Source organism: Corynebacterium sp. 045007, assembly GCF_040743205.1.
GTDB lineage: Bacteria > Actinomycetota > Actinomycetes > Mycobacteriales > Mycobacteriaceae > Corynebacterium > Corynebacterium jeikeium_D.
This window is the reverse complement of the sequence record NZ_JBFLKW010000008.1, coordinates 57,672-98,841: the sequence shown is the minus strand read 5'-3', so window position 1 is coordinate 98,841 and position 41,170 is coordinate 57,672. Positions and strand designations below refer to the sequence as shown.

Annotated in this window: 32 protein-coding genes and 5 tRNA genes (1 of these 37 running past the window's edge); 11 read left to right on the top strand and 26 right to left on the bottom strand. The window is 58.8% G+C overall.

The window, feature by feature from the left end; genetic code table 11:
- Positions 1 to 155 precede the first annotated feature (155 nt).
- The 7 genes from AB1Z34_RS05980 to AB1Z34_RS05950 form a co-directional block, all read right to left on the bottom strand.
- Positions 156 to 228, bottom strand: a tRNA-Glu gene (locus AB1Z34_RS05980).
- Between the two features lie 83 nt (positions 229 to 311).
- The gene (locus tag AB1Z34_RS05975) at positions 312 to 1,097 is read right to left on the bottom strand and encodes a TatD family hydrolase (RefSeq protein WP_256700351.1); all 786 of its coding nucleotides are present in this window, start codon (positions 1,095 to 1,097) and stop codon (positions 312 to 314) included.
- Positions 1,094 to 1,873: a ThiF family adenylyltransferase gene (locus AB1Z34_RS05970; RefSeq protein WP_367158052.1), complete on the bottom strand. Its 780-nt coding sequence runs from the start codon at positions 1,871 to 1,873 to the stop codon at positions 1,094 to 1,096. The genes AB1Z34_RS05975 and AB1Z34_RS05970 overlap by 4 nt, the downstream gene beginning before the upstream one ends.
- A 76-nt stretch (positions 1,874 to 1,949) precedes the next feature.
- Positions 1,950 to 2,022 (bottom strand) — tRNA-Glu (locus tag AB1Z34_RS05965).
- A gap of 39 nt (positions 2,023 to 2,061) precedes the next feature.
- Positions 2,062 to 2,133, bottom strand: a tRNA-Gln gene (locus tag AB1Z34_RS05960).
- A gap of 30 nt (positions 2,134 to 2,163) precedes the next feature.
- Positions 2,164 to 2,236 (bottom strand) — tRNA-Glu (locus tag AB1Z34_RS05955).
- Positions 2,237 to 2,285: 49 nt separating this feature from the next.
- A tRNA-Gln gene (locus tag AB1Z34_RS05950) sits at positions 2,286 to 2,357 on the bottom strand.
- A 295-nt stretch (positions 2,358 to 2,652) separates the two neighbouring features.
- Here AB1Z34_RS05950 and AB1Z34_RS05945 point away from each other — a divergent pair.
- Positions 2,653 to 4,065: a hypothetical protein gene (locus AB1Z34_RS05945; RefSeq protein WP_367158051.1), complete on the top strand. Its 1,413-nt coding sequence runs from the start codon at positions 2,653 to 2,655 to the stop codon at positions 4,063 to 4,065.
- Here the strand turns inward: AB1Z34_RS05945 and gltX are convergent.
- The gene (gene gltX / locus AB1Z34_RS05940) at positions 4,049 to 5,536 is read right to left on the bottom strand and encodes a glutamate--tRNA ligase (RefSeq protein WP_367158050.1); all 1,488 of its coding nucleotides are present in this window, start codon (positions 5,534 to 5,536) and stop codon (positions 4,049 to 4,051) included. The genes AB1Z34_RS05945 and gltX overlap by 17 nt on opposite strands.
- Positions 5,537 to 5,592: 56 nt before the next feature.
- The gene (locus AB1Z34_RS05935; protein WP_224433168.1) at positions 5,593 to 6,306 is read right to left on the bottom strand and encodes a TIM barrel protein; all 714 of its coding nucleotides are present in this window, start codon (positions 6,304 to 6,306) and stop codon (positions 5,593 to 5,595) included.
- Here AB1Z34_RS05935 and AB1Z34_RS05930 point away from each other — a divergent pair.
- Both AB1Z34_RS05930 and AB1Z34_RS05925 read left to right on the top strand, forming a co-directional pair.
- Positions 6,305 to 7,027, top strand: coding sequence for an SDR family oxidoreductase (locus tag AB1Z34_RS05930; protein WP_070566863.1), 723 nt, complete (start codon positions 6,305 to 6,307; stop codon positions 7,025 to 7,027). The genes AB1Z34_RS05935 and AB1Z34_RS05930 overlap by 2 nt on opposite strands.
- Positions 7,028 to 7,083: 56 nt before the next feature.
- On the top strand, positions 7,084 to 8,316 hold the full coding sequence (locus AB1Z34_RS05925; protein ID WP_070566860.1) for an isochorismate synthase MenF: 1,233 nt from the start codon (positions 7,084 to 7,086) through the stop codon (positions 8,314 to 8,316).
- On the opposite strand, the gene AB1Z34_RS05920 is transcribed toward AB1Z34_RS05925, so the two are convergent.
- From AB1Z34_RS05920 to AB1Z34_RS05910, 3 genes are all read right to left on the bottom strand, one after another.
- Entirely contained in the window at positions 8,313 to 9,101 is a 789-nt protein-coding gene (locus tag AB1Z34_RS05920) for a fumarylacetoacetate hydrolase family protein (RefSeq protein WP_049172137.1), read from the bottom strand. The genes AB1Z34_RS05925 and AB1Z34_RS05920 overlap by 4 nt on opposite strands.
- A 65-nt stretch (positions 9,102 to 9,166) precedes the next feature.
- Positions 9,167 to 9,754 carry a 3'-5' exonuclease gene (locus AB1Z34_RS05915; protein WP_048735364.1) on the bottom strand — a complete coding sequence of 196 codons (588 nt, stop codon included), beginning with the start codon at positions 9,752 to 9,754 and terminating at the stop codon, positions 9,167 to 9,169.
- Between the two features lie 7 nt (positions 9,755 to 9,761).
- Entirely contained in the window at positions 9,762 to 11,636 is a 1,875-nt protein-coding gene (locus AB1Z34_RS05910; RefSeq protein ID WP_367158049.1) for a DUF294 nucleotidyltransferase-like domain-containing protein, read from the bottom strand.
- A 61-nt stretch (positions 11,637 to 11,697) separates the two neighbouring features.
- On the opposite strand from AB1Z34_RS05910, the gene AB1Z34_RS05905 reads away from it, so the two are divergent.
- On the top strand, positions 11,698 to 12,351 hold the full coding sequence (locus tag AB1Z34_RS05905) for a DUF664 domain-containing protein (protein WP_367158048.1): 654 nt from the start codon (positions 11,698 to 11,700) through the stop codon (positions 12,349 to 12,351).
- A 25-nt stretch (positions 12,352 to 12,376) separates the two neighbouring features.
- Here AB1Z34_RS05905 and AB1Z34_RS05900 read toward each other — a convergent pair whose 3' ends face one another.
- The 3 genes from AB1Z34_RS05900 to AB1Z34_RS05890 form a co-directional block, all read right to left on the bottom strand.
- Positions 12,377 to 13,393, bottom strand: coding sequence for a 3-isopropylmalate dehydrogenase (locus tag AB1Z34_RS05900; protein WP_088611968.1), 1,017 nt, complete (start codon positions 13,391 to 13,393; stop codon positions 12,377 to 12,379).
- A gap of 74 nt (positions 13,394 to 13,467) precedes the next feature.
- A complete protein-coding gene (locus AB1Z34_RS05895; RefSeq protein ID WP_367158047.1) occupies positions 13,468 to 14,991 on the bottom strand; it encodes an HNH endonuclease signature motif containing protein in 1,524 nt (507 codons plus the stop codon).
- Positions 14,992 to 15,193: 202 nt separating this feature from the next.
- The gene (locus AB1Z34_RS05890) at positions 15,194 to 16,708 is read right to left on the bottom strand and encodes an acetyl-CoA hydrolase/transferase family protein (protein ID WP_367158046.1); all 1,515 of its coding nucleotides are present in this window, start codon (positions 16,706 to 16,708) and stop codon (positions 15,194 to 15,196) included.
- Positions 16,709 to 16,997: 289 nt separating this feature from the next.
- Here AB1Z34_RS05890 and AB1Z34_RS05885 point away from each other — a divergent pair, with 289 nt between their 5' ends.
- Positions 16,998 to 18,074, top strand: a complete 1,077-nt coding sequence (locus tag AB1Z34_RS05885; RefSeq protein ID WP_049172106.1) for a GTP-binding protein — start codon at positions 16,998 to 17,000, stop codon at positions 18,072 to 18,074.
- Between the two features lie 151 nt (positions 18,075 to 18,225).
- The gene (locus AB1Z34_RS05880; protein ID WP_048735346.1) at positions 18,226 to 19,728 is read left to right on the top strand and encodes an acetyl-CoA hydrolase/transferase family protein; all 1,503 of its coding nucleotides are present in this window, start codon (positions 18,226 to 18,228) and stop codon (positions 19,726 to 19,728) included.
- A 122-nt stretch (positions 19,729 to 19,850) separates the two neighbouring features.
- On the opposite strand, the gene serA is transcribed toward AB1Z34_RS05880, so the two are convergent.
- The 5 genes from serA to AB1Z34_RS05855 form a co-directional block, all read right to left on the bottom strand.
- Complete coding sequence (gene serA, locus AB1Z34_RS05875) at positions 19,851 to 21,446, bottom strand: phosphoglycerate dehydrogenase (protein WP_016422498.1); 1,596 nt, start codon at positions 21,444 to 21,446, stop codon at positions 19,851 to 19,853.
- Between the two features lie 238 nt (positions 21,447 to 21,684).
- Positions 21,685 to 23,409: a hypothetical protein gene (locus AB1Z34_RS05870; protein WP_049172104.1), complete on the bottom strand. Its 1,725-nt coding sequence runs from the start codon at positions 23,407 to 23,409 to the stop codon at positions 21,685 to 21,687.
- A 281-nt stretch (positions 23,410 to 23,690) separates the two neighbouring features.
- On the bottom strand, positions 23,691 to 24,707 hold the full coding sequence (gene ilvC, locus AB1Z34_RS05865; protein WP_038628558.1) for a ketol-acid reductoisomerase: 1,017 nt from the start codon (positions 24,705 to 24,707) through the stop codon (positions 23,691 to 23,693).
- Between the two features lie 53 nt (positions 24,708 to 24,760).
- Complete coding sequence (gene ilvN / locus AB1Z34_RS05860; protein WP_048735338.1) at positions 24,761 to 25,264, bottom strand: acetolactate synthase small subunit; 504 nt, start codon at positions 25,262 to 25,264, stop codon at positions 24,761 to 24,763.
- A gap of 34 nt (positions 25,265 to 25,298) precedes the next feature.
- The gene (locus AB1Z34_RS05855) at positions 25,299 to 27,209 is read right to left on the bottom strand and encodes an acetolactate synthase large subunit (RefSeq protein ID WP_049172103.1); all 1,911 of its coding nucleotides are present in this window, start codon (positions 27,207 to 27,209) and stop codon (positions 25,299 to 25,301) included.
- A 360-nt stretch (positions 27,210 to 27,569) separates the two neighbouring features.
- On the opposite strand from AB1Z34_RS05855, the gene AB1Z34_RS05850 reads away from it, so the two are divergent.
- From AB1Z34_RS05850 to ilvD, 3 genes are all read left to right on the top strand, one after another.
- On the top strand, positions 27,570 to 29,225 hold the full coding sequence (locus AB1Z34_RS05850) for a mechanosensitive ion channel family protein (protein WP_367158045.1): 1,656 nt from the start codon (positions 27,570 to 27,572) through the stop codon (positions 29,223 to 29,225).
- 57 nt (positions 29,226 to 29,282) lie between these two features.
- The gene (locus AB1Z34_RS05845; RefSeq protein WP_224433173.1) at positions 29,283 to 29,831 is read left to right on the top strand and encodes a PH domain-containing protein; all 549 of its coding nucleotides are present in this window, start codon (positions 29,283 to 29,285) and stop codon (positions 29,829 to 29,831) included.
- A gap of 134 nt (positions 29,832 to 29,965) precedes the next feature.
- Positions 29,966 to 31,810: a dihydroxy-acid dehydratase gene (ilvD, locus tag AB1Z34_RS05840; RefSeq protein ID WP_272707877.1), complete on the top strand. Its 1,845-nt coding sequence runs from the start codon at positions 29,966 to 29,968 to the stop codon at positions 31,808 to 31,810.
- A gap of 15 nt (positions 31,811 to 31,825) precedes the next feature.
- On the opposite strand, the gene AB1Z34_RS05835 is transcribed toward ilvD, so the two are convergent.
- Together AB1Z34_RS05835 and AB1Z34_RS05830 are read right to left on the bottom strand one after the other, a co-directional pair.
- On the bottom strand, positions 31,826 to 32,710 hold the full coding sequence (locus tag AB1Z34_RS05835; protein WP_367158044.1) for a hypothetical protein: 885 nt from the start codon (positions 32,708 to 32,710) through the stop codon (positions 31,826 to 31,828).
- Between the two features lie 75 nt (positions 32,711 to 32,785).
- Positions 32,786 to 34,165 (bottom strand): DoxX family membrane protein, encoded by a 1,380-nt coding sequence (locus AB1Z34_RS05830; RefSeq protein ID WP_246823178.1) that lies wholly within the window; start codon positions 34,163 to 34,165, stop codon positions 32,786 to 32,788.
- Between the two features lie 76 nt (positions 34,166 to 34,241).
- On the opposite strand from AB1Z34_RS05830, the gene AB1Z34_RS05825 reads away from it, so the two are divergent.
- Complete coding sequence (locus AB1Z34_RS05825; protein WP_367158042.1) at positions 34,242 to 35,318, top strand: glucose dehydrogenase; 1,077 nt, start codon at positions 34,242 to 34,244, stop codon at positions 35,316 to 35,318.
- Positions 35,319 to 35,330: 12 nt separating this feature from the next.
- On the opposite strand, the gene gatB is transcribed toward AB1Z34_RS05825, so the two are convergent.
- Positions 35,331 to 36,839 (bottom strand): Asp-tRNA(Asn)/Glu-tRNA(Gln) amidotransferase subunit GatB, encoded by a 1,509-nt coding sequence (gene gatB, locus AB1Z34_RS05820; RefSeq protein WP_367158040.1) that lies wholly within the window; start codon positions 36,837 to 36,839, stop codon positions 35,331 to 35,333.
- Positions 36,840 to 36,892: 53 nt separating this feature from the next.
- On the opposite strand from gatB, the gene AB1Z34_RS05815 reads away from it, so the two are divergent.
- A complete protein-coding gene (locus AB1Z34_RS05815; RefSeq protein ID WP_367158039.1) occupies positions 36,893 to 37,726 on the top strand; it encodes a class I SAM-dependent methyltransferase in 834 nt (277 codons plus the stop codon).
- A gap of 26 nt (positions 37,727 to 37,752) precedes the next feature.
- Here AB1Z34_RS05815 and AB1Z34_RS05810 read toward each other — a convergent pair whose 3' ends face one another.
- The 3 genes from AB1Z34_RS05810 to AB1Z34_RS05800 all read right to left on the bottom strand — a co-directional run.
- The gene (locus tag AB1Z34_RS05810; protein WP_070643889.1) at positions 37,753 to 39,216 is read right to left on the bottom strand and encodes a hypothetical protein; all 1,464 of its coding nucleotides are present in this window, start codon (positions 39,214 to 39,216) and stop codon (positions 37,753 to 37,755) included.
- A gap of 159 nt (positions 39,217 to 39,375) precedes the next feature.
- Positions 39,376 to 40,407, bottom strand: coding sequence for an ATP-dependent 6-phosphofructokinase (locus tag AB1Z34_RS05805; protein WP_005509630.1), 1,032 nt, complete (start codon positions 40,405 to 40,407; stop codon positions 39,376 to 39,378).
- Between the two features lie 53 nt (positions 40,408 to 40,460).
- Positions 40,461 to 41,170: the 3' portion of an ABC transporter substrate-binding protein gene (locus AB1Z34_RS05800; protein WP_367158038.1), read on the bottom strand. The gene runs 415 nt beyond the window's last position; 710 of the gene's 1,125 nt are visible here — the last part of the coding sequence; the start codon falls outside the window, past its right edge; the stop codon is at positions 40,461 to 40,463.

Below are 41,170 nucleotides of genomic sequence, written 5' to 3'. Positions count from 1 at the left end.
TCGACACCGACTACACCCACTCAATCGGCATTCAAAAAGGCCAAATCTAACCCCCGCGACACGCCGAGCCAGACACACATTTTGACCCTTAACCCCAGAAAGACAAAAGCCTCCACTCGATTACGAGTGAAGGCTCTTGTCTCTGTATATCTTTGTACCCCGTACGGGATTTGAACCCGTGTTACCGCCGTGAGAGGGCGGCGTCCTAGGCCGCTAGACGAACGGGGCTTAGAACTTTCATCCGCGCGCTGCGGACTTGTTAAACAATACACTAGACGTGGATAGTAACTGCAAATCGCCCGGTCAAGGCGCTAAATTCCAAGTGCTTCCACATTTTTTGCCAGTGCGTTTTTAAGCTCCGCTTCATCCATTCTTCGCAGCGCCGCAACTTCGGCGACAGTGTCCCGCAAGGCCGCGACGACCTCTGCAGAAACCACCTCCGCCGCGTAGCCGCTTCCAGGCTCGTGCGGAAGGTCAGTTTCCAGCAAAAGCCTATCGACGGGCACCTGCGACACATAGGCCCGTCCGCGTTTGGTCCGCAACATGAGCGGATTGACGGAGATGTAACCACCGGCTCGGATAAGCCTGGTCAGCTCATCGCTGGTGCCACCGAAACGGTGAAAGATGGGCACGAGATTCTGACCGAGCCCTACCCCTTTGTCGGAGTCCAAGCGCGGTTCCAGCAGATCAAGCACTGTATCGGCGCTGCGGACTGTGTGAATGGACAGGATATGCGGCTGGCTCGAGGCTCGGACAGCATCGAGAATGCTTGTGAAGACGTGGATTTGGGTCTCGGCGGGAACGTCGCCAAGCCTGCGGGGCGCGAAGTCCAAGCCAATCTCACCGACGAAACGGGTGCGTGGAAGGGCCTCGCGAAATATCTCAAGCTCGCGCTCGTAGTTGCCGTCGATATACCACGGGTGATAGCCGACTGCGGCCATGGGGAGATTTTCGCGCTCTATCTCGACAAATCCGGAGGGGCGGACTGTCTGCGCGATGATCTCCACGCCTTCCTGCACAATATCGGCTTTGAAGCACTCGCGCGAAGCCGGTGGCAGGAAATCGTAGTGAAAGTGCGTATCGATGAGCCGCATCATTTTTCCGTTGGTGGCTGGTTTTCGTCGGCCGGACCGCCGATGCGCGGGGCCAGCGGGGTTTCCTCGAACCCGAGCAGACGGCGAATGACCTTTCCGGCCAGCATCTGCCCCATGATTGGCGGTATGTAGCTCATGGTACCGAGGGTTTCCGCTTTGGTGCCGCTGCCTTTATCTGTAATTCGCACTGGTTCTTCAGAGGAGTACAGCACCTCAAGACCGCGAATGCGTCGGCGGATACACACCTGACGGACGACCTTCGCCAGCGGACAGACCTTTGTCTTATTGATTTTCGAGAAGGTCAGCCGAGCTGGGTCGAGCTTATTTCCGCCGCCCATAGCGGAAATGAGGTGGACACGATTTTCCGCGCACCACTGCGCGATCTCAATCTTGCCGGTGACATCGTCGATAGCGTCGATGATGTAATCCGGACGCGGGAACTGCTCGAAGGTCTCCGCCAGGTTTTCGCGTGTGAGAAAAATCTGGCGGGCATAGGTCGTACAATCCGGGTTGATATCGGCAACCATCGCCTCCATGACCTCGGCTTTGACCCGACCAATCGTGGAGACAAATGCCAGCGCCTGACGGTTGAGATTGCTCGGCTCCACGACGTCGCCGTCGATCAAGATGAGGTTGCCCACGCCGCCTCGGGCGAGAGCTTCGGCACAACTCGACCCCACGCCTCCGAGTCCAACAACCATGACGGTAGATTCAGCCAACGTTTCTAGCCCCTCCTCCCCTAGGAGAAGCTTCAGTCGTGCGAAACGTTCACTGGTCATAGTCGCCCCTGGTCATAGTCGCCTCGATTCTTAAAAAACAAAAACTCCCCAGCCGACTGACTGGGGAGTAACTTTGTACCCCGTACGGGATTTGAACCCGTGTTACCGCCGTGAGAGGGCGGCGTCCTAGGCCGCTAGACGAACGGGGCTTAGAACTGAATCCAACCCAACTGAGTGAGCGAATTCCGCTGGCCTACCAGGACTCGAACCTAGAATGACGGTACCAGAAACCGTAGTGTTGCCAATTACACCATAGGCCAATAAAGACTGGCGCTTTCACGCTGTCTTTGTACCCCGTACGGGATTTGAACCCGTGTTACCGCCGTGAGAGGGCGGCGTCCTAGGCCGCTAGACGAACGGGGCTTAGAACTTTGCAGTTAGTGAATACATTCAACAATGAACTTCTTCACTGCTGGCCTACCAGGACTCGAACCTAGAATGACGGTACCAGAAACCGTTGTGTTGCCAATTACACCATAGGCCATCGCTGCTGAACGCAACGAGGAATAATATAGCCAATTGGCGTGAACAAGAGCAAATCACCTGGTCAAAGGTTCGTTGTCAAAGGTTCGTTTAAATTCGCGAGTTCTCCACAGCCCACCTCAGCAGACCGCATAACTAATGCATAACCAATGCAGTGCATATAACTAACGCAATCCCAGATCGAAAGCTCATTCGATCGCAGCTCAAAGCCGATCCGCCCTTCAGGAGACACTTCGTGGTGAAGCGGCCAGCAAACAGCCGCCGCACATCAAAAACAGACCTGAAAGGCAATCATCATGACTTCCCTCACAACAACGACAACAGCAGCCGCCCCCGTCACGCTCGAGCTGGAGTTCTCCGACATCACGGAGCAAATGAACGGCACCATCGGTCGTGTCATTGGCACTGTCACTATCCGTCAGTTCGCGAAAATCATCTCGGCTCTCAACCTCGATGCCAACCCACGTGTGTCCCGCACCGGCCGCATCACCGATGCCATCATGGAAACCATCGACACCACGCCGGAGCTCTTCGCCTACAAGTCCAAGGGTGTGCTCCTGGCCTCCACTCAGTTCACCAGTGAAGACAATCTCTACCGCTTCACCTTCAGCAACCGTCGCATCGAAGGCATCCTCGACGGCGGTCACAACTCGCTGGCTATCGCACTGTTCGTCCTGGGCAAGCTCACTCCACCACCTAGCCGCAAAATCAAGACGTGGTCCGAAATGAAGGAGGTCTGGATGGAGCGCTCCGAAGAAATCGAGGAATTGCTTGCCGACGCAAGCCCCACCGAGCTTGATGCCAAGGTTCCGGTAGAGGTACTCGTGCCCGGTGCTCGGGACGAAGACACTGTGCAGGACTTCTCCGATGCTCTGCTCGATATCTGTGCCGCCCGCAACAACAATGCGGAGCTCAAGGCGGAAGCAAAGCTCAATCGCGCAGGCTACTTTGACGATCTGAAGCATGCTCTGCCTCAGGGAATTAGCGACAACGTGCAGTGGCGCACCAACGATACTGGTCGACTAAAGGTGGGCGATGTCATCGCTATGGCGTGGATTCCGCTGTCTTGTATTGACCTGCCGAAGGATGCCGACGGGAAGCAGATTGAAGCACCGACCCCCACCAGCCTCTACTCCGGCAAGGCCAAGCTGCTTGACCGCTTCGAGGATGTCATGAGCTCACCGGAGGTCACTAAGCCCAGCACTGAAAGCATCAATGAGCGCACCGAAGAGGTCGTTCTCTACAACGAGAAGGTCCGCAGCGCATTGAACCTCACGCGTGACTTCATCGATATTTTCGAGCGCATCAACGCAGAGCTACCCGATCTCTACAACAAAAGCGGCGGTAAATTCGGCGGCATCGATGCTGTTGACAAGGCCAATAAGAAGAATCCGCGGACTGGCAAGACTCCACAGAAGTACTCGAAGTTCTACCGCCAGCCCATCGGCTACGCGATTCCAGACGGGTTCATCTACCCGCTCGTGTACGCCTTTGCCGCACTGCTCAAGCGAAACGAGGACGGCACGGTCCACTGGGGAACCGACTGGCACGAGTTCTTCAACAACCACATGGGGTCGCTGGTCAAGGACTACCGCGAAACCTCCATGAATATGCTGAACCGCGACCCGCAGAAGGTGGGCAAGGAAGCGGGCTCTTACACGAACCTGCTTCGCTCAGCCCAGCTCGCGCTCTTTACTGAGCAGCAGTAAAAGGAGTGACCTCGAGCGCCTTGCGCAGTCGGCCCAGGCTGCGGCTGCGACCAAGCAGCTCCATGGACTCGAACAGCGGCGGCGATACCTGAGCGCCAGTCACGGCCACGCGCACCGGGCCAAAAGCCTTGCGTGGCTTCAGCTCCAGGTCCTCGATGAGGGCCTTCTGAAGTGCAGCTTCGAGCTTCTCGGTGACGAAGTCCTCTTCGCTGAGCGGCTCCACAGCTGCAATGGTGGCCTCCAGGACAGCGACGGCGTCTTCCTTGAAGTTACGGCGTGCCGAGCGCTCATCGAAGGTGAACTCGTCCTCTTCCACAACCAGGAACTTCGAGAGGTCCCAGGCGTCGGAAAGCGTCTTCACACGGGTCTGCAGCAGCGTTGCCAGGAAAGCGAACTTATCCGCCGGGTAGTCGGCCGGGAAGTCAAAGTAGCTTTCCAGGTACGTGCGCAGACGCTGCTCGAAGTCCTTCGGATCGAGCATGCGGATGTGGTCCGCGTTGATAGCGTCGGCCTTCTTCTGATCGAAGCGAGCCGGGTTGGACAGCACATCGTGGATATCGAAGGCCTTGACCATCTCGTCCATCGTGAAGATGTCCTGGTCGCCGTCCATAGACCACCCCAGCAGTGCCAGGTAGTTCAGCAGACCCTCGCGGATGAAACCGTTATCGCGGTGGATGAAGAGATTGGACTGCGGGTCACGCTTGGACAGCTTCTTATTACCCTCGCCCATAACGAACGGCAGGTGACCGAACTCCGGGGTGAACTTGGCGACACCGATGCGCTTCAGCGACTCGTAGAGAGCGATCTGGCGCGGGGTCGATGGCAGCAGGTCCTCACCACGCAGGACGTGAGTGATCTCCATCAGGGCGTCATCGACCGGGTTAACCAGGGTGTAGAGCGGTTCACCGTTGGAGCGAGCAATGACGAAGTCCGGAACCAGGCCGGCCTTGAACTCGATACGACCGCGCACGAGGTCGTCGAAGACAATGTCCTCGTCCGGCATGCGCAGGCGAATCACCGGCTTACGGCCCTCTGCGCGGAAGGCTTCCTTCTGCTCCTCGGTGAGGTTGCGGTCATAGTTGTCGTAGCCCAGCTTCGGGTCACGACCGGCAGCCTTGTGGCGCTCCTCAACCTCTTCAGCGGTGGAAAAGGCCTCGTAGGCTTCACCGGCGTCGATGAGGCGCTGCAATACATCGGCGTAGATGTCCTTGCGCTGCGACTGGCGGTACGGGCCGTGCGGACCGCCGACATCGATGCCCTCGTCCCAGTCAATACCGAGCCAATTCAGGGCCTCGATGATTGCCTGATAGGACTCTTCGGAGTCGCGAGCGGCATCGGTATCTTCGATGCGGAAGACCAGCTTGCCACCAGTGTGACGGGCATATGCCCAGTTGAACAGGGCAGTGCGGATGAGGCCAACGTGCGGGGTACCGGTTGGCGACGGGCAAAAGCGTACGCGAACATCTGACATGCTTTCCCACGATACCCGCCCTCCCACCTGCAGGCATGCATAGGGTTTGCATAGGGTTACAGAGTCCACTCCCCAGCCACTTCGCCTGCATATCCTGCGGCGCGCAGCCGCTCAACCCAGCTGCGCAGTGGCGCCTCACCGGTGCCCGGCGCGCCGCGGCCTGGGAAATCGGCAATCTGGACGTGCACCGGCAGGCTCACTCTTCCGGTCTCCACATCAGCGAGCCAAGCATCCACGTCGACGCCATTAGCTGCAAAATGGTAAAAGTCCGCGAGCACACCAGCACCAGTCTGTTGCGCTAGCTCGTCGGCTTGCCAGGGATCTGTAATGGGATAATCGCTCATCCCGGACAGTGGCTCAATCAATGCGCGAACCCCGCTGAGCTCCAGCTGGGCAGTAATCTCAGTCAGTCTTTGCACCTGCAAGTTCGTTAGCTCCCCCGAGCGCCCCAGCAGCACGTTCGAGCATTTCAGTCCAGTGGCCCGCGCAATCTGGCTCACTGCCTCCAGATGCCCCGCGGGCAGCCCATCCGTATCGAGCACTCCTCGCTGCCCCGCTGCCATGTCCCCTCCCCACAGATTCATGGCATAAAGACCGAGGCTGTCGTCAAAGAGGTCACAAAAAGCGGAAACCTCATCGGGTGCGGGCACTGCGAGGTCAAATGGCCACCAGAATTCCACGGCCGCGTAGCCGTCGTCACGCGCGGCGTTGACGGCGTCGTGCGGGGACATGTGTGCGTAGACCGTAGAACAGTTAATAATAGTGCTCATGACCAAAACGGTAGTAGTAACTGGTGGCGGCGCGGGCATTGGTCGCGAAATTGCTCTGGCTTTCGCCGCCGATGGCTGGCACGTGCATATCTGCGGCAGGCGTATCGACGCGCTCGAGGCCGTTGCCGCCGAGGCGGACAACATCACCTACTCCAGGTGTGACATCACCGACCCCGAGCAGGTCCGTACGATGTTTGAGGACGCGCAGATGACTACGGGAACCATCGATGTTGCGGTGCTCAATGCGGGGCTGCCAGGCACGCCCGCAGAGTTCGGAGAGACCGACATTGAGGACTTCCGGGCGGTCATCGATACGAATGTGGTCGGCTCGTACCTATGCGCACGCGAGGCGTTCGCGCGGATGAAGGCGGGGTGCGATGGGAAGGCGGACCAAGCAGGCGGCCGAATCCTGGTCAACTGCTCTATCGCGGCGCAGGTACCTCGAGCCCATACGGCGGCGTACGCGACGTCGAAAAGCGCGCTTGCCGGAATGACCCATGTGCTTGCCCTCGACGGACGCGAGTATGGCATTACAGCAACGCGCATTGATATTGGCAATGCGCAGACTGACCTGTTGGGGACGTTCACAGGCAGCGAGCCAATGTTCGATGCCAAGCAGGCTGCGGATACCTTCCTCTACGCCGCGAATCTGCCGGCGAGCGCAGTCATCGATCAGCTGACGATTACCGCTGCGGGTATGCCCTTTTTGGGTAGGGGTTAGCCTGCCCCTTAAACTGAAGCACAACTGGGTTTAGATTGAGGAGGCGGGTTAGGGCTATGTCCATGGAAAACCACCCCTCTCTGGGCGGCGGAAACGAAGAAGAGAAGCAGGAGAATTCTCACCCGTCGAACGAGCCTGCAGCGACTCCGAAGCGTTCGACGCGCTGGGATACGTCCCGCCCGACCACCGCCCCGGACTTTTTGCTCTCCCGGGCACACGGCTCCATCCGCACGCAAGGTATTGAAGAGCAGCTTTCCGACCCCTGGCTCGCGGCCGAGGGACTGCACTCGGGCATTCACAAGATGGTAGTCGGCGCATTGCCCTTCGACTTGGACAAGCCCGCCGCCCTGACCGTTCCCCGGGAAGTCATCCGCTCCTCGCAGCCGCTGGAGCCACCCGCGCACTACCGTTGGAACGCACCGAAGCCCCACGCCAACATCGTCGCTTACGATCCCCCGCTCGACGAGCACGCTGAGCGCATCGCCGCAGCCATCCGCACAATCGAGTACTCGGCGCTGGAAAAGGTCGTGCTCGCGCGCGCTGTGGAACTCGAAATCGATCCCCCGATTGACCCGCTCCTACTCGCATCGCGGCTTATCGACGGATCCCCCAACCGCGATGGCTTTGTCGTGGATCTCTCCCCCGCCGGTTCCGATTATGAGGGCAAGTTGCTCATCGGTTCGTCCCCGGAGATGCTGGTCCGCCGTACGGGCGACATCGTTGAGGCGTTTCCCTTGGCCGGGTCGCTGCCGAGGTCCCGGAATGAAGAGGTGGACCGGGCGTCGGCCCGTCGTTTAGCGGACTCGCGCAAGAACCTGGACGAGCATGCCTTCGTCGTCGACGACATCGCCGACAACTTGGCGCCACTGTGCAGTTCGCTGGATGTTCCGGACAGCCCCGAGCTGATGAGCACCGCCGAGATGTGGCACTTGGCCACGCATATCCGCGGTCGGTTGAAGGATCCGTCGCTGTCCGCGCTGGATTTGGCGCTGGTGGTGCACCCGACACCAGCCATTTGTGGCACGCCGACGGAATCCGCCTTCGGCGTTATTCAGGCCGTAGAGACCAACCGCGGCTTCTACTCGGGCGCTGTCGGCTGGTGCGATGAGAATGGTGACGGCGAGTTCGTGGTCTCCATTCGCTGTGCCGAGATCGACACTGAGGGGTCCGTGGCACGACTATGGGCCGGAGGCGGCATTGTGTCGCACTCCGACCCAGAAGAAGAAGTCACGGAGACCAGTGCCAAGATGGGCACTGTGCTCCGCGCTTTTGGAGTTAAGGGCGCTTAAGCCCGCTCCACAGGGTTGGCCAGCTTGCCGATACCCGGGATCTCAATCTCGATGCGGTCACCCGGGAACATCGCAGCGGTACCGGCCGGGGAGCCGGTGCAGATGACATCACCCGGCAGCAGCGTAATCGAGGCAGTGATGAACTCGATAATCTCCGGGATGGACATAATCATCTGGTTGGAGTTGGAATCCTGCTTGGTCTCGGTAACACCCTCGTGAGTCAGGTGCGCCTTGATCGGCAGCTCGTTGTAGTCCAGCTCCGTCTGGATCCACGGACCAAGCGGGCAGAAGGTATCGATGCCCTTTGCGCGCGCCCACTGACCATCGGCAAACTGCAGGTCACGGGAAGAAACATCATTGACGATGGTGTATCCGAAGATCACATCGTGAGCGTTTTCCTTCTTGACGTTCTTGCACGGCTTACCAATAACCAGTGCCAGCTCGCCCTCAAACTCGACGTTGGTGGCGAAATCCGGAATGCGAATCGGCGCTTCCGGGCCAATGACGGCCGTCGGCGGCTTAATGAACATCGTCGGCGGCAGCGATTCTGCCGACTTCTTGAACACCTCGGCGACGTGGTCAGCGTAGTTACGACCAATAGCGATGACCTTCGACGGCAGCATTGGGGCGAGCAGACGTACGTCGGCAAGCGGCCAGGAACGGCCAGTCTTATTCAGCTGACCGAAAGGGTGCCCTTCGATTTCGTGCAAAGTAACTTCACTGCCTTCGCCCTCAACGAGCGCGAAGCACATGCCCTCTGGGTGGGCGATTCGAGCAATACGCATAAAAATAGGGTACACGTCACATTGCGATAATTATGCAACGACCCCCACTCTCTATACTCTGCGCTCTAAACTCCGCGGGATTCCTGCGCAAGCCACACCAGCGCACAGGCCAACGCATCGTTGAACGCGTGATGGGCCTTAAAACGGGGAATGCCGTACTTGTCGCACAGTGACCACAACCGCAGCTCATCACGGACCGGCTCACGGTTGGCCCGCAGAATCGCGTCGTACTCACGTGTCATAGTGTCCGCCACCGGCACATCAAAACGCGCATCGAAGTACTTCCGGCACAACGGATCTAGGAAACCAACTTCCATCCGCGCGTAGTGCGCCAGCAGCTTCCGTCCCCGTAGAGCTTCTAACAGCTTGCCGACGGCCACCTCTGCCTCTACCCCGGTTGCGACCATGTCGTCGGTAAGCCCATGCACCGTCGCCGACTCGCCGACGCTCACCTCCTCGCGCTCTGGGCGAATGAGAAGGTGACCCGACTCTTCCAGCACGATGTCGCGGCCTTCGACGGCAACCCAACCGATGGAAAGCAACTGATCTTTGGAGGGATCCAGACCGGTGGTTTCCACATCGACCGCGAGCCAAGCATTGTCGCGGATAGGTGCGTCCAAGAGTTTCTTGCGGGGTTTGAAAAACTTCAACATTGCGCGCTCACGACATCGCTCGGATGGGATACTTCGCCCCGAGACTCTGCTGCAACTTGCGGATAACTCCAAACGCATCGCGCAGGTGCTCGCGTTCCAGGCTGGAGAGACGCTTCGGGTAGATGTGGTTATTCGGCTGCTCGCCAGCGTTGAACTGGGCCTGCTGGTGATGAAGCTGCACCGTGCACAGGAACTCGAACGCATCCGCCAGATCCTGCGCACCCTGGCGGCTCACGCTTCCGGCACCTGCACTAGCCGCCAAGCGTTCACGCGTCGACAGCTGCGGCAGCCCGGCCGCCACAGTAAATAGGCGCGCCATCTGCACCACAGCAGCAGTTCCCCCCTTCTTGATGTCCAGGGTCTCTGCGTGCTCGCCGCCCTTCTCCAGCACCAGGCCACGGAAGAATCCGAGCGGCGGCTCCCGCCAGGCCGAGAGCTTGGCCAAGTGCGCGTGCAGGCGCTGCGACCCCTGGGCCAGTGGCAGGTAGGCCGCACGAAGGCCCTCCACCAGTTGCACATCGCCCGCTACCGCTCGCATGTCGAAGAAGGTCTGTGCATGTAACAGGGCCTCCGCCTCCGGTGCGGTAATCCACCCGTGGAACGTGCGCAGCCACTGCGACTTGGTCATCCTCCACGCAGGATTGCTGGCCATCATGTCCCCTGGACAGAGCGGATAACCGACTCGGTCGAGGTTGGTGCAAATCTCGTCGCTAAGCGCGGCGAAATAGTCAGCATGAGCGTCGGCGTCGTAGTCGTCGGCGAGGACCAGCGCATTGTCCTGATCGGACGCGAGCCCCATCTCCCCGCGCCCATGCGAACCCAGTACCGCAAAGGCGTAGCTGACTGGTGGCGGCCCAAGCTTTTCCTCCGCCAGCGCAACCAGGCGTCGGGTGACAGCATCGGCCACGGCAGTCAGCAGCTTGGCGACCTCCTCCCCCGAATCACCTCGGTCAATAAACCGGCCGACAATCCGCCGCGCGTTCTGAGCAATCTCCGCAATCTCCGAGATATCGCTCTTCCGCGCCAGCGTCGCCGTCGCGTACACGGGATCGGTGTGCAGACTGCGCAGCAGGTCACCAATGACAATCATGCCGACCACCCGCGTCCCGTCGTGCACCGGCAGATGATGGTAACCGCGCTCAGCCATCAGCAGCATGGCCTCAAAAACCAGCAGGTCGGGACTGATGGTTTCCGGGTTCCCGGTCATCACTTCGCTTACAAGCGTCGCCGCGGGCTTCGCCTCTGCCAGCACTCGACGACGGAGGTCACGGTCAGTGATGATGCCGACGAGCGGGCTCTGGTTGGCGCCTGCAGACTCCATTACGAGCAAACTGGAGACATTCCGCTCCGTCATAATCTGCGCCGCCTCTTGTACTGTCGCATCAGCACTGCAGGTCACCAGCGATGTTTCCATCAGGTCCGCAACCCGTGTGCGCAACGACTCCGATGCCGCAGTACTCCGCAGCTTCGATGCCACTGCGCGAATGCGCGCGTTTTCACCGCCGTAATAGCGCCGGACCTCTACGAACTGGTCATTGAGCTGGTCAAAGACCTCCTTGGAGATCACCAGGAATACGCAGTCCTCCACTGCCGTCATCGTGTATAGCGAAGGGTCACTGCTCAGCAGCGTCGAATAGCCGAAATGATCTCCCACATCTCGCCTGTCCAACAGCGTGCCAGCTGGGTCAAAGAGATCCACCATGCCGGAGCGAATAATGAAACAGCTGTTGTTATCCGCACCCGCCCGGATAATCTCCGTTCCACGACGGGCATAGCGCATGGTCAAAAGCGGTGGGATAGTCGCGCGCTCTTCATCGTTGAGGTCCGAAAAGGGGCGAGTATGGCTGAGGAAGTCTGCGATTTCCGCAAGCTCGACGGTCATGGGGTCAATTATCCCCTATTTTTGCTCCCAATAGGACTGATTTGCGGGAATACTCGACCTTATGACCAATTCCACACACAGCGCTTCAACGAATCCCGAATGGCCGCTCGACGCCCACATCCTCGGCAGGATGGACAAGCTCGCGGCACTCGTCGCCACGCTTGACGACGACACCTTCAACGCAACCCTCCCCATCCCAGCCATTAACTCCCTGGCCGTGCTGCTACGACATGTGACCGGATCCGCGAGATACTGGCTCGAACGCGTCTGCCTTGGGCGTGATTATGTCCGTGATCGCGATGGGGAGTTTTCTGCTCATTGCAGCGTTTCGGAAGGGCTGGAGATTTACCACCGTGACCGCGCGGCCATTGAATCCGCGCTGGTGGAGTTGCAAGGCGTGGACCGCGCTGGTGCTCCTGCTGTTATTCCTAACGATAAGGACCGTTGGTGGTGCGGCAGCATCGAAGGCGTGATTGTGCATGTCTTCCACGAGGCGGCTCAGCACCTGGGACATGCGGAGATTACGAGGGATGCGCTAGTGGCAGGACTGGGAGGGGATGATTCCGATAACGGCGCAGGAAGCTCATCCCCATACCCCCTTGACACCATCATCGATGTACTTCGCCAGGTCGGACATGCGTCGGACTTCATCGAGCACACCGCCGACGGTAAGACTCACATCACTACCGTCGATGGCAAAACTGTGATTGTCTAGCCTTCCCCCCCCTATTTTTACTGCGCTACTTCAAAGCAGCAGCAATGCGGTCGCCAACTTCAGTGGTCTTAATCGGGCCACTACCGCGAGTAGCCATGTCAGCTTCCACAGCAGCCTCGATGCGCTGGGCGTCTTCCTCACGACCCAGGTGGCGCAGCATCATGGCACCCGACAGAATGGCTGCCGTCGGGTCCGCGATCCCCTTGCCAGCAATGTCTGGCGCGGAGCCGTGAACGGGCTCGAACATGGACGGGTTGGTATTGGAGGCGTCAATGTTGCCGGATGCCGCCAGGCCGATACCGCCCGACACTGCACCAGCCTCATCAGTAATGATGTCGCCAAAGAGGTTGTCGGTGACGATGACGTCGAAACGCGAAGGATTAGTGACGAGGTAGATCGTCGCAGCGTCGATGTGCGAGTAATCGACATCTACCTCTGGGTATTCCTTAGCGACCTCATCGACCGTGCGCTGCCACATACCGCCGCCGTGCACCAGCACATTGGTCTTATGGACAAGCGTCAGCTTCTTACGACGGGTCATAGCCAGCTCAAAGGCGTAGCGGACCACGCGCTCAGCGCCGAAGCGGGTATTGACGGAGGTCTCGTTGGCAACCTCGTGTGGCGTGCCGACGCGAATCGCACCGCCGTTACCTGTGTAGGCACCTTCGGTTCCCTCGCGGACGACCACGAAATCAATTTCGCCCGGGTTCTTCAGCGGTGACTCGACACCCGGGAAGAGCTTGGAAGGACGCAGATTGACGTGGTGATCCAGCGCGAAGCGCATCTTCAACAGCAGGCCGCGCTCGAGAACGCCCGGAGGTACGTTCGCCGGGTCACCGATAGCACCGAGCAGAATAGCGTCGTGCTCACGCAGGGAGTCAAGGTCAGCGTCGGTAAGCAGTTCGCCATTGCGCAAGTAGCGACGCGAGCCGAGGTCGTACTCGGTAGTGTCGAACTCGCCGATAGCAGCCTTGAGCACCTTCAGCGCCTCTGCCGTAACTTCCGTGCCGATGCCATCACCCGGGATGACGGCGATCTTCAGCTTTCCTACCTCAGTCATTTTTGAGATACCCTTCTCACTATATGGACACAAATGAGTGTAGCAGAACCTAGCGCTCACTCCCCGTCACTGTCTGCGCGATTTTTACCATCTCCATCGTTTTCACAATCCACCCCGCCTACTGCTCTCTCCTTTTCCAAATCCCGCCGCACCTTATCCACTAGGCCGCGGAGACTGTCATGCAATTTGCGACGTTTCTCATTGTGCTCAGCCAGCGCAGCGGTCTTCTTTTCAGTCTGCGAGGCAAAGGTGTAACGACCATGCCCGGTGTGCTCTTTTTCCGACTGCGCAAACGGCCCTTCATCACAAGAGAGGAACGTCCAAGCTTCGATCCCATCATCACCTCGAACAACTCGCCACATACCGGCAGTTTTGAGGTTGTGGTGCCTTCGACAGAGACAATGGAGATTATCTGTATGCGTGGCCCCTTCCTTTTGCCGCTCACCACCGGAAAGGCTGTGATCAAATTCCACAATATGGTCGATATCGCACTTTTCCGCGGGGACATCGCACCCAGGAAAGCTGCACACACCATCACGGGCGCGCACGAATGCACGCTGAGACTCGGAGGGCCGATACCCCTCAACCGCACTATCCCCCAGCACCCGCAATGCCGATACCCGCTTCAGCCAAGACTCGGCCACCAGCGAAGAAAGCCAACCAGCCCCAGCGAGCCACACTGGAGTGTTTTCCGGTTCGCCATCCTCCCCGGGAGAGAGCACTCGGAAGAGTTCCAGATTCACCTCCACCTCACAAGTACCGCGTAACGCATGCATGAAAGCTGCCGCGCGACTCACTTTCATCTTCTTAGCCACTGCGTCGATAATTGCAAGGGCTTCCACTGCATGATGCCGCTCGAGGACAGTAGTCAGTGTCGTAACTCCAGCGTCACCATGTTCATCAACTGCGATAAACTCCTTAGCCGTCATACGATCGCCGAAGTAGTCGAGAGCCGCAGCTTGAACTTCCCGTACCTCCTCCGACTCCACGGGATTATCCGCCGACTCTCCATCCGCCTCGACCTGGTATGCCGCCGCATCAATTGCAGCATCTACGGTCGCCTCCACATTCCGGGCCAGGACCCTATCAGCCTGCAACCCAGCGACATCCACATCACGTGGCCGCACTTCCGGAGCACACTCACCAATCACTCGCTGCACCCGCGTTGCCATCGCACGCACGCCACGGAGCGCCTCCCCGTCTCGCCTAGGCTTAACGACGTCCACGAGACCCGACTCCACTGCGTCAACCTTGTCATCGGCTACAGGCCGGGTATGTTTACCAAGCATTGCCAAATGCCTCATTGACAAATGCCCGCGCTCCTGACACATTTCCGCTAGGTGCGGCATACGTCCAAGCATGTAACCAATTTCCATATATTTGTTCACTTCGGCGCGTGAGATTCCAAGCACCACCGACCAATAAGCCAAATGAGCTTCGACATCGCCATCATCTGGTGGTGCGACCCGCTGAGCGATAACCATCTGCAGACGATTAATCTCGCGCATCACTTCAGCGAGCGAATGAGCCCTCACCTCATGGCTGAACCGAAATTCCCCACACGATTCCAACTCTGACATTGCACTGTCCCCTCCCTAACGAGGTCCCCTAACGAACAGTTCTTTATCAATTCGCCCACACCATATCCCCCACCCCGGATTCAAACCGCTGCGCACCCCGAAAAGCCACCACACTATTCGAACACTATTTCGAACTGGAACCGAAAGAAAATCCCGCCCTACGACGCAAACCTCGTCGTAAAGCGGGAACCGCACTAGAAACCTAGTCGACCGGCTTCATGGAACCGTTTTCGAGGAAACGACGGTGGAAGTCGTAAGAAGTACCCAGGTCATGCGGAGTGTGCAGGTACGGGGTCGCCTTCTCAGCACGCTCGACGTATTCGAGCAGCGCCTCCTTGTACATTGGGTGCGCACACTTCTCAATGACAACGCGGGAACGCTGACGCGGCGCCAGCCCACGGAGGTCAGCCAGGCCCTGCTCAGTGATGATGACCATCACGTCATGCTCAGTGTGGTCAACGTGAGAGACCATCGGCACGATTGCGGAAATATCGCCATTCTTCGCCAGCGACGGCGACACGAAGGTGGAGATATAGGCGTTACGGGTGAAGTCACCGGAACCACCAATGCCGTTCATCATGCGCGAACCAGCTACGTGGGTGGAGTTGACGTTGCCGTAGATGTCAGCCTCAATCATGCCGTTGGTGGTAATCAGCCCCATGCGGCGGACCAGACCCGGGTTATTGGAGATGTCCTGCGGCCGCAGAACGATCTTCTCGCGGTAGTCAGCGGCATTCTCGTTCATACGAGCTGCATATTCAGGAGACAGCGAGAATGCAGTACCGGAAGCCACGGTCAGCTTGTCAGCATCCATCAGGTCGACCATGCCGTCCTGGATAACCTCAGTGAAGGAGGTCAGGTTCTCATACTTGGAGTCGAGCAGACCTGCGAGAACGGCGTTCGGAATGTTACCGACACCCGACTGCATCGGCAGCAGGTTCTCCGGCAGACGACCAGCCTTGACCTCGCCATCGAGGAAGTCGAGCAGGTAGCCAGCAATAGCCTTGGAGTCATCGTCCAACGGCTTGAACGGCGAGTTACGGTCCTCGGCGTTCGTCTCGACGACAGCAACAACCTTATCGACATCGATCTGAACATCCGGAGTACCGATGCGGTCCCCCGGGTTCACAATCGGAATCTCCTTGCGGTTCGGAGGCAGCCCAACACTGTAGATGTCGTGCATACCCTCGAGATCCTCGGACTGCCAGGAGTTGACCTCAATAATGATCTTCTCTGCAGCATTGAGGTAAGAAATGCTGTTACCAACCGAAGAGGAAAGAATCAGGGAGCCATCGGCCTTAATGCGAACAGCTTCGACCACGGCAACATTGACCGGACCAAAGAAGCCCTGCTCAGTCATCGGGCCAGAGTGCGACAGGTGAATATCACTATAGAAGGCATCGCCTGCATTGATACGGTTACGCATTCCCGGGTCGGACTGGTACGGCATACGCCACTCAACACCATTGGCCTTCGCCAGCGCACCATCAAGTTCCGGAGCGGTAGACGCGCCGGTCAAGACCTTAATCTTGAACTCGTCGCCACGCTCGTGAGCGGCCTCCATGCGCTCAGCGAGAGCCGGCGGGACAACCTTTGGGTAGCCAGCACCGGTAAATCCGGCAAAGCCCACCATGTCTCCGTGGTTAATGAACTGCGCCGCCTCCTGCGCGGTCATCACCTTGGATTTGAGACCAGCATGGGCAATACGATCTGACATGAATTCACCTTTCTACATCCCCCAACGCGACTATCGGGGGTAGTGCCTCGAACACCAAAGCACACCCCCAACCCTATCAACGAAGCGGTTAGTGCCTTTCATTCAGATGCCCGAAAGCGCCCCCATTTTAGGCACACTTCACGCGACACTAAAGCCGACTACAACACCGTTTTATGCCCTACGTCACAACTGTCTGACAATAAGCCGTACGACACATTTACGACCCCTCGCCTAACCCAATTCACACACTAGTTATTGATAATCATTTTCAGTACGCTAATCTTGTCGAGTGACTTCTACCGAATTTTCTGATAGCACCACCGAGACCACTCCCGTCACCGTCCTGTCCGGATTCCTGGGCGCCGGCAAGACCACCCTCCTCAACAACCTCCTGGCAAACTCACAGGGGCGCAAAATCGCGGTCATCGTCAACGACTTCTCGGAAGTCAACGTCGATGCCGCCCTCATCGAGCAGGGCACATATCTCGAGCGCGGCGAGGACCGTTTCATCGAAATGTCTAACGGCTGCATCTGCTGCACGCTGCGAGATGACCTCGTGGAAAACGTCGGCAAGCTCGCGCGCAGCGGCAAATTCGAACACATCGTCATCGAATCCACCGGCATCTCCGAGCCCATGCCAGTCGCCGCTACCTTCGAGTGGGAATTCGACGACGGCCGCCGCCTCGCCGACATCGCCCCCATCGACACGATGGTCACGCTCGTCGACGCCTCTACATTCCTCGACAGTCTCCGCCAGGGTCGCGCGCTGCCTGACGACGAACGCACGGTCGCCGACCTCCTCGTCGACCAGGTGGAATTCGCCGATCTCATCCTCATCACCAAATCCGACCTCGCCGGCGAAAAGCTCACCGGCGGTACCGAGGAAACGATCCGCGCAATGAACCCCCGCGCACGCATCGTCCGCGTGACTAACGGCGAAATCGCCACCTCTGCCATTCTCGACGCATCGCTTTACGACGAAGGTACCGCGGCCACTTTCCACGGATATGCAGAAGAACTTGCGAATCCCCACACGCCGGAGACTGAAGAATACGGCATTTCTTCGGTTGTTTTCCGAGGCAATCGACCCTTCGACCGCGAACGACTAATCAAGGCTCTCCGCGGCACAAAGGGGCTCGTACGATCCAAGGGGCACTGCTGGATTTCCGACCGCCTCGAAGTCGCCCACGTGTGGAGTCAGGCGGGGCCGAACCTGAAAATCACCCCTGCCGTCATGTGGGCGCAGACCGATGTCCCACCATCCAATGAGGTCGTACTCATCGGTGTGAAATTTAACCCAGAGGCCACACTGCAAGCGTTCGAGGACGCGATGCTGACCGACGAAGAAGTGCGGGAATTGCTGTAACAAAGCCCCTGGAAGAGCGCCGATAAACGACCCGCTGAAGCGATCAGAGTGTCATAAATCACTTCTCAACCTGCGGGTGTGGCAACACACTGTTAGCGCATGCTAGGTTAGGCGACAAAACTAAAGTCGAACAGTCTATCTAGGAGATGACATGTCTGATCGCATCGCACATGCCGGTTTGCGCGGCAAGGTAATGACCGCCGACGAGGCTGCACAGTTTATCAATCATGGTGATGCCCTCGGCATCTCTGGCTTCACCGGTGCTGGCTACCCGAAGGCCCTGCCGACTGCGCTGGCAAACCGTGGCAAGGAACTTCACGCCAAGGGTGAAGAGTTCGCTGTCGACATCTACACAGGCGCTTCCACTGCCCCAGACTGTGACGGCGTGATGGCAGAAGCTGACATCATCCGCTACCGCATGCCGTACCAGGGCGATCCGGCACTGCGTAAGTCCATCAACTCCGGCAAGGCGAAGTACCAGGACATCCACCTCTCCCACTCCGCGCTGTACATCGAGCAGGGCTTCCTGCCGATTGACGCCGCAATTGTTGAGGTCACTCGTATTACGGAAGATGGACACCTCGTTCCGTCGTCAAGCGTTGGCAACAACGTCGAGTGGATGGACAACGCTGACAAGATCATCATTGAGGTCAACTCGTGGCAGTCCGAGGAACTCGAGGGCATGCACGACATCTACCGCATTCAGCACCTGCCTAACCGCACGCCGGTGCCGATCAACGCTCCGGGTGACCGCATTGGTACCCCTTACATCGACATCAACCTGGACAAGGTTGTCGCAGTTGTCGAGACCAACGCGCCGGACCGCAACTCCCCGTTCAAGCCGTTGGATGAGACCTCGAAGGCCATTGCCGGACACTTCCTCGACTTCCTCGAGGGCGAAGTTCGCGCGGGTCGCCTGGCTTACGACCAGTACATCATGCAGTCGGGCGTCGGTAACGTGCCGAACGCCGTGATGGCGGGTCTGTTGGACTCCAAGTTTGAGAACATCAAGGCCTACACCGAGGTTATTCAGGACGGCATGATCGACCTGATTGACGCAGGTAAGATGACCGTCGCTTCGGCTACCTCCTTCTCCCTGTCTCCGGAAGCGGCCGAGCGTATGAACAACGAGGCTGCTCGCTACCGCGAGAACATCATTCTGCGCCCGCAGCAGATTTCTAACCACCCGGAGGTTGTCCGTCGCGTCGGCCTAATCGCCACCAACGGCATGATTGAGGCCGACATCTACGGCAACGTCAACTCCACCCACATCAACGGCAGCCGCATGATGAACGGCATCGGTGGTTCCGGTGACTTCACCCGTAACGCCTTCGTTTCCTCGTTCATCTCGCCGTCGCTGGCGAAGGACGGTGCGATTTCGACTATCGTTCCGTTCGCTTCGCACATTGACCACACCGAGCACGACGCCATGGTCATCATCACCGAGCGTGGATTCGCTGACCTGCGTGGCCTGGCACCGCGTGACCGCGTGGCGAAGATGATTTCCGTTGCACACCCGGAGTACCAGCCACTGTTGGAGGAGTACTACGAGCGCGCGCTGAAGACCGCTCCGGGCATGTCTACCCCGCACGACCTGCGTACTGCCTTCGACTTCCACGTCAACATGATTGAGAAGGGCTCGATGAAGGGCTAGGCAGTAGGGCTACGGCTGCATAGATCAGCTGGGAAACAAAAATCCCCTCCATGCGGAGGGGATTTTTTCATGCAGTAGAAGCTGCGCTAGAGACTAGCTCTAAAACGCCTAGGCGCTCAGAACTAGTCCAGCTCGAGCTGCAGAGCGTGGGTAGCGGAGATCTCCTCGGTAATCTTTCCGACGAGCTCCTCCGGAACCTCCTTGGAAACGCGCAGCACCAGGATGGCAGTCTGATCTGCTTCCTGCGGAGACAGAGCAGCAGCCTCGATGTTGATACCGGACTCACCCAGGGTGGTAGCAACGCGACCCAGAGCGCCCGGAACGTCCTTGTACAGCAGGAAGAGGTTACGGCCCTGAGCGCGCATGTCGATGCCGCGGCCATTGATACGGACAATCTTCTCGACGCGGTTCAGGCCAGTGAGAGCACCAACGACGGTAGCGGTGGAGCCATCAGCACCGATGACCTTGACCTCGAGAACGGAGCGGTGGGAGACGGATTCCGGCTCGGTCTCGACAGTGAAGGTCACACCGCGCTCTTCTGCGATACGCGGAGCGTTGACGAAAGTGACCGGTTCTTCCACCATGAGAGAGAACAGTCCACGGATTGCTGCCATCCCCAGAACGTTAACGTCCTCAGTGTGCAGCTCACCGCGAGCGGTAACCTCAACAGCGGCCGGAGCACCCTCGAGCAAACCACCAGCAACCAGCCCCAGCTCACGAGCCAGCTCGAGCCACAGGGCCACCTCTTCTCCGACAGCGCCACCGGAAACGTTGACTGCATCCGGGACGAACTCGCCAGCCAGGGCCAGCAGTACGGACTTAGCGACATCGGTACCTGCACGGTCCTGCGCCTCAACGGTGGAGGCACCCAGGTGCGGAGCACAAACAGTTTCCGGCAGACCAAACAGCGGGGAATCCGTGCACGGCTCGGTCGCGTACACGTCGAAGCCAGCACCGCGGATGTTGCCTGCCTTGATCGCGTCGGCAAGCGCCTGCTCGTCGACGAGACCGCCGCGGGCAGCGTTGATGATGATCTGGCCCTTCTTGGCCTTGCCCAGGAGCTCAGCATCGAACATGCCAGCGGTTTCCTTGGTCTTCGGCAGGTGGATGGTCACGAAATCAGCGCGAGCCATCAGGTCTTCCAGCTCAACCAGCTCAACACCGAGCTGAGCAGCACGGGCCGGGTTCGCGTACGGATCGTACGCAATGATGTTGGTCTCGAAAGCAGCGAGACGCTGCGCAAACAGCTGGCCGATGTGACCGAAACCGACGATACCGACGGTCTTGCCGAAGATTTCGACACCCTTGAAGGAAGAGCGCTTCCACTCCCCCTCACGCAGGGACGCGTCCGCAGCCGGCAGCTGGCGAGCGGTGGCCAGCAGCAGTGCGATTGCGTGCTCACATGCAGAGTGAATATTAGAGGTCGGAGCGTTGACAACCATGACGCCGCGCTTGGTAGCGGTATCGATGTCGACGTTATCCAGGCCAACGCCGGCGCGACCGACAATCTTCAGATTCGGAGCAGCCTCGAGGACTTCCTGATCCACGGTGGTAGCGGAGCGGACGAGAAGTGCGTCAGCATCACCAACCGCAGCCAGGAGCTCAGCGCGGTTCGGGCCATCTACCCAACGGACCTCAACGGAATCCCCCAATGCGTCCACAGTGGACTGTGCCAGCTTGTCGGCGATGAGGACAACGGGGCGAGCGTTCTGGCTCACAAGCATCTCCTGGTTTGTCTCGAAAAGTTTATGCAGTATGTGCGGTGTCACTTAAGAAAACTACTAAAGCGTGCACGCGCATTACGTCTCATCATAAACTCTGGGGGTGAGACACGGGGGGACTTACCTAAGCAAAACGGCGCTTACTACCCTTTGTTTAGGGAGTAAGCGCCGTTGCCCCCGACATTCAAGTCGGCAAATATTTCGCGTTATATTTTTATTTCTGCTGGTCTATAACCTACTGGTACGTAACCAACCACGGACGCGGCTCGATGTTCATGGTCTCCTCAGGAGTAAACATCGGCTGATCCTCGTCGATGAAGTTCTTCCACGCTTCGAAAATCTCCGGCTGCAAATCCTGCAGCATGACGTTCCAGGTCTCAAACTTCTCCTGCGCGGTGCCATGGCCGTCGGCATGCAGAACGAATGCGAGCTCCGGGTGCGACAGATCCAGCGTCTCGCGGTCGCGAATCATCTGTAGCTGGAACTGGTGCAGCATCAGCATCTTCTGCGGAAGGTTGTTCTTACGAGTCAGCTCAGCCAGCCAATCAGCAACGCGGTTGACTTCTTCAGCCTTAACGTGACCAACCTGGGTCGCCGGAACCTGCCCCGGTTCCATCTTCCACTCCGGGTCCAGCGCCAGACCGACGTTTGGCATCTTCAGCAGTTCTTCGTAGAACTTGGCCTGGTCCAGGAAGTCCGCACTACCCGGCTGCAGGTCGATGATGACGTAGCCGCCGGCCTTGGTCATGGCCTCGACGTACGGCTTCAGAGTCTCAACCGGAGCTGGCTCGGAGTAGTCACCGCGTGGACCCGGGTCAGCCTGCGCGACCGAAGCGATAATCTCGAAGGCCGGCAGTACCGGGTCATCGGCGAACTTCTCGTACTGCTTGACGTAGTCCTTCGCACGTGCGACGGCATCCTCCGGATCATCCTCGCCCATCACGCCCAATGGAGCGACACCTGGGTGACCATACGTTGCAATCAGATGACGACCGGGGAACAGCAGTGTGCCTCCACCTGGCAGCTCCTTAACCTTGTCATCTTTGGCAAGCTCGATGGACTGATCAAACTTGTCCTTATCGCCGAAAACCTTACCCAGAGCAATCAGGGACTCGCCGTCGCGAGCAGCGGAAATCGACTCAGAGGTAGCACGCGCGTCGCCCACCGGCAACCAACTGACCTTCAGGCCAGCGGCACGGGCCGTAGCAATGGAGGCCAAACCGGTACCCGGTGCGGCCAGTGCCAATGTGTCCTTGACCTCCTTCGGAGATCCCTTCGGCAGGGTGACGCTCTCCTGTCCCTTGTCGTCCTGCCCATCGCTGGCGCGATCCTGAGCCTCCTGGTTGGCTGCCCCATCCTTCGTTGCATCGCCCTCGACGACAGTTGGCTTCTCCGGATCCATCTCAACGACAGCGCGAGTCGGCTTCGACTCCGTCTCCTTGAGAACCTTAAACTCGGTACCGACGAGCTCCTTAAGGCCATCGGTCGTACCCGGATCCGCAATGATCTGACGGCCCTCTTCCCCAGTCAGGTCAACTGCCCCCACAGTAAGGACTGTCTTTGCGCCCAGGCGGTCAATCTCTTTTTCCACATCGGCGATATCGGCGCCGGTATCACGGCCACGAGCATCCTTCTTCGGGCTCTTGGCAGTAGTGTCATCTTCCGCATCTTCGGCAGAACCAGCCACTAGCATCGGCAGACCAGCAGCAACCGCGATGCCTGCCGCCCTACGCTGCTCAGCAGAGCCAGCCGAGGAAACGACAACCGCTTCCGAACTGTCGATCAGGCTTTCCGACGCTGCGATGTCGTCGCTAAGCACCGTCGATTCAGCGTCCACCTTCTTCGTGGAAACAGCGCTGTCGGAATTTCCACACGCGACCAAGGCGCTTGACCCCAACGCCAGGCTGACCGTCAGGGCAACGGTTGCCGTCACGCGCCGCGTCATTGCGGATACTCGCACATTTACCTCCGTGAAATGATTTGATTTCAACGATTAGACTATCGAACGTCTTTGTTGAGGGAGACCTTTCAACCCAGATTAGAACCCCGGATAGGACTGGGGCTACACCCGTTTGGCAGTAGTTGCTTTTGGCTCAGACGTTTATCCCACACGTCTACCCCACACGGTTCAGTGAAAGAATACTAGTGAGAGAGATACGAAAAGGGCCTCATCACGGCGGTGAAGCTCAGTGATGAAGCCCTACTTCGCGAACAAGCGGGGGATTCGCTTAAGCAACAAACTTAGGCAGTCTCAGCGCGAGCGTCGACCTTAACCCAGCTCATCAGGTCGCGCAGCTTGGAGCCGACCTCTTCAATCTGGTGGTTGTTGTAGGAAGCGCGCAGGTCCTCGAGCTCCTTGTTGCCGCCCTCGACGTTGGCAATCAGGCGCTTGGTGAAGGTGCCGTCCTGAATGTCAGACAGAATCTCGCGCATGTGCTGCTTGGTATCAGCGGTAATAACGCGCGGGCCAGACAGGTAGCCACCGAACTCAGCGGTGTCGGAGACCGAGTAGTTCATGTTGGCAATACCACCCTCGAACATCAGGTCAACAATCAGCTTCAGCTCGTGCAGGCACTCGAAGTATGCCATCTCCGGCTCGTAGCCAGCTTCAACCAGAACCTCGAAACCGACCTTGACCAGTTCCTCGGTGCCACCACAGAGAACAGCCTGCTCACCGAAGAGGTCGGTCACAGTCTCTGCCTCGAAGGTGGTCGGGATAACGCCAGCGCGGGCGCCACCGATAGCTGCAGCGTAGGACAGAGCCAAGTCGCGGCCCTCGCCCTTCGGGTCCTGGTCAACGGCAATCAGGCACGGAACGCCCTTGCCATCGACGAACTGACGACGAACCAGGTGACCCGGGCCCTTCGGAGCAACCATACCGACGGTGATGTTGTCAGCCGGCTTGATGAGGTCGAAGTGGATGTTCAGACCGTGGCCGAAGAACAGCGCGTCGCCGTCCTTCAGGTTCGGCTCGATGTCCTCGCTGTAAACCTTTGCCTGGGTGGTGTCCGGAACCAGCACCATAATGACGTCTGCCCATGCAGCGGCATCTGCGTTGGACTTAACCTCGAAGCCAGCTTCCTGAGCCTTCACAGCGGACTTGGAGCCTTCACGCAGACCGATAACAACCTCGACACCGGACTCGCGCAGGTTCTGAGCGTGAGCGTGGCCCTGGGAACCGTAGCCCAGGATGGCAACCTTACGTCCCTGGATGATGGACAGATCAGCATCGTCGTCGTACAGCAGTTCAATAGCCATTAAAGTTAGCCTCTTTTCGAATCGGATTCGTTAAAAATCTTAGCGTTTAGTTGTTAGCGGGCCTGGAGCATCGGCTTCGGCCCACGTGCCATTGCGACGGTACCGGACTGAATGAGCTCACGGATACCAAACGGCTCGAGGACCTCCAGCAGGGCTACAAGCTTCGAGCGCTCACCCGTCGCCTCAATGATGACAGACTCTTGAGAAACGTCCACCACACGGGCACGGAAGAGATTGGCGGCATCGACTACCTGCGGACGATTGGTGTTGTCGCAGGAAACCTTCACCATCAGCAGTCCGCGCGACACCATGGTCTCTGGGGGCTGGCGGACCACTTTCAGCACGGGCACCAGCTTGTTCAGCTGCTTAGTAATCTGTTCGATCGGCAGCGTCTCCGTCTCAACCACGACGGTGATGCGGTTGACTCCCTCGGTCTCAGTTTCACCCGAGGTAATCGACTGGATGCTGAAACCTCGGCGGGTGAACATGCCCGCAATGCGGACCAGAATACCCGGCTCATCGAGGGTCAACACGGATAGAGTGTGCAGTTCAGCCATTTTGGGACTCACTTCCTGTTGCTTCGGATCCCGATTAGCGGGTCTTCATGGACGGGTGGTTAGCGTCGGGCTGCTTCGCGGCGTCCTCGGAGTTGTCCACAACAGTGCCGTGGATGTCAGCCGGGGCCTCAGCTGCTGAATTCTCATCGTTGAACAGCGGGCGCAGACCGCGGGCGTATTCGACCTCATCATTGGACTTGCCAGCTGCCACCATCGGCCACACCTGAGCATCCTCACCGACAATGAAGTCAATAACCACCGGTCGGTCATTAATCTCGCGTGCCTTCTTAATCGCCGCCGCGACATCTTCCTTCTTGGTCACGCGGATCGCCACGCAGCCAAGCCCCTCGGAGAGCTGGACGAAGTCCGGCAGGTAGGAGTTGTCCTCCGGGCGCAGCTTGGTGTTGGAGTAGCGCTGATCGTAGAACAGCGTCTGCCACTGACGAACCATGCCCAGATTACCGTTGTTAATCAAGGCAACCTTGATGGGAAAACCTTCCATTGCACAGGTGGTCAGCTCTTGATTGGTCATCTGGAAGCAACCATCACCGTCGATGGCCCAGACTTCCTTTTCTGGAGCAGCCGCCTTGGCACCCATCGCAGCCGGGATTGAGTAGCCCATCGTGCCGGCACCACCGGAGTTAAGCCAGGTGCGCGGGTTCTCGTACTGGACGAACTGCGCTGCCCACATCTGGTGCTGGCCGACGCCAGCGGCATAGATGGCCTCTGGACCAACGATGTCGGACAGAGTCTGAATTACAAACTGCGGAGCGATTGCACCATCAGCGGGCTCTTCCCACCCGAGGGGGAACTCGTCGCGGAGACCGTCGAGAAGCTTCAGCCAGTCGGCAATCTGCGGGCGACTAAGACCGAGCTTGGTGTAGGACTCGCTAAGTGCGGCAAGGACCTCGCGGGCATCGCCGACGATGGGAACATCAACTTCGCGGAGCTTGCCAATCTCTGCCGGGTCAATGTCGGCGTGGATTACCTTCGCGTTCGGCGCGAAGGAATTCAGATCACCGGTAACACGGTCGTCGAAACGCGCGCCAATAGTGATGAGCAGGTCGGACTTCTGCAGAGCAGCGACGGCTGACACCTTGCCGTGCATGCCCGGCATACCCATGTGCAGCGGGTGCGAGTCCGGGAATGCGCCGCGAGCCATCAGCGTGGTCACGACCGGAACCCCAGTCTGCTCGGCGAACTCGACCAGCTCCTTGGAAGCATCGGCCTTAATGACGCCACCACCGATGTAGAGCACCGGACGCTTTGCCGCAGCAATCATCTCAGCGGCTTCGTCGATCTGTCGCTGGTGCGGGGTTGTCACCGGACGGTAACCCGGCAGGTTGATCTCCGGTGGCCAGGTGAAGTCGATCATCGTGTTCTGGAGGTCCTTCGGGACATCGACCAGAACCGGACCTGGACGACCAGAAGAAGCCAGGTGGAATGCCTCAGCGAGCGCGCGCGGGATGTCCTCAGCTTCGGTGACCATGAAGTTGTGCTTCGTAATCGGCATGGTCACACCGCGGATGTCAGCCTCCTGGAAAGCGTCAGTACCCAGCAGCGGGCGACCGACCTGACCAGTGATAGCGACAACCGGAACGGAGTCCATCTGAGCATCCGCGAGCGGGGTCACCAGGTTAGTAGCACCCGGGCCGGAAGTCGCGATACAGACACCAACCTTGCCGGAAACCTGCGCGTAACCAGTGGCAGCGTGGCCAGCTCCCTGCTCGTGGCGCACCAGGACGTGACGAAGCTTCTCCGAGTCATAAATCGGATCGTAGAGCGGAAGCACTGCACCACCGGGAATACCGAAGGCTACCTCGACACCAAGCTCTTCAAGGGATCGGACAATGGCTTGTGCACCAGAAATTCGCTCGGGGGCGCTGGTGCGCGCCTTAGCCGCGAATTGGGCGGGCGATGGGGTGTGCTGCTCGTGCGCGTTCACGATTTCGCTCCTGGATCATGGTGGGCAACTACTCAACACACATTCACGCAAAGAAGCTACGAATGTGGCGTTGGCTACAACCCTAACGTCCACATAGTGAGAAGTCAATCCCGTCAATTGGACACGCCATCCGTATCACACCCCGAGCACCCACCCGATTCCAACGAGAACCCCGCCCCAACTTTGGGAATCACTCTACCCAGAAACTCTCCGACCACGACCCCGGGGACACCCAAGCCTGCACACCCGAGCCCTACACGCCCAAGCCCCGCAAGCCCCAAGTCCAAAGCTCGTCTTTATGCATAATTCTTTACCTTTAAACTCAGCGCATATTAAGGCGAACGACCTACGGTGGATGGCATGGAATTCTTGCAATACATGTTGTTACGGACATGGCAATGGGTGGCCAATAACGGCCTTGCCATCGCATGTCTGGCCATTCTGCTAATTCTTGTTCCCCGCATCCGACGTTTCGTTCTGGCAATTGCGGACGGAAACATCTCCTCTTCAGAGGAGCAGTCCAAGGGACGGCGCGCACTGATTGGCGCTGTGGTTTACATCGTCGAAGTCATTGCATACTTCGTCTTAATCATCGCGATTCTGTCGAAATTCGGAATCTCACTGACCGCCGCCGCTATCCCCGCGACGGTTGTTTCCGCCGCTGTTGGTTTTGGCGCACAGGGAGTCATCGCCGACTTCCTTGGCGGATTGTTCATCATCGCCGAGAAGCAGTACGGCATTGGCGACTGGGTTGAGTTCCATGCCCCTTCGGGCACCGTGCAGGGTGACGTGGTCAATATGACATTGCGCGCCACCACCATCCGCACCCTCAACGGCGAGGAAATTATCGTGCCGAACTCCGAGGCACGCATGTGTATCAACTACTCCTCACAGTGGTCCCGTGCTGTTGTTGAAGTTCCCGTACCGATGACCGCCGGTGGCTCCATTAAGGACCTGGAAGAGCGCACTGTCGCCGCCGCCAAGAGTGCCATCGCACTGGACTCCGTCAAGGATGCAGTTCTCTCCGAGATCAAGCTGCAGTCCTCCACGGAGCTCAATCCGCCGACGGTTATGGGCCTGCCGTGGACCGTCACTATGCGCTTGATTGTCGACTGCAAACCGGGCGACCAATGGCTGATCGAGCGCGCCATCCGCGCCGCAGTCATCGACACTTGGTGGGATGACTACGGCGAGCGCGCCCAACAGACCCCGTTTGCTCCCGCCGAAGAAATCACCGGTCATGTCCGCGATGTCACGATGATCGAACAGCTTAGGCAGGCCGATGCTAAGCAAGAGAAGAAACAACAGCTTGACGACGGCGACAGCGCTCCAACCGAAGTTGTCGAAGCGGTAGCGGACACTACTGCCCAGCCGGATACCGCAGAAACCAAACTGATGGAAACTCAGACCGTCGATAAGCAAGACGGGAACGAGCGATCCGACCTGCCGCATGCGGGTGCTGACCTCGATGATGCTCGACGCGAGCAGGAGGACAGCGGAAGCAACAACGCCATCCGCAAGCTGGTTAGCCACCCTGACTGGAAGACGCTCACGACGCGCCAGAAGATCCGGCGAATCCTCTCTGCAGGTGGACGTGCTCGCGTTTCGACAATCATGCTCTTGGCAACCCTAATTGTCCTCGGCGTTTTGAATCTCATGACGGTCGAGACCGAGGGCGGTCCGTCCGGATGGTTGGCACCGAGCAGGTGGAGCGATCGGGTAACGACGCAGGAAGAGGACCCGGAAAAGTCGTCAGCTCCGCAGTCATCGAACCAGCCGACTAGCACTACACAGAGTGTGCAGCCCACCGAGACTTCGCAGCAGACTCAGACGCCACAGAATCAGCCGTCCGAGACTTCACAGCAGCCTCAGAGCACGCAGAACCGCGCACCTTCGACCGCCACCTCCACCGAGCCGGACTCTGACCAGAGCAACACCGACAACGAGAGCTCTGGCGGATCACAGTCGACAGACTCCACTAACAACACGGAACCGAACTCCGCTGATACGCAATAACGCGCAACCGCCCACCGTGCATTGGCGAATCCGAACTACCCGCTACAATCAAAGGCCATGACTGACTCGACTCCACAGCCAAAAATTGCGACGCAGCGATTTCGCCCACAGAAGACGCATCTGTTCATCGTTGCGTTCATGCTCGTGCTGTGTGTAATTGCCACCGGTTTTGCCCCGTGGCTGGCCGTTACCTTCCTGGCACCGTTGATTTATACGCTTTGGATTTTCCGAGTACGCACCACTGTGGGACCACGCGGTATCACCGCGGTGTACCTATTGGCCAAGCGCCGCTCGGTGCCCTGGAGCGAATTTGCGGGCATCTTCTTCAACAAGGGCGGTCGCGCCTTTGCAGTGACCAAGTCCGATGAGCGCATCGCCCTGCCGGCCATCTCTTTTAATTCGCTACCGGAGTTGAAGGAAGCCACCGGCGGTCTGATTCCAGATCCGATTGCTTCGGCTCGCATGGCGGAAAATGACAAGGTCGAGGTTTTCGACCGCGATGGCTACTCGGTAATGAAGAAGGTCAGTGAGGTTGAGGCCGATGCCAAGGCTAAAAGCACTAAGGCCAAAGGTGCCAAGCCTAAAGGTGACACCACTGCCGAGTAACATATAAGCAGTCCACAAAGCCCCTAAATCTCATTATGCGGACACCAGTGACCACGAAATGAGACATTAGGGGCTTTTTGTGATTAATATGGATAATTAATTACCTTGCACCCTATCTAGGAAGGGCAGCCCCCATGATTCCCCTTCGCTCTAAAGTCACCACTGCCGGCCGTAATGCTGCAGGTGCGCGTTCCCTATGGCGCGCAACTGGCATGACCGATAGCGACTTCGGCAAGCCGATTATCGCAATTGCAAACTCTTACACTCAGTTCGTTCCGGGGCACGTGCACCTGAAGGACGTTGGCGACATCGTCGCAGAAGCTGTGACCGCAGCAGGCGGTGTCCCCCGTGAGTTCAGCACCATTGCTGTCGATGACGGAATTGCGATGGGGCACGACGGCATGCTCTACTCGTTGCCGTCCCGTGAGATTATTGCTGACTCTGTGGAGTACATGGTCAACGCTCACACCGCTGACGCATTGGTCTGTATTTCCAACTGTGACAAGATCACGCCGGGCATGCTCAATGCGGCTCTGCGTCTGAATATCCCGGTGGTCTTCGTTTCCGGCGGGCCGATGGAATCGGGATCTTCGGTTGTTATCGATGGCGTCGTCAAGCCCGGCTCTGACCTCATCTCGGCTATTTCTGCATCCGCGAACGACAAGGTCGATGACAAGAATCTACTCGACATCGAGCGCTCGGCGTGCCCGACCTGCGGATCGTGCTCGGGTATGTTCACCGCAAACTCGATGAACTGCCTGACCGAGGCCCTCGGCCTGTCCCTGCCGGGCAACGGTTCTACCTTGGCGACTCAGCAGGCCCGTCGCGATTTGTTCACCCGCGCCGGTGAACTGATTGTGGACCTGGCGAAGAGCTACTACCACGATGGTGACGAGTCCGTGCTGCCGCGCAACATCGCCAACCGCGATGCCTTTGTCAACGCAATGACGCTCGACGTTGCCATGGGCGGTTCCACCAATACCGTGCTGCACATTCTCGCTGCCGCACAGGAGGGCGAGATCGACTTCGAGCTCTCTGACATCGACGCCATTTCCCGCCGCGTGCCTTGTCTGTCCAAGGTGGCACCGAACTCGGACTACTACATGGAGGACGTCCACCGCGCCGGCGGTATTCCAGCCATCCTCGGCGAACTGCGCCGCGCGGGCCTGCTGCAAATGAATGTCCGCTCCGTTCACTCCCCATCTCTGGAGGAGCACCTGGACAACTGGGATATCCGCGGCGGCAAGGCCACTGACGAAGCGATTGAACTGTTCCACGCAGCCCCTGGCGGTGTCCGCACCACCGAGCCGTTCTCCACTTCCAATCGCTGGGAGAGCCTGGATACGGACTCCGTAAATGGCTGCATCCGCGACTTCGACCACGCCTACACGAAGGAAGGCGGTCTGTGTGTCCTGCGCGGCAACATCGCCGAGGACGGCGCTGTCCTGAAGACCGCGGGTATCGGCGAGGATCAGTTCCACTTCGAAGGCACCGCTCGTGTCGTAGAGAGCCAGGAAGAGGCTGTCTCGGTCATCTTGAACCGCACCTTGCAGCCGGGCGAAGTTCTCTTTGTCATCTACGAGGGTCCTTCCGGCGGCCCGGGCATGCAGGAGATGCTGCACCCGACCGCATTCATCAAGGGCGCTGGCCTGGGTAAGGTCTGTGCACTGGTCACCGATGGTCGCTTCTCCGGCGGTTCCTCCGGACTGTCTATCGGCCACGTTTCCCCGGAGGCCGCTGCCGGCGGTGCAATCGGTCTCGTCCGCAACGGCGACCCGGTGTACATCGATGTCGCTGAACGACGCCTCGAGATTCAGGTGTCCGACGAGGAGCTGGCCGCTCGCCGCGATGAGGAGCTCAAGCGCGACAAGCCGTTTACACCGCACAAGCCGCGTCCGCGCAAGGTGTCCAAGGCGCTGCGCGCATACGCCAAGATGGCGTCCAGTGCGGATAAGGGCGCGGTTCGCATTGTCGACTAGCTAGATCAAACCCGCTTAAAGGCCTGTGCTTACCGCACGGGCCTTTGGCGTTTCTAGGGTAGCTTTGCGCCCAGTCTTCCGCGTGGGCTTCACCAAATCCCGGCACTCGACGTCGGCAATCCCCTCAGCGACGTCCTCGGTGTGTGCATTTTTGCCACCCTCGGTAATGGCCGCCATTACATATCCGGGGCCAAAAACAACGGAAGAGTGCCACGAACGCCGGTTGGACCAGCCCATCTTCGCGCCTTCAGAACCGGGCAGGCCGGCAAGACCAAAATTCTGTCGATAGCCATCGGCAGCAATCGGCGACCAGTGTCGCATCGCCTCAAGCACCTCAGAATTAGGATGCTTCAGACGGAGCTGGGAAATAAAAGACACCACATCTTCCGCGGTGGTCCTCGATACTCCCCACTTTTCTCCGCCGGAGGTGTTGAACAGGCCGTACTCGGTCGCAACGGAATCGACCGATTCCGGGTACTTCCGGTAGAAGTCGGCTGCCAAATCGTCGTCGGAGCGCGAAATCATCTTTTCGACGCGCTCGGCATCGTCGGCAGTGCCGTGTTCGAGCACATACTGACCGATATACAACTTAATCAGGGATAGCGCCGGCAGCGGGCGTTGCGATGCCTGGCTGCTGTACCCCACGCCCACCGGTTCGTAGCTCACCGCCATTTGCGTGCGTGGGTCAACCTCAATCAACCCTTCGGCGTTGAGGTCCATGCGTGGCAGACTCACCTGATGTGTCGCCCAGACGCTTGCCGACGAGACGGAGGCTGCAACCTCACTGTGCTCGTCGGCAGCAGCTGTCGACGGTGAGTGGATCGACGTTGTCGCGCCTATCGAAGACATGAAAAAGACCACCGCGAGGGTGGTCTTTAGTGCGTGTCTCGACTTTGGCATAGGGGGCATTGTACCCCGGCCCTAACCGAGAACCTAGTTTAGGTCGCTCGACTGTTTGTGTAGCCGCGAGCCGCCTTAGCCAACAAACGGCAGCGTGCCGGTCGTCAGCCACCACAGGCCAATTGCTGCGGCGATGGACAGAATTCCGAAGATCCACGACGATGCCAGTGGTCGACGAGCCCAGCCGCGTCCGAAGTCGATGCCGATGCGGCCTGGGCCGGTGAACTGCAAGCCAAGCGCCATGGCGGTCATCAACAGCTGTAGTTGGAGGTTACTGGAGTCCTGGCCAACGATATTCACACCATTGGCAGAGGTAGCCACATCAAACATGCTGAGGTAGGCGGACAATGCCAGCGCCAACGCCGCGGCCAGCGGTGTCGCGAGACCCAAGATAAGCAGGGCACCCGCGATAAGCTGAACCGTTGGGATGGCAGTGGCCATTACAGGGCCGAGAGCAAAGTTGTTCTGGCTAAACTGTGTCTCCAGCGCAGTGGTGCCACCGGAGTTGCCCCAGCCGAGCAGCGTTGTCAGACCATGGACCAGCAGTAGCGCACCCAATCCAAGACGCAGCAGCAGAAGGCCGAAATCGGTGGTGCCGCGACGGTGCTCCGGTTCGTTGTCGTCGTAAAAGTCCGTGTCTTCATCGTCGTCAGCAGCGGCGGTAGTCGTAGCAGCAGTTGCCCCGGCGGCCCCTACGCCTGCTCCTGCAACACCAGCGGCACCAGCGGCACCAGCGGTATCGCGAGAGGCAGCCGGTTCAGCGAAATCCGATTCATCGAAATACTGAGTCTCAGCTGCGGAATTGCGTGAAGAGTCATAGGTCGGCTCTGCCTCATCGTCGAATGCTGGCTGTGCTTCCGACTTATTTGCAGTAGCTCCCGCTGCGGACGCTCCTGCCGCTTCAGAAGCCGAGAAGGCTTGCGTCGGCTGGCTGAAATCCTCGTCTGAATCAACGCGCTCACTACGAGCCGGCTGCTCAAAGATTTCGGTCGCCTCCGGCTCCGGGGCTACCTCCGACTCTTTATCGGCCGCGGGTGCCAATTCAGCTTCGGCCTGTTCATCCCGCGGCGAAGGCTTACCGGCAGGGCTAATCACCTGAGGTGCCGTGCGGCCTGCAGCGGCGTAGGCGTCGTAGCGCTTCTTCGGGGCTTCCTGAGCTTCAGGCTCCGGCTCGGGGCTCGGCTCGACCTCTGTCTCTGCCGCTGTCTCTGATGCAGCGGCGGATTCCGGCGGTAGGTTTTCTTGGTCTACCTCCGCCTCCGGCTCCTCATCTACGCGCTTTTCCGGCACACCCGGAAAAATCTGCGTTGCGGTGTTGTCGCTGTCATCGCGGTTGGTTTCTTCGTTCATTGGCTCAGCGAGCTTGCGGTAGGTCGGGACGTCGAGATCGTCATCGAATCCGTCCTCCACATTCTCGAGGGCGCGGTCGTTCGGGTACTTCTCTGAGTCGCTCACATCGTCCACATTAAAACTACTGCCTCACTTTTGGTCGCAGGCGTGGCCGGGAAACGAGGCTGTATTGTGTATGCCTATGGGATTCCACCTCGTCCACACCAGCAGTGCACAGGCTCGCGCTCGCGGGCGGCATCGTCGTGCTGCACTCGCTGCTGGTGTTGTCGGGATGGTCTCTCTTTCCGGCTGCATGAGTGCCTCGAGCGCGCTTGAGTTGCCGTTTACTGAAGACAAGTCAGAACCGACAGGCATTGCCATGCCGAAGTTTTCCTCCCCTGATTTGCCCTCTACCCCGGTCCCGACCACGGAAAGCAAAGCCAAAGACAAAGGTCCCTGCGACCTCGACGATGTCACTCTCGCGGCCTGCCTACCGCTTACCACCGCGCTAGCCTCAACCGGCCCTGGGGAGGCTCTCGTCGCCACCGACGACGGTGCGCTCACCGTTGTCGCACCGGGTAAGAGACCGCGTGAGGTCGCACGGTTGGGCGCCCCTGCAAAACAGTTGCTGCCCAGTCCCTCGGTTGAAGAGGACCGCCAGGTCTTTGTTTTGCGTGACGACGACACCATCGCGCGCGTCACCCTCGTGGAGGGCGGCACCGCTGATGTGCGCGAACTTCCGGACCTCAGCGAGCCCGGCATTCTCGGAATCTATTTTGACCGAACTTCGGACACCCTGTCCCCGCGCAAATTGCTCGTGGGAGATCCAGGCATTGAGTTTCAGCAGTTCTGCCATGGTCCGGACGGAATGCCGCCGTTGGCAACCGCCATTCTCGACGGCACCCCACAGCTGGTTCAGCTCACCGGCCCTGTGATTAATCCCCTCGGCGGTGTGGACCTGAACGATTCCATCGGTGGATGCGCAGTGATGGGTGACCGCGTGGTCATTGCCATCCCAGACGCGCAGAAGGTCATCTCCATGCCGGTGGGTCCGAAGTCAAGTGGGCCCGACGCGGCGTGGGAGGTCAAGGGTTCCCCTGAAGTGCTTGTCGACGGCGACTTCGGCCACATCTCGTATGTAGCGGCTGTCGCAGCAAATCAGGGTATTGAAGTTTGGGGTGCCACGACCAACAAAACCGCCGGGGCACAACCGTCGGAGTCCGACGAGCGCGTCGTCAGACTGCCGAGCGATGGTGCCGCCGGCGGTTCCCCGGATTAGCTTTCAGGGAGGCTAGCTCAGCTTCTTCGCAATCAGCTGGTTGACCTGAGCCGGGTCTGCCTTGCCGCGGGTGGCCTTCATGACCTGCCCCACGATGGCACCGACGACCTTCTTGTTGCCAGCTCGGTACTTCTCGACGATGTCCGGGTTAGCAGCCAGTGCATCGTCGACGGCCTTCTCAATAGCACCGTCGTCGCGAACGACCTCCAGGCCACGGGCAGCAACGACCTCATCAACATCGCCCTCGCCTGCGAGCACGCCGTCAACGGCCTTACGGGCCAGCTTGTTGGTCAGCTTGCCCTCTTCAATCAGTGCAATCACGCGGGCGACCTGTGCCGGAGTAATTGCGAGCCCAGCCAGCTCCACGCCTGCCTCGTTGGCCTTCTGCGCCAAGTAGGCGACCCACCAGGAACGAGCCTCAGCTGGGCCGGCACCGGCTTCGACGGTGTCGACAATCAGGTCGAGTGCGCCGGCGTTAACCAGGTCGCGCATTTCCTCGTCCTTCAGACCCCACTCTTCCTGGATGCGAGCGCGGCGAACCCACGGCAGCTCCGGCAGAGTTGCGCGGATTTCCTCCACCCACTCACGCGGAGCGATAACCGGTGGCAAATCCGGGTCGTTGAAGTAGCGGTAGTCCGACTGCGACTCCTTCGGGCGGCCCTTAGAAGTCGTACCGTCGGTCTCCTGGTAGTGGCGTGTTTCCTGAACGATCTCCTCGCCATTGGTAATCGCAGCAGCCTGGCGCTGCATCTCGTAGCGAACAGCCTGTTCAACCGACTTCAGGGAGTTGATGTTCTTAGTCTCGGTACGAGTACCGAACTCCTCCTGGCCAATTGGGCGCAGGGAAACGTTGGAGTCCACACGCATCGAGCCCTGGTCCATGCGGGCATCGGAGACACCGAGGGACTTCACCAGGTCACGCAGTGCAGAAACGTACGCACGAGCAACCTCTGGGGCTCGCTCCCCTGCACCGAGAATCGGCTTAGTCACAATCTCGATCAGCGGAATACCTGCGCGGTTGCAGTCCACCAGCGAACGCGTGGCGCCGTGAATACGACCATCGGCACCGCCCAGGTGCGTCAGCTTGCCGGTGTCTTCTTCCATGTGAGCGCGCTCGATTTCGACACGGAACTCCGTGCCGTCGTCAAGCTGAACGTCAAGATATCCGTCGTAGGCGATTGGCTCGTCGTACTGCGAAATCTGGTAGTTCTTCGGCTGGTCCGGGTAGAAGTAATTCTTGCGCGCGAAGCGGGAGGACTCAGCAATCTCGCAGTTCAGCGCCAGGCCAATCTTGATGGCCCACTCAACGCCCTGACGGTTAACCACGGGCAGCGCGCCCGGCAGGCCGAGGCTGCAGGGATCGACGTTGCTATTCGGCTCGGCACCAAAGTTGGCCGAGGAGGAGGAGAACATCTTGGTATTCGTCGAGAGCTCGACGTGAACCTCCATGCCCATTACCGGGTCAAAACGTTCGAGGACCTCATCAAAGTCCATCAAGTCATCAGCGTATGCAGCGGTCATGTTTGTAGAGTCTACTAGCGATGGCCCCGCGTGCGTGCCCTAGGGTATAAGTCGTGCCCGGAGTTAACGAACACCCACCGATTCCACCGACGTCAGCACGCGATACGCCAACGTTCCGCGACGCCGCTGACCGCCACCGCGCAGGCGCTACTTTCGACAACGACCTGCAGGAAAGCGCCGACGGCGCCTCGGGCTACCACCGCGTGCGTCCCGGATATCCTCCAGCGGTCATCGATACGTTGACCCGCCTTGCACCGCGCCCACAGGTAGTCGCCGATATCGGCGCCGGCACTGGAAAACTCACCGCCTCGCTTGCCGACGTCTACCGCGATGCCACCCTGCTGGCACTCGATCCCTCCACCGCGATGCGGCAAGCTCTGATGCACAATGTGCCAGCGGCGGAATGCCTGAACGGTACTGCGGAGCGCATGAGACTGGAGTCCGACAGCGTCGATGTAGCAACATGTGCGCAGACGTGGCACTGGGTGGACCCGACAGCTGCAAGTAAAGAACTCGCTCGGGTGTTACGTGCGGATGGCGTGGCTATGTTGGTCTGGAACACCTTGGATGTCTCCGTACCGTGGGTGCATCGGCTCAGCCGCATCATGCACGCCGGCGACGTGTTGCGCCCCGGCTTCTACCCCGAGGTTGGTCCAGAGTTGGAGTTAGTCGATGAGGTACGCCTGGCCTGGGAACAGACTCTGACTATCGAGGACATCGTGTTGCTGGCACGGACACGTTCCTACTGGCTTCGTTCCAAGCCCGCCACACGCGCCAAGGTGGAGGCGAACTTGCACTGGTATCTCCACGAACACTTGGGGCACACATACGAAGAAGGCATCGCCCTTCCCTACCGGTGCGATGCCTTCTATTTTCGAGCTGCCTAAATCTTCAAGTTGCCTAGTCGCGCTAGTTAATTTTCTTTCTTCGACTTAGGGTGAGCCACGCGCTTGAATGCATTCTTAGTCTGTCCTGCCAATTTCTTCGGAGCGGTGTCTACGGCCTCGCCTGGGAAGGAGTTCTTCGCAGTCTCGCGAGGATTGTCCGCGTCAGAGGCCTCTTCAATTTCGGAGAGCTTCTCCAGCCGCTCATTGTCCTTTTCTACGATGCGCTCGGCGTCATCCTCAGTGAAGTCCACGTTATCGTCGCTGACCAATTCCTCGACGATGTCATCGCGAACGCTTTCCTGAAGGTCGACGTTGGAAATGTTGGAGTTAGCCAAAGCTCGATCGAGCTTCTTCTGATCCGCGGTGGTGAACTTTTTGTTCGGATGCATCTTCCGGCGAGCGAGCTTGCGGATACGGCCGCGGCGCTTCGACTCCTCCATCAGCTTGTTACGTCCAGTCAAGTACGCACCACACAGAACAACGATGAGAGCAATACCGACGTATCCAAGGGCCGGGTAGATGGAGCCGACCAAAGCCTTGAACCCGAAGAAACTCAGGCCAAAACCAATCAGCACGGTCACGATAAACACCAAGCGGAAGCGGTGCGGAGTATTGCGCGTCAGGCGGCGGCCCAGCGCGTAGAACATGCCAATGGCCGTGTTGAAAATCATGGCGTAGATGATGATCGCCATCACGGTACCCAGGACCGGGTGGATTTCATTGACGATTGCCAGAGTCGGCATATCCTCATGGCCAACGTCCTTGACCTTGAAGAAGAGGGCAAAGGTCACCAGGGTCAGCAGACCTGCGTAGATGCTGCCGCCCATGAGACCACCGATGCCAGCTTCGCGCGGGTTCAGGTAGCTACCGCCGATGACGATGGACATCGACACGGCCACCATCACGCAGAAACCAACATAGTTCAGGGCAGAAATAGACCAGTGCGGCAGCGATGTCGACAGTTCATTGGTGTACTGCGCAGCCTCCGACATCGACGTGTCGGTGGTGAACAGAGTGTAGATACCGGCACCAAGCAAGAACACGATGATGAACGGAGTGATCATGCCAATCACGCGGCTGACCTTGTCGGCATCCAGCATGCCGACACCCAATGTCAGGGCAACCATGATGACGGCACCAATCCACACCTCAAGTCCGAACTGCTGGTTCAAGTTCGCACCGGCACCGGCGAACATGACGAAGCCGGTACAGAACAGCGTGATCATCACGGCGATATCCAAAATCTTCGAAACCCAATTGCGGGTGATTACGTCGAAGACCTCGGAGTGTTCGTCAGCCTGCAAATAGCTGGCAATTGACAGTACCGCCAGACCACTGGCAATCATCACGACGGAGGCAAGTATCACACCCCACAGTCCGTTGGTGCCGAATGCCACGAAGTACTGCATCATTTCCTGGCCGGAGGCGAATCCGGCACCGACAGTTAGGCCGACAAAGGCCATTGCAATTGTTGTGGCTCTTTTCCACATAGCGAGAAAATCCTAAATATTCTTCTATTTTTCAAAAAAACTGGAACCCTATAAAACATACTGCCCGGGCTGGTGATTGAAACACCAACCCGGGCCGTACGCCTATTTCGTTATGAAGATGTGCCGAAATGTTTAGCAAAGCGTGCTTAACCAACGCATTTAGCCAAACAGCGCAGCAGCTGCGCGGTAACGCCCCTCAGGTACAACCTTCAACTCTGAGACCGCATCATCGATGTCGATACGCTGAATGTCCTCGCCGTGGAGAGCAACAATCTTGCCGAAATCGCCCTCGTGGACCGCACGGGTCGCGTGGATACCGTAGCGGGTAGCCAGTACGCGGTCGTACGCAGTAGGCGTACCGCCACGCTGAATGTGGCCAAGCACCGTGGTGCGCACGTCGTACCCGGTGCGCTTCTTAATCTCCGCACCAATAACCTGACCAATGCCGTTGAAGGTTTGGTGGCCGAACTGGTCGACACCGCCCTCTTCGTAATCCATGGTGCCCGGCTTCGGGGTGGCGCCCTCGGCGACGACGATGATGCCGTACTTCTCGCCCATCTGGAAACGGCGTTCCATCGACTTCACAATCTCATTGATGTCGAATGGCTTTTCCGGAATGACAATGTGGTGAGCACCACCGGCCATACCCGCATGCAATGCAATCCAGCCCACGTGTCGGCCCATGACCTCAACAATCATGACGCGCTGGTGGGATTCCGCGGTGGTGTGCAAACGGTCAACCGCGTCGGTGGCAACGGCCACTGCAGTGTCGAAACCGAAGGTGTAGTCCGTACCGTTGACGTCATTATCAATGGTCTTCGGAACACCGACGACCGGCACCCCGTTGTCCGAAAGCCACTTGCCGGCCTTCAGCGTGCCTTCGCCACCGATTGGAATCAGGGCATCGATGCCCGCATCAGCGAGGTTTTCCTTGATGCGGTCGAGGTTGGACATGAGAATGTCCGGGTGCACGCGGCCGGTGCCCAGCATCGTGCCGCCACGCAGCAGCATGCGGTCAATCCGCTCGTCGTCGTAAAGCTGAACCCTACGGTCTTCCATAAGACCAATCCAACCGTCCTCAAAGCCGACAACGGTTGAGCCGTACTCACTCGAGCTGGTACGGACAATTGCACGGATAACGGCATTCAGACCGGGACAATCTCCACCGGAGGTAAGGGTCGCAATTCGCATGATGCCCACCTTAGTCGCGTTAGTCAGATCGTGCTTGACAGCCTTGGTCAAAACTACTTCTGCAGGTACTCTTGCCCCGGCAGCTCGGATGGCAGCTCCATCTTCGTCGTCACCTCCGACGCCGGCAGAAGACCATATTCTTCGAGTGCCTTGCGCACGTACTCGGCGGCATCGATATTCAGCGGAGACTCCGTCCACAATGCAATCGGCAGGTTAATAAAGCGATTTTCCTTGACCGCCTCTAGATCCTTCGTTGCCGGATTCGTGCGCAAAACCTTGATCTTCTCTTCGAAGGTCTGACCTGGGTAGTCCACCAGCGCAATGAAGTCGGGTTCCGTTTCCGCGACATGTTCCCAGGACATCGTGGTCCAGGTGTCCTTAATAGATTCGGCTGCATTCGTCGCACCGGCCTTTTCCAGGATGCCCTGCGGTGCACCAAAAGAACCCGAGGTAAACGGCGCTTCACCGGCAGAGTCAAAGAGGAAGCCCACCGGCTTCTTGTCGCCCTTCGGCGCGGCATCCAGGGCTTGCAGACGGTTATCAATATCTGCAATAACCTTGTCGCCCTCACCGTCGTGTCCGGTCAAAGTAGCGATGTTCTTCAAATCGATTTTGACGGCTTCCCACGGGTCCACCAGACCACGAGTGTGCCCCGGGTCGCCACTGCCTTCCTTGCCCGCCGAGGCTGCGTCACCAGTGCGGCAAGATTCCGTCAGGGTGTAGGCACCGATACCGTGCTCGGAAAGCGATTCCGGGGTAATAC

Excerpts from the sequence above, each read along its gene's own strand:
- ilvC (WP_038628558.1), bottom strand. The coding sequence starts at position 24,707 with ATGGCTATTGAACTGCTGTACGACGACGATGCTGATCTGTCCATCATC.
- AB1Z34_RS05805 (WP_005509630.1), bottom strand. The coding sequence starts at position 40,407 with ATGCGAATTGCGACCCTTACCTCCGGTGGAGATTGTCCCGGTCTGAAT.
- AB1Z34_RS05935 (WP_224433168.1), bottom strand. The coding sequence starts at position 6,306 with ATGAGCACTATTATTAACTGTTCTACGGTCTACGCACACATGTCCCCG.
- AB1Z34_RS05925 (WP_070566860.1), top strand. The coding sequence starts at position 7,084 with ATGTCCATGGAAAACCACCCCTCTCTGGGCGGCGGAAACGAAGAAGAG.
- AB1Z34_RS05975 (WP_256700351.1), bottom strand. The coding sequence starts at position 1,097 with ATGATGCGGCTCATCGATACGCACTTTCACTACGATTTCCTGCCACCG.
- gltX (WP_367158050.1), bottom strand. The coding sequence starts at position 5,536 with ATGTCAGATGTTCGCGTACGCTTTTGCCCGTCGCCAACCGGTACCCCG.
- AB1Z34_RS05915 (WP_048735364.1), bottom strand. The coding sequence starts at position 9,754 with ATGTTGAAGTTTTTCAAACCCCGCAAGAAACTCTTGGACGCACCTATC.
- AB1Z34_RS05890 (WP_367158046.1), bottom strand. The coding sequence starts at position 16,708 with ATGTCAGATCGTATTGCCCATGCTGGTCTCAAATCCAAGGTGATGACC.
- AB1Z34_RS05825 (WP_367158042.1), top strand. The coding sequence starts at position 34,242 with ATGGGATTCCACCTCGTCCACACCAGCAGTGCACAGGCTCGCGCTCGC.
- AB1Z34_RS05970 (WP_367158052.1), bottom strand. The coding sequence starts at position 1,873 with ATGACCAGTGAACGTTTCGCACGACTGAAGCTTCTCCTAGGGGAGGAG.
- gatB (WP_367158040.1), bottom strand. The coding sequence starts at position 36,839 with ATGACCGCTGCATACGCTGATGACTTGATGGACTTTGATGAGGTCCTC.
- ilvD (WP_272707877.1), top strand. The coding sequence starts at position 29,966 with ATGATTCCCCTTCGCTCTAAAGTCACCACTGCCGGCCGTAATGCTGCA.
- ilvN (WP_048735338.1), bottom strand. The coding sequence starts at position 25,264 with ATGGCTGAACTGCACACTCTATCCGTGTTGACCCTCGATGAGCCGGGT.
- AB1Z34_RS05835 (WP_367158044.1), bottom strand. The coding sequence starts at position 32,710 with ATGCCAAAGTCGAGACACGCACTAAAGACCACCCTCGCGGTGGTCTTT.
- AB1Z34_RS05810 (WP_070643889.1), bottom strand. The coding sequence starts at position 39,216 with ATGTGGAAAAGAGCCACAACAATTGCAATGGCCTTTGTCGGCCTAACT.
- AB1Z34_RS05845 (WP_224433173.1), top strand. The coding sequence starts at position 29,283 with ATGACTGACTCGACTCCACAGCCAAAAATTGCGACGCAGCGATTTCGC.
- AB1Z34_RS05920 (WP_049172137.1), bottom strand. The coding sequence starts at position 9,101 with ATGCGTATTGCTCGAATCGCCCACCCAGAGGGCATGTGCTTCGCGCTC.
- AB1Z34_RS05945 (WP_367158051.1), top strand. The coding sequence starts at position 2,653 with ATGACTTCCCTCACAACAACGACAACAGCAGCCGCCCCCGTCACGCTC.
- AB1Z34_RS05930 (WP_070566863.1), top strand. The coding sequence starts at position 6,305 with ATGACCAAAACGGTAGTAGTAACTGGTGGCGGCGCGGGCATTGGTCGC.
- AB1Z34_RS05905 (WP_367158048.1), top strand. The coding sequence starts at position 11,698 with ATGACCAATTCCACACACAGCGCTTCAACGAATCCCGAATGGCCGCTC.
- AB1Z34_RS05895 (WP_367158047.1), bottom strand. The coding sequence starts at position 14,991 with ATGTCAGAGTTGGAATCGTGTGGGGAATTTCGGTTCAGCCATGAGGTG.
- AB1Z34_RS05910 (WP_367158049.1), bottom strand. The coding sequence starts at position 11,636 with ATGACCGTCGAGCTTGCGGAAATCGCAGACTTCCTCAGCCATACTCGC.
- AB1Z34_RS05880 (WP_048735346.1), top strand. The coding sequence starts at position 18,226 with ATGTCTGATCGCATCGCACATGCCGGTTTGCGCGGCAAGGTAATGACC.
- AB1Z34_RS05850 (WP_367158045.1), top strand. The coding sequence starts at position 27,570 with ATGGAATTCTTGCAATACATGTTGTTACGGACATGGCAATGGGTGGCC.